Origin of the sequence: Arthrobacter silvisoli (assembly GCF_003369445.1) — a bacterium.
In the GTDB taxonomy this organism is placed as follows: Bacteria; Actinomycetota; Actinomycetes; order Actinomycetales; family Micrococcaceae; genus Arthrobacter; species Arthrobacter silvisoli.
The window spans coordinates 1-56,113 of sequence record NZ_QRCU01000031.1; the positions used below are offsets into that span (position 1 = coordinate 1).

General features: G+C 66.0%; 51 protein-coding genes (1 of these 51 cut by a window edge). 23 read left to right on the top strand and 28 right to left on the bottom strand.

Translation table 11 applies throughout. From position 1 onward, the window contains the following. Nucleotides 1-156: 156 nt before the first annotated feature. From DWV11_RS07285 to DWV11_RS07315, 7 genes are all read right to left on the bottom strand, one after another. Nucleotides 157-1,155, bottom strand: a complete 999-nt coding sequence (locus tag DWV11_RS07285) for a heme-dependent oxidative N-demethylase family protein (protein ID WP_115788224.1) — start codon at nt 1,153-1,155, stop codon at nt 157-159. Further along, a complete protein-coding gene (locus DWV11_RS07290; protein WP_115788225.1) occupies nt 1,152-2,132 on the bottom strand; it encodes a PDR/VanB family oxidoreductase in 981 nt (326 codons plus the stop codon). Before DWV11_RS07290 ends, DWV11_RS07285 begins: the two co-directional genes overlap by 4 nt. After that, entirely contained in the window at nt 2,129-2,614 is a 486-nt protein-coding gene (locus DWV11_RS07295; RefSeq protein WP_115788226.1) for a dimethylamine monooxygenase subunit DmmA family protein, read from the bottom strand. The genes DWV11_RS07290 and DWV11_RS07295 overlap by 4 nt, the downstream gene beginning before the upstream one ends. 9 nt (nt 2,615-2,623) lie before the next feature. Further along, nucleotides 2,624-3,001 carry a cupin domain-containing protein gene (locus DWV11_RS07300; RefSeq protein ID WP_115788227.1) on the bottom strand — a complete coding sequence of 126 codons (378 nt, stop codon included), beginning with the start codon at nt 2,999-3,001 and terminating at the stop codon, nt 2,624-2,626. A 412-nt stretch (nt 3,002-3,413) separates the two neighbouring features. Further along, nucleotides 3,414-4,937, bottom strand: coding sequence for an APC family permease (locus DWV11_RS07305; protein WP_115788228.1), 1,524 nt, complete (start codon nt 4,935-4,937; stop codon nt 3,414-3,416). 424 nt (nt 4,938-5,361) lie between these two features. Continuing rightward, nucleotides 5,362-6,069 (bottom strand): cache domain-containing protein, encoded by a 708-nt coding sequence (locus DWV11_RS07310; RefSeq protein WP_115788229.1) that lies wholly within the window; start codon nt 6,067-6,069, stop codon nt 5,362-5,364. Continuing rightward, nucleotides 6,066-6,827 (bottom strand): FadR/GntR family transcriptional regulator, encoded by a 762-nt coding sequence (locus tag DWV11_RS07315; RefSeq protein WP_115788230.1) that lies wholly within the window; start codon nt 6,825-6,827, stop codon nt 6,066-6,068. Before DWV11_RS07315 ends, DWV11_RS07310 begins: the two co-directional genes overlap by 4 nt. Before the next feature lie 299 nt (nt 6,828-7,126). Here DWV11_RS07315 and DWV11_RS07320 point away from each other — a divergent pair, with 299 nt between their 5' ends. Then, a complete protein-coding gene (locus DWV11_RS07320; protein WP_115788231.1) occupies nt 7,127-7,492 on the top strand; it encodes a cupin domain-containing protein in 366 nt (121 codons plus the stop codon). Nucleotides 7,493-7,598: 106 nt separating this feature from the next. Here the strand turns inward: DWV11_RS07320 and DWV11_RS07325 are convergent, their stop codons facing one another. Beyond that, nucleotides 7,599-8,219 (bottom strand): response regulator, encoded by a 621-nt coding sequence (locus tag DWV11_RS07325; RefSeq protein ID WP_210725682.1) that lies wholly within the window; start codon nt 8,217-8,219, stop codon nt 7,599-7,601. After that, a complete protein-coding gene (locus DWV11_RS07330; protein ID WP_115788233.1) occupies nt 8,216-9,391 on the bottom strand; it encodes a sensor histidine kinase in 1,176 nt (391 codons plus the stop codon). Before DWV11_RS07330 ends, DWV11_RS07325 begins: the two co-directional genes overlap by 4 nt. Nucleotides 9,392-9,592: 201 nt before the next feature. On the opposite strand from DWV11_RS07330, the gene DWV11_RS07335 reads away from it, so the two are divergent. The 3 genes from DWV11_RS07335 to DWV11_RS07340 all read left to right on the top strand — a co-directional run bounded on the left by DWV11_RS07335 (nt 9,593) and on the right by DWV11_RS07340 (nt 10,923). Continuing rightward, entirely contained in the window at nt 9,593-10,186 is a 594-nt protein-coding gene (locus tag DWV11_RS07335) for a GlcG/HbpS family heme-binding protein (protein WP_115788234.1), read from the top strand. A 67-nt stretch (nt 10,187-10,253) separates the two neighbouring features. Next, complete coding sequence (locus DWV11_RS20475) at nt 10,254-10,385, top strand: hypothetical protein (RefSeq protein WP_281269601.1); 132 nt, start codon at nt 10,254-10,256, stop codon at nt 10,383-10,385. After that, nucleotides 10,345-10,923 (top strand): ankyrin repeat domain-containing protein, encoded by a 579-nt coding sequence (locus tag DWV11_RS07340; RefSeq protein ID WP_245953493.1) that lies wholly within the window; start codon nt 10,345-10,347, stop codon nt 10,921-10,923. Before DWV11_RS20475 ends, DWV11_RS07340 begins: the two co-directional genes overlap by 41 nt. A 21-nt stretch (nt 10,924-10,944) precedes the next feature. Here the strand turns inward: DWV11_RS07340 and DWV11_RS07345 are convergent, their stop codons facing one another. After that, nucleotides 10,945-12,651, bottom strand: a complete 1,707-nt coding sequence (locus DWV11_RS07345) for a cytochrome c biogenesis protein DipZ (protein ID WP_115788236.1) — start codon at nt 12,649-12,651, stop codon at nt 10,945-10,947. A gap of 303 nt (nt 12,652-12,954) precedes the next feature. On the opposite strand from DWV11_RS07345, the gene DWV11_RS07350 reads away from it, so the two are divergent. Beyond that, nucleotides 12,955-13,620 (top strand): fasciclin domain-containing protein, encoded by a 666-nt coding sequence (locus DWV11_RS07350; RefSeq protein ID WP_115788237.1) that lies wholly within the window; start codon nt 12,955-12,957, stop codon nt 13,618-13,620. Nucleotides 13,621-13,705: 85 nt separating this feature from the next. After that, on the top strand, nt 13,706-15,076 hold the full coding sequence (locus DWV11_RS07355; RefSeq protein WP_115788238.1) for a cryptochrome/photolyase family protein: 1,371 nt from the start codon (nt 13,706-13,708) through the stop codon (nt 15,074-15,076). A gap of 108 nt (nt 15,077-15,184) precedes the next feature. On the opposite strand, the gene DWV11_RS07360 is transcribed toward DWV11_RS07355, so the two are convergent. The 3 genes from DWV11_RS07360 to DWV11_RS07370 all read right to left on the bottom strand — a co-directional run bounded on the left by DWV11_RS07360 (nt 15,185) and on the right by DWV11_RS07370 (nt 20,295). Beyond that, a complete protein-coding gene (locus DWV11_RS07360; RefSeq protein ID WP_115788239.1) occupies nt 15,185-16,351 on the bottom strand; it encodes an MFS transporter in 1,167 nt (388 codons plus the stop codon). 124 nt (nt 16,352-16,475) lie between these two features. Beyond that, a complete protein-coding gene (locus DWV11_RS07365) occupies nt 16,476-18,128 on the bottom strand; it encodes an amidohydrolase (RefSeq protein ID WP_115788240.1) in 1,653 nt (550 codons plus the stop codon). Nucleotides 18,129-18,252: 124 nt separating this feature from the next. Further along, nucleotides 18,253-20,295: a KAP family P-loop NTPase fold protein gene (locus DWV11_RS07370; protein WP_168404597.1), complete on the bottom strand. Its 2,043-nt coding sequence runs from the start codon at nt 20,293-20,295 to the stop codon at nt 18,253-18,255. A 338-nt stretch (nt 20,296-20,633) separates the two neighbouring features. On the opposite strand from DWV11_RS07370, the gene DWV11_RS07375 reads away from it, so the two are divergent. Genes DWV11_RS07375 through DWV11_RS07390 form a run of 4 tightly spaced genes read left to right on the top strand, consistent with a single transcriptional unit; the run spans nt 20,634 to nt 24,956 of the window. After that, nucleotides 20,634-22,133 (top strand): CoA-acylating methylmalonate-semialdehyde dehydrogenase, encoded by a 1,500-nt coding sequence (locus DWV11_RS07375; RefSeq protein ID WP_115788241.1) that lies wholly within the window; start codon nt 20,634-20,636, stop codon nt 22,131-22,133. After that, complete coding sequence (locus tag DWV11_RS07380) at nt 22,133-23,218, top strand: enoyl-CoA hydratase/isomerase family protein (RefSeq protein WP_115788242.1); 1,086 nt, start codon at nt 22,133-22,135, stop codon at nt 23,216-23,218. Before DWV11_RS07375 ends, DWV11_RS07380 begins: the two co-directional genes overlap by 1 nt. Beyond that, nucleotides 23,211-24,134 carry a 3-hydroxyisobutyrate dehydrogenase gene (gene mmsB / locus DWV11_RS07385; protein ID WP_115788243.1) on the top strand — a complete coding sequence of 308 codons (924 nt, stop codon included), beginning with the start codon at nt 23,211-23,213 and terminating at the stop codon, nt 24,132-24,134. Before DWV11_RS07380 ends, mmsB begins: the two co-directional genes overlap by 8 nt. A 42-nt stretch (nt 24,135-24,176) precedes the next feature. Continuing rightward, nucleotides 24,177-24,956, top strand: a complete 780-nt coding sequence (locus DWV11_RS07390) for an enoyl-CoA hydratase (protein WP_115788244.1) — start codon at nt 24,177-24,179, stop codon at nt 24,954-24,956. 15 nt (nt 24,957-24,971) lie between these two features. Here the strand turns inward: DWV11_RS07390 and DWV11_RS07395 are convergent, their stop codons facing one another. From DWV11_RS07395 to DWV11_RS07415, 5 genes are all read right to left on the bottom strand, one after another. Next, complete coding sequence (locus tag DWV11_RS07395) at nt 24,972-26,441, bottom strand: insulinase family protein (protein WP_168404599.1); 1,470 nt, start codon at nt 26,439-26,441, stop codon at nt 24,972-24,974. A gap of 280 nt (nt 26,442-26,721) precedes the next feature. Then, complete coding sequence (locus DWV11_RS07400; protein WP_115788246.1) at nt 26,722-27,645, bottom strand: hypothetical protein; 924 nt, start codon at nt 27,643-27,645, stop codon at nt 26,722-26,724. Nucleotides 27,646-27,654: 9 nt separating this feature from the next. Continuing rightward, entirely contained in the window at nt 27,655-29,022 is a 1,368-nt protein-coding gene (locus DWV11_RS07405) for a hypothetical protein (RefSeq protein WP_115788247.1), read from the bottom strand. A 495-nt stretch (nt 29,023-29,517) separates the two neighbouring features. Beyond that, nucleotides 29,518-30,381, bottom strand: coding sequence for an AfsA-related hotdog domain-containing protein (locus DWV11_RS07410; protein WP_115788248.1), 864 nt, complete (start codon nt 30,379-30,381; stop codon nt 29,518-29,520). A 12-nt stretch (nt 30,382-30,393) separates the two neighbouring features. Then, nucleotides 30,394-30,987, bottom strand: coding sequence for a TetR/AcrR family transcriptional regulator (locus tag DWV11_RS07415; protein WP_115788249.1), 594 nt, complete (start codon nt 30,985-30,987; stop codon nt 30,394-30,396). 86 nt (nt 30,988-31,073) lie between these two features. Here DWV11_RS07415 and DWV11_RS07420 point away from each other — a divergent pair, with 86 nt between their 5' ends. Then, entirely contained in the window at nt 31,074-32,114 is a 1,041-nt protein-coding gene (locus tag DWV11_RS07420; RefSeq protein ID WP_245953494.1) for a saccharopine dehydrogenase NADP-binding domain-containing protein, read from the top strand. Between the two features lie 28 nt (nt 32,115-32,142). Here DWV11_RS07420 and DWV11_RS07425 read toward each other — a convergent pair whose 3' ends face one another. After that, nucleotides 32,143-32,943, bottom strand: a complete 801-nt coding sequence (locus DWV11_RS07425; protein WP_115788251.1) for an IclR family transcriptional regulator — start codon at nt 32,941-32,943, stop codon at nt 32,143-32,145. A gap of 123 nt (nt 32,944-33,066) precedes the next feature. Here DWV11_RS07425 and DWV11_RS07430 point away from each other — a divergent pair, with 123 nt between their 5' ends. The 9 genes from DWV11_RS07430 (at nt 33,067) to DWV11_RS07470 (ending at nt 41,407) form a co-directional block, all read left to right on the top strand. Continuing rightward, the gene (locus DWV11_RS07430; protein ID WP_115788252.1) at nt 33,067-33,570 is read left to right on the top strand and encodes a tripartite tricarboxylate transporter TctB family protein; all 504 of its coding nucleotides are present in this window, start codon (nt 33,067-33,069) and stop codon (nt 33,568-33,570) included. Nucleotides 33,571-33,572: 2 nt separating this feature from the next. Next, on the top strand, nt 33,573-35,075 hold the full coding sequence (locus DWV11_RS07435; RefSeq protein WP_115788253.1) for a tripartite tricarboxylate transporter permease: 1,503 nt from the start codon (nt 33,573-33,575) through the stop codon (nt 35,073-35,075). A gap of 55 nt (nt 35,076-35,130) precedes the next feature. After that, nucleotides 35,131-36,135, top strand: coding sequence for a tripartite tricarboxylate transporter substrate binding protein (locus DWV11_RS07440; protein ID WP_115788254.1), 1,005 nt, complete (start codon nt 35,131-35,133; stop codon nt 36,133-36,135). A 55-nt stretch (nt 36,136-36,190) separates the two neighbouring features. Then, nucleotides 36,191-36,823 carry an RraA family protein gene (locus DWV11_RS07445; RefSeq protein WP_115788255.1) on the top strand — a complete coding sequence of 211 codons (633 nt, stop codon included), beginning with the start codon at nt 36,191-36,193 and terminating at the stop codon, nt 36,821-36,823. Nucleotides 36,824-36,866: 43 nt separating this feature from the next. Then, a complete protein-coding gene (locus DWV11_RS07450) occupies nt 36,867-37,643 on the top strand; it encodes an NAD(P)-dependent oxidoreductase (RefSeq protein ID WP_115788294.1) in 777 nt (258 codons plus the stop codon). 90 nt (nt 37,644-37,733) lie between these two features. Beyond that, the gene (locus DWV11_RS07455) at nt 37,734-39,071 is read left to right on the top strand and encodes a TRAP transporter large permease subunit (RefSeq protein ID WP_115788256.1); all 1,338 of its coding nucleotides are present in this window, start codon (nt 37,734-37,736) and stop codon (nt 39,069-39,071) included. Nucleotides 39,072-39,082: 11 nt separating this feature from the next. Beyond that, nucleotides 39,083-39,337: a hypothetical protein gene (locus DWV11_RS07460; RefSeq protein WP_115788257.1), complete on the top strand. Its 255-nt coding sequence runs from the start codon at nt 39,083-39,085 to the stop codon at nt 39,335-39,337. After that, nucleotides 39,334-40,323 (top strand): cyclase family protein, encoded by a 990-nt coding sequence (locus DWV11_RS07465; protein WP_115788258.1) that lies wholly within the window; start codon nt 39,334-39,336, stop codon nt 40,321-40,323. The genes DWV11_RS07460 and DWV11_RS07465 overlap by 4 nt, the downstream gene beginning before the upstream one ends. 46 nt (nt 40,324-40,369) lie before the next feature. Further along, nucleotides 40,370-41,407, top strand: a complete 1,038-nt coding sequence (locus tag DWV11_RS07470; RefSeq protein ID WP_115788259.1) for a zinc-dependent alcohol dehydrogenase family protein — start codon at nt 40,370-40,372, stop codon at nt 41,405-41,407. Between the two features lie 32 nt (nt 41,408-41,439). Here DWV11_RS07470 and DWV11_RS07475 read toward each other — a convergent pair whose 3' ends face one another. From DWV11_RS07475 to eat, 9 genes are all read right to left on the bottom strand, one after another. Next, entirely contained in the window at nt 41,440-41,946 is a 507-nt protein-coding gene (locus tag DWV11_RS07475; RefSeq protein ID WP_115788260.1) for a MarR family winged helix-turn-helix transcriptional regulator, read from the bottom strand. 7 nt (nt 41,947-41,953) lie between these two features. Further along, a complete protein-coding gene (locus tag DWV11_RS07480; protein ID WP_115788261.1) occupies nt 41,954-43,687 on the bottom strand; it encodes an AMP-binding protein in 1,734 nt (577 codons plus the stop codon). Between the two features lie 76 nt (nt 43,688-43,763). Next, on the bottom strand, nt 43,764-44,804 hold the full coding sequence (locus DWV11_RS07485) for a glycosyltransferase family 4 protein (protein WP_115788262.1): 1,041 nt from the start codon (nt 44,802-44,804) through the stop codon (nt 43,764-43,766). 15 nt (nt 44,805-44,819) lie between these two features. Next, complete coding sequence (locus tag DWV11_RS07490; protein WP_115788263.1) at nt 44,820-47,003, bottom strand: amylo-alpha-1,6-glucosidase; 2,184 nt, start codon at nt 47,001-47,003, stop codon at nt 44,820-44,822. Between the two features lie 172 nt (nt 47,004-47,175). Continuing rightward, the gene (locus tag DWV11_RS07495; protein ID WP_115788264.1) at nt 47,176-47,958 is read right to left on the bottom strand and encodes a 3-oxoacyl-ACP reductase; all 783 of its coding nucleotides are present in this window, start codon (nt 47,956-47,958) and stop codon (nt 47,176-47,178) included. A 43-nt stretch (nt 47,959-48,001) separates the two neighbouring features. After that, on the bottom strand, nt 48,002-49,372 hold the full coding sequence (locus tag DWV11_RS07500) for an aldehyde dehydrogenase family protein (protein ID WP_115788265.1): 1,371 nt from the start codon (nt 49,370-49,372) through the stop codon (nt 48,002-48,004). After that, the gene (locus tag DWV11_RS07505) at nt 49,369-50,139 is read right to left on the bottom strand and encodes a gamma-glutamyl-gamma-aminobutyrate hydrolase family protein (protein WP_245953488.1); all 771 of its coding nucleotides are present in this window, start codon (nt 50,137-50,139) and stop codon (nt 49,369-49,371) included. Before DWV11_RS07505 ends, DWV11_RS07500 begins: the two co-directional genes overlap by 4 nt. After that, nucleotides 50,120-51,490, bottom strand: a complete 1,371-nt coding sequence (locus DWV11_RS20235; protein ID WP_210725684.1) for a glutamine synthetase family protein — start codon at nt 51,488-51,490, stop codon at nt 50,120-50,122. Before DWV11_RS20235 ends, DWV11_RS07505 begins: the two co-directional genes overlap by 20 nt. A gap of 47 nt (nt 51,491-51,537) precedes the next feature. Then, the gene (gene eat / locus DWV11_RS07510; RefSeq protein ID WP_115788267.1) at nt 51,538-52,968 is read right to left on the bottom strand and encodes an ethanolamine permease; all 1,431 of its coding nucleotides are present in this window, start codon (nt 52,966-52,968) and stop codon (nt 51,538-51,540) included. Nucleotides 52,969-53,229: 261 nt separating this feature from the next. On the opposite strand from eat, the gene DWV11_RS07515 reads away from it, so the two are divergent. From DWV11_RS07515 to DWV11_RS07525, 3 genes are all read left to right on the top strand, one after another. Next, on the top strand, nt 53,230-53,946 hold the full coding sequence (locus tag DWV11_RS07515; protein WP_115788268.1) for a FadR/GntR family transcriptional regulator: 717 nt from the start codon (nt 53,230-53,232) through the stop codon (nt 53,944-53,946). Nucleotides 53,947-54,064: 118 nt separating this feature from the next. Next, nucleotides 54,065-55,606, top strand: coding sequence for a purine-cytosine permease family protein (locus DWV11_RS07520; protein ID WP_210725685.1), 1,542 nt, complete (start codon nt 54,065-54,067; stop codon nt 55,604-55,606). Beyond that, a protein-coding gene (locus DWV11_RS07525; protein WP_115788270.1) for a TetR/AcrR family transcriptional regulator crosses the window boundary here: on the top strand, nt 55,599-56,113 show its 5' portion. The gene runs 70 nt beyond the window's last position; only the first 515 of its 585 coding nucleotides appear in the window; the start codon lies at nt 55,599-55,601; its stop codon lies off the right edge, out of view. The genes DWV11_RS07520 and DWV11_RS07525 overlap by 8 nt, the downstream gene beginning before the upstream one ends.

A 56,113-nucleotide genomic window follows, 5' to 3' on the forward strand; every position in this document is an offset into this window, starting at 1 on the left:
ACCCCCACGAAGAACCGCCACCGCCCGCGCAATCTCCTCACCCGACAACGGATCCAACGGATGCGAAACCCCAACAACGGCCTCAGTTTCAGCATGCAAAGTCACAATGAACTCCTTTGATTTGATGTGTTTGATATGTCAGTAGCTAGATGGTGATTAGCCGGCCAGCAGCCAGTCGGAGGCTGCCTTGCGGTACCGGATGATGCCCTTGTACTCGGCCATGTCTTCCGGAAGCTCAGCCAGGACGTTGCCGAACTTCTCGCGCCAGGTGGGAACCCGGGCGATGTCCCGCAGCGGCAAGAGGTAGCTGCGGATCAGGAACAGCAGGGTGCCGGTATGGGGGAGGCGGACCAGGTGCTGGACCTCGACGCGCAGGTGCAGCTTGTCCGGCATGTCCGGGTCGGTGGCGATGGTGCCGCGGTCCGGGCCCCACTCCTGGTAGGTCTCCGTGGACGTGTCCAGGCGGCGGCCGACGGTCATGGTCCAGTTGGTGCGGCGGAACTGCTCGCCCGGCTGGAGCCGCATGAGGAACTGTTCGGCACGCTGGATGATGTTTTCTTCCTTGAGGCGTGGCACCGGGTGGTGGATCTCGAGGAAGCTCATTCCGACGTCGAAACCGAAGGACCAGTCAGCTGCGAAGCTGACCAGACCGGCATCCAGCCACATGGTGTTGTCCCGGATGTCGAGGAGGACAATGTCGTCCTGGATCTGCGTGCCGAGGAAGCGCAGCGGACCCATGGGCAGCGAGTCGTCGTCGCCAATAGTGAATTCGATGTCCAGGTTCTGCAGTCTGTTGTGCCAACGGCAGTGGTTTCCTTCGCGTTGGAAGGACATGATTTCCGGGTTTTCCTCGGCCATGGAGGGAAGCAGGGTTGCGATCGTGTCCCAGACGGCCGGCTTCATGTGGGGGAGGACCTGGGAACGTGACGGGTCGCGGGTCAGGATCCGTTCTCGGTCGGCGAGCTCTTCGAGGTAGAACTCGTCGATGTCGATGAGCCCTTTGCCCCACGCGCCGGCGTCCGTGGAGACGTTCTTGTTGGCCGGTTCCACGTTGGCGCTGTAGCGGTAGATGTCCTCCCGGAAAGGAAACGGGAAGCGCCGGATGCGGTCGGGGAGGGACGCGGTGTCAGTTGCTTTGTCGACGGTGATGCTCAAAGGTCCAACTCCATTTCTGGGTCTTCGCTGCGTGAGACGCAGCACATCATGGTGGTGTTCCCGGCCTTTTCCTGCTCGGTGAGGTAGAGGTCCCGGTGCTGGGGCGTTCCTCTGAGGACAGGCAGGACACACTCGCCGCAGATACCCTTGCGACACATGTTGGGAATGGTTTTTCCGGCTTTTTCGAGGGTCTCCAGCAGCGATACGCCGGCTGGAACGTCAAGCGTGAGGCCGCTGCGGACCAGGTTCACCGTGAAGGGCTCGCCCTCGTCCAGTTCGGCGGCGCCGAAGGCTTCCGAGTGGAGCCTTGCTTCGGCCCAACCCGCTGCACGTGCCTGGTCCAGGACCGAGTCCATGAACGCGTTCGGGCCGCAGACGTAAAGGTGGGTTCCCACGCCCTGCTTGGTGAGCTGTTCGGTGAGGACTTCCTGGAAACTGTCGCGGTTGCTGCATTCGGTCAGCGCAGAGCCGAGCAGTTCCCTGGCTTCGTCCACGTGGGCTCCGGATCCGGGGCGGTAAACGTAAATCAGGGACGATGTGGTGCCGCGCTCAGCCGCGGCCCGGGCGTGCGAGAGGACGGGGGTGATTCCGATTCCCGCCGCCACAAGGAGATGGTGGGTGGCAGTGGATGCCGGGGCGAAGGCGCTACGGGGCCGCGAAACGTAGACGCGGTCTCCGACCGCGAGCCGGTGCATGGCCCTGGAACCGCCGGCGCCGTCCTCCACCCGCAGTACCGAGATGGCGTACTCGGAAGGAGCGTTGCCGGAACCGGTCAGGGAGTATGCGTTGACGCCTTCCTCGCCGTACTGGACCACCAGGTGGCTGCCGGGAACGTAGGACGGCAGTTTCCGGAACGAGGGGTCGGCGAGCGTGATGCTCACAATCGAGTCGGTCTGCGGACTGACATTCGTCACTTCCAGCTGGAGACCTCCATCAACCGCCGGATGAGGGCTGATGGGGAGTGCCGCGACAGTCATGATGCCTCCTCGACACGGGCGGCATACCCCAGGTACGCACCCATTCGGCGGGAAAAGTGGTCAGTGGTTACCAATGCGGTGCCGCAGCCCTGGCAGGGAACCTCCGAACCGGCGGGTTGGAAGGTGGGAGTAGTGGAGTGGCAGTGGGGGCAGTAGATCGCCCGAGGTGCGGCTTCTTCACTCAGGAGGGTCATTTCCTCCTGGTGAAGTCCGCACTCTGCGGCGACGGCCGCGGCGGCGCGGATGTCCGCCGTCGGGCCTGAAAGGAAGAGACGGACGCCCACGCTGGAGCTTCCCAGGACGGACCGCAGTTCGGAGAGGGTTTGCGGTGTAGCGGCTTCGAAGTGGAGGTCTAGCTTGGGCTGGCTGTCGCTTTGCTGCTCCGCGGTGTCACCTGCTGCGCCGAACGACGCGCAGATGACACCGCGAAAACCAGGTTCCAAGCCGTTGCCCGCTACCTGTGGCATGGACACGGAACTCATGGTTGGTCCTTACGGCGCGAAGGAACGGTCGCCGGCGAAGAAGCCGAGGCCGTACTCCGGGGTCTCGAACTTGACGGTGGTTCCCTTGGGGAAGAACAGGACGTCGCGTTCCTTGGCGTGGGTGACGTCGCCGGTGGACTCGTCGGTGAGGATGAACTCGCCCTTGATGACCACCTTCATTTCGTCGTAGGTGTAGGTGTAGACGACCGGCTCGGACTTCTTGAGTTCAAAGAAGCCGGCGCTCATGACCGTGCCTTCGGGGTTGTGGAGGGCGTCGCCGATGAAGGCTTCGCTTCCCGGAAGGTCCATGGACGGAATTTCGAGGTATGCCTTCTCGACTTTGTGGATTGCTCCGGCCTTGCTGAGTGTTCCTAGCAGCGTTTCCATGGGTCTCTCCTTATGAGGGAATGGGTGAGGAGGGGGCATAAATCATGTACATAAGATGGATTGATTCTTGGGTGAAGGTGGACCGGCGGCCCTGAGGGATTCGAAGAATTGACCCTGCATTTGCCGCGTTGGGCGGTCTAACAGCCTTGTGATGCGGGTCACTCGTTCGGCCTCACAAGCAAAACTACGCGAGTTAATACTTCTAGTCCAGACTTTTTTATAAAATTTCATGACGACTTTGATGATTCGTTCCGAAGGGTCCTGTTGACTGGTGTCCTGTGGCCGCGCGGCACCCGCGTGCTGGCGCCGGGCTGCCTGCCGCAGGGTGGACGAAGCGGAGGGCAGGGCCGTTCGTTGAACGGCCCTGCCCTCCGTTTGGCCGTGGTTCAGGGTCTTGTGGTGGAACTCTTGCCTAGGGGCGCGTGGCGGTCTCCAAATCCGTGGTGCCTTCCGACGCCGACGCCGGGGCTGCCGCCGCCGTCATCGCCGACGCCGGGGCTGCCGCCGGGGTTGCTTCGCCCTTGCCGGCGCGTGCGGATTCGCGCTGGGAATAGAACCAGATGGGGACGTAGAGTCCCAGGACGATGAAGCCGACCCACGTCGGAGTCCAGCCGATCTCCAGGCTGTTCAGGTAAACCACTCCGACCAGGCAGAGGGGCAGATTGAACAGGCCGAAGAGCAATGCCACGTTCTTCCAGCCCCTGGGTGCCTTGAACGGCCGATCCAGGCTGGCGAAGGCCGGGTGCTTCTTGGCCCTGACGTAGGCGAACAAGCTGATGCCGTTGGCGCACGTGTAGCCGATCGCCGATGCGGCAACGATCGCGGCGGGATTGCCCATGAAAATCAGTACGAGGTTGAAGGCTCCAATGACCAGCATGGCGACAAAGGGAGTGCCATTGCGGTTCGTCTTGCCGAGGGACCGGGGAAGGTTCCCTTCCACAGCCATGGAGTGCATGGCGCGGGATGAACCGAGATAGGCCGTTTGGATGATCAGGACCATCGCCGCGATCAGCATGATGATGGTGATCATGGAGCCGGCTTCCCCGAAGACGGCGTGGGCGACCGGGATGAGTGGCGAGACAGGCTCCGCGAGGACTCCGTCAACGCCGAGCACGCCGATCACGGCCGACTGCACCAGTACGAACGAGAAGAAGCAGATGATGCCGCAGGCAAACAGCGCTTTGGAAACGTCCTTGGCGGGGTTTCGGTATTCCGGGCCGTAGATGGCCGCCGTCTCCCAGGCGCAGGCGCTCCATTGCGCGATCGCGAAGATGCCCAAAAGGATCAGGACGTGGTGCATGTCCCAGGACCAGTCGGCGGGCAGCCAGCTGCCGCTGATGTTGTGCAGGTCAACGTGCCCCGTGGCAAAGGGCGCCACGGTCAGCACCACCAGCGGGATCAGTGAGAACGCTGCCAGGATGTACCCCAGGGTGGCACCGTCCTTGAGGCCGAACCAGTTGACCGCGAAGAGCCCGCCGAAAATCACCAGGCCCGTCATCAGGGCAAGCTGATTCTCCGTGAACATCTCGCCGAGCACGGGAAAGAGCCCGTGCAGGTAGCTGCCGACGAGGATGGAAAAAATCGCGAGCACCGGTGTCCAGGCGAACCAGTAGCTCCACGCGCTGAAGCCGCCGATCAGCTTGCTCTTGTCGTACTTGCCGCGGTAGTTCTCCGTACGGAAAACGTGCTGCGCAAACCCCGGGAGGCCTGACGCCTTGGGGAAGGTCGTAGCCATTTCGGCGTAGGCAGCGTTCTGGAAGAAGCCCTGGACTACGGACAATCCCCAGATGAGCACGGCCGCCGCCGACAAATACATCGGCAGGTAGCCAAGGGAAGGCAGGATCAGCAGGGGGACGCCCAGCGCGATGGCCAGGCCCTGCTTCCAGTTGATGGACCTCTCCAGGCCATCGCCTCCCTCTAAATGTTTGTCACTCATAACAATCTCCCTTGACTGAACTAAGTCGTTGAATCATTGATTGGCTGACTCGCCTTTCCCATCTCCCGTGGAGGCAAAAGACACCGCAAAAGTCATCCGGCAAGCCATCGTGAAACGTCAGAAGCGCATGGAGCGGCCTGCGCTAGGGCGTGGGAAGCCAGCTTGTGGCAGGCGGGTGTGGGGCATCCCGCCTGCGGCTAAGCGAGGGCCCGATCTGCCGGCCCGAGGTTTCCAGTGAAATAGATCACTTCAGAGGTTACAGCGTTAAAACCTCAGTTCAACAGCTTTTATTTTGACGAATTCTGTGCATCGCCCGGGTGGAGTGCTGCACGAGCCGGCCCGGGCGGCAGGCTGCTCCAACGGAACAGCCCCGCATCTCCAGCGGAGATGCGGGGCCGAGGGCCGGGCTGGTGTCCTGGGCGGCTCAGGCGCTGTAGATCAGGGAGAGGCCAAGGTGCGGGACGTCCAGCTCCATACGCTGCTGTTCGGACGAGCCGGCTTTGATCCGTTCGCCCACCAGGTAGGTTCCGGAATTGCCGAGGATGACGCGGTTGCTGGCGTTGATGAGGGCAGCATCGCCAGGGATGCCGCGAAGGTCCGGCATGATGAGCGGTTCCAGGTCCCGGAGCAGGATGTCGCAGCCTGCTACGCCCGCAAACGTTCCGTGGACGGAAAACGGCGCCGTGAACGTCAGGACGTATTCACCGGAGCCGAGATAGTCCAGATAAGGGCCCCAGAGGGTCTGTTCGCCCGTTGACGCGGCGTTGGAGAAGAAGGGGAGCTTCTCATAGTCGTAGTATCGGTTGCTGCCTGGAGTCAGGTCGCAGTCGAGCTTGTCCAAGGCTCCGGAGTCGCCACGGGACCACCACTCCAGGGCGTGGCCGTCTTCCTCGACCGACTGCGTGGCGAAGAAGGTTCCGGCGCCCACCGCGAAGGCGTTCTTCGCCAGGAAATCCCGCGAGAGCTGCTCCAATCCGGCCAACGCCGAGCTGTCCACCTTGGGTTTGCCTGCGAGGTTCCGCTCCATCAGTGCGGCTACGTTCCTGGCGAGTTCAGTGATCTCAGCGGAGACGCCGCTGGTCCAGGACGTGAGGGCGTTGGCGGCGTGGACGACTTCGTGGTCTGGCTTCATTGGGCATCCTGATTTGATTGGGCATAACCGAGGGTGAGCTTCGTATCAATCAAGTGAAAAATGTTCCGCCTGATGTGTTCGAGGACCAGGGTCTGGGCCTTCTCACGTTGGTCTTCGGCAACTGCGCGGACCAATTCCAAGTGTTCAGCGGTTGCCTTTTCGGGGTCAAATGCTACGGCGAGGGGAGTCCAGAGCTGTTGGACCGTTTCTTGCTGGAGCCGGATCTCGGCGTTGGCAAGCCGTGGCGATTGGGCGGCGACTGCCAGCTCGACGTGGAAGCGGCTGTCGGCTGAGGCCCGGACCTCCGGCGTGTCGGCCAGGACCAGGGCCCGGGCCAGTTCCTGGAGGCGTTCGAAATCATGCGCTTCCGCGCGTTCACAGGCCAGCCGGACCGTAGTGGCAGCGATGGCGGAATGCTCGTCCCCGATGTCACGGATCTCGGAAACCGACGTCGAGAGGAACCATTCCCGCATGGCATCGGTCTGGGTCTTCGGTTGCTTCACTACGAAGGAACCGCCGCTCCGGCCCCGGCGGGTCTCCACGACCCCCCGCTCGCGGAGCTCGTTCAACGCTTCGCGAAGCGTAGCGCCGCCCACGCCGAACATGTCCGAGAGGGCTGCCTCCGGGGGGAGGCGTTCACCCACTTTGAGCAGACCGAGGGCGATGGCCGTGGAGATTCTGTCGACAATCGCATCTGCCCGCTCAATTTCCGGCAGGGACCGGTAGATCTGCGACTGGAATGAAGTTGGCGAGGCCAAGTGTCTGCGCTCCGAAGATGGGCTACGGGATGCGTCCAATACTACAGTCCGGGGTTGCATAGCAGTTTTCGCCTTTCGAACGGGATTCTAAGCCGCTTCCGCCTTCCCCGGAGGCGGGAGGCGGGCAGGCCCCAAGCGGTCTGGCCAAGGAGAGGCCAACCACCCAAAGGGGCGGTTTAAAACAGTCCGGATTGAGGGTTTTAGTGCAGGGTGAATGGCAGGACGATGGATTCACGCAGCGGACTTCATCACCATCCCGCCGGAGAATCTCCCGGTGGACAGCAGAAAGGCAGATCCACATGAGCTTGACCTTCCAACCCAAGGAGCTCTTCGAAACCGACCTGGACAAGTCCCTCCTGGGCCAGCCCTACGCGGACGTGCTCGGCGACGAGATCCGGGTGCGCATGGCCGTTCCGTTCACCAGCGCCGATTCCCGCATCGTTTCCGGTGTGTGGGAAGCCGAGCCCGGCCTCTCCCGGTGGGAATTCCTGGAACGGGGTGAAGTAATCCATGTCCTCGAGGGACGCATGGTGGTCACCGAGGACGGCGGCCAGCCCGTCACCGTCGAAGCCGGGAACGCCGCCGTCTTCCCCATCGGCTGGCAAGGCACGTGGGAAATCCAGGAACGCATCCGCAAGTTCTTCGTGATTTTCGCCGCGGCCTGATTGAGACGCCGGCCCGGCTCCGGTATCTGACGCCGGAGCTAAGCGGACGACGGCGGCAAGCTCCCGCCGTCGTCGTCCGCTTGCTTGGCCGGCCGGCCGGGTACCCTTACCGCGTCCCTTCGCGCCGCAGGGCCTTGGCGATGGCCGCCGCCCGGGAGTCCACGCCAAGCTTGGCGTAGATGTGGGCAAGGTGCGACTTCACCGTGGCCTCGGAAATGAACAGCTTCCGGCCGAGTTCCTTGTTGGAGAGCCCTTCGGTGAGCAGGGTCAGCAGTTCGGCCTCGCGCGGGGTGAGGGCTTCGTCCGGGTTGCGCATCTGCTGGAACAGCCGGCTGGCAACGGGCGCGCTCATGTGGCTTTGCCCGCGTGAAGCCCCGCGCACGGCGGCGAAGATCTCGTCCGGGGCGGCGTCCTTGAGCAGGTAGCCCATGGCCCCGGCGTCGACGGCGCGCACGATGTCGGCGTCCGAGTCATAGGTGGTGAACACGAGCACGGCCTGGGTGGGCCGGGCCGCGCGGATCTGCCGGATCGCCTCGATGCCGTCGATTCCGGGCCCCATCGAGAGGTCCATGAGCACCACGTCGGGCCCGTGGTCGAGGACAGCGGCCACCCCGTCCTCGCCGCTGGACGCCTCGGCCACCACGTCGACGTCGGGCTGCGTGCTGAGCAGGGCCCGCAGGCCGCTGCGCACCACCAGGTGGTCGTCTACCAGGAGCACGGTGATCAACGCTGGCCTCCTTTGGCCTCTGATTCCCCGGAACCGGAGCGGTAGAGCGGGATCTCCACCCCGATCACCGTACCCTCACCGGGCGCCGACTCCACCGCGAAGGTCCCGCCCAGCTGTTCCACGCGCTGGCGCATCGCGCGCAGGCCGTACCCGCCTTCCCGGGTGTGCCCGGCGGTAGCATCGGGCACAAAGCCGAGGCCGTCGTCGTAGATGTCCAGCGTGACGGAGCCCGGCAGGAATCCCAGCGTGACGCTCGCCGTCTGCGCCTGCGCGTGCTGTTCGACGTTCGCCGCCGCGCTCTGCGCGATCCGCAGCAGGGCGTGCCGCACCTCCGCGGGCAAGTCCCGGGGCTGCCCGACGACGGCGACCCGCATGTGCGCCACATGCTTGCGCACCGCGGTGGCCAGGGCTGTTTCGAGCGGCTCTTCGGGGGCGTCTGCGGTGGCGAGCTCGTGGACGAGGCCACGGGTTTCGGCGAGGTTGAGGCGCAGCTGTTCGGTGGCCTGCCGGACCTCGGCGCTCAGGCCGTCCCTGCGGTCCGCGGCCTCGAGCAGCAGCACGGTGCTGGCCAGGCCCTGTGTGACGGTGTCGTGGATTTCGCGGGCCACGCGCTCGCGCTCAGCCATGGTTCCGGCGGCCCGTTCGGCGGCCACGGCCTGGGCCTGGGCTGCGCGGAGTTCGTCGTTCAGGGCCGCCTGCCGGGCGAGGGCCCCTTCCAGGCGTTCATAGACCAAGGTGAGCACCAGGCCCGCGGCGAGCGGACCGAGGAGTGCCGCGACATCCGTGAAATCGCTGAGCTTGAACAGGCCGGCAGCCGTACTGAGGGCCGTGACCGCCGTCGCGGCTGCCGCCTGGCGGGCCGGAACCCCGGAACGGCACACGAAGAACACCGCGAAGGCGCACCAGGCGAAGCTCGGCGCAAGGACCACCAGCATCGTCCACACCCCAACCAGGACCCAGGTAGCCACCGTGCGGGCCGGCCCCGGTGAACGCACCGCCGTCACGTACACGCCGCACAGCAGGCCGGCGAGAACCAGCACCAAGGTGTTCTCGTCGGGGCCGTGCCGGAACACGAAGCGGACAAGAGAGGCGGTGATCAGCACGGCGAAGCCGCAGTGCACGGCGAAATTCAGTTGCTGCTCCCGTTCCGGCCGTGCTTCTGCTGTGGTCATGCGGCCAGTATTCCACCGTCCACGGCGCCGGACTGGCCGTTTTCCGCGCGGATCGGGGGCTCTCATACTTTTGGCTGAGATGCCTGGCCGAAAGCATGAGGCAGCACGCGCTGAAGTGCCGATGTGCCGCGGTTTCCGCCCCGGCAGGATGGAGACCAAGAGCCCGGCAGGTACGCCGGCAAGCATCCAGAAAGGCAGATCATGGGACTGAGCAAGACCAACATCAAGACCCTCTCCGCAGCAGCCGCGGCCCTCATCCTCACCGGCGGCATCACTGTCGCCGCCAACGCCGGCCAGACCACCCCGGCCGCAGCCCCGGCCGCACGCCAGGCGCCCGCCGCTGTTCCCGCCGTCGACGTCCCCGCCGGCGAAAGCACCACCGTGGCCCAGAACCGCATCTCCGCCACCGCCTCCGCCAAGGCCGTCCAGGCCGCCCTCGCCACATGCGCGGCCGACAAACTGCCCTTCGTGACCGTCTCCGTGGTTGACCGCTTCGGTACCGTCCAGGCCGTGCTGCGGGGCGACAACGCCGCCGCGCACACCATCGAAGCCTCCAAGCAGAAGGCCTACACCGCCGCAGCCTTCGGTGCTCCGACCAGCGAACTCAACGGCCGGATCTCCGGCAACGGCAAGCCTTCCATCGCCGATCTGCCCGGCACCCTCTTCCTCGCCGGCGGTGTCCCGCTGAAGGTCAACGGCGTGTCCGTGGCCGGCATCGGCGTCGGCGGCGCACCGGACGGCGCACTCGACGAGGCCTGCGCCACCGCCGGTGCAGAAGCCATCCTCGCCCAGTAGTCACTGCCCAGTAGCCCATGGCTGTTTCGAAGCGCGGCCGGAGTTTCCTGCGGGTAGCTCCGGCCGCGTGCCTGATCCTCTTCCTGGCCGCCTGCTCCGGCGGGCAGCCGCCCGCCCCGGAAAGTACGGCGAGCCCGACGGCGGCAAGCGCCCCGGCGGTGCCGCGCGCATCCGGGGCCGCACCGCCGTCGTCGGCTGATTCCGCGGCCGCCCCCAGCACGCGTCCGACCCTCAGTAAGGAGGCCCGGATGGAAACGAACCGGCAGCTCATCCGTGCAGCCAAGGCGAACGACTCCGCCCGGGTGAAGCAGCTCATTGCAGCCGGCGGGGACGTCAACGCCAAGGACGATATCCAGGACTCGGCATTCCTGTACGCCGGAGCGGAAGGATTCAATGAGGTCCTCAAACTGACCATCGAGGCAGGTGCTGACGTTAGGTCCACCAACCGCTACGGCGGGACGGCGCTGATTCCCGCCAGCGAGCACGGCCGCGTGGAGACGATCAGGATCCTCATCGCCGCCGGAGTGCCCGTGGACCACGTCAACAAGCTTGGCTGGACCGCGATGCAGGAGGCCATCCTGCTGAACAACGGCGGCCCGCGCCAGCAGGAAGCGGTCAGGCTGCTGCTCGACGCCGGCGCGAACCCGGACATCCGCGACCCCCAGGGCCGCACGGCACTGCAGAACGCGGAACGGCTGGGCTTCACGGAAATCGCGGAGCTGATCCGGGGGCGCTGAAGGGCTACGGCAGCTAAGGTCCTATCCGAACGTGAACGAGTATGCCTGGATGCCTTTCGGGACCCGGACCTCGAGCCTGCCCTCACGGATCCGCGGATCATCGACGATCCGGTAGAGGGTGGGCGTTCCGGTGACCGTCACCGAAGTGGCGGTGCCGTCGCGGACGACGTTTATGGTCCCCTCACCGCTGACCACGATGTACACCTGCCTGGCGTGGTAGTTCAGGGTGATCGAGGAGCCGGTGCCGGTCGGCGTGATCGACTGGGTCCCCAGGTCCCACCCGCCGGCGAGTGCAAAGCTGTCGGCGGGCTGGCTTGGCGGGACTGCGTAGCTTCCGGCCCCGGCCTTGTACGGTTCCGTGCCCGCGTAGTTGACCTTTTTCGTGACGCCCAGATACGACTCGCGGGTGGTGGCACCCGCCACCGGGCCGTCGTCGGATCCTTCCACAGGGGCGGGCAGCGCCACGGAAGGCTTGGCCTGCTTCAGGAGTTCGCGGATCAGTTTCTCGGTGGTCTGGTAGCCGCCCTCGCCGAACTTGATGTGCCGGACGGTGCCCTCGGCGTCGATCAGATAGTGGGCCGGCCAGTAGCGGTTGCGGTAGTTGGTCCACGTGGAGAGCGTGTTGTCGATGGCCACGGGATACGTGATCCCCAGGTTCCGCGCGCCGGACATGACGTTCCGGACTTCTTTCTCGAACGCGTACTCGGGGGAGTGGACGCCGATGATTTCCAGCCCGGCGTCCTTGTACTTGCCGTACCACCCGGTCAGATGCGGCACCGAGCGCTGGCAGTTGATGCAGGAGTAGGCCCAGAAATCCACCAGCACCACTTTCCCCTTGAGTTCCTTCAGGTTCACCGGCCGGTCGCCGGGGGTGTTGAACCATTCCTGGATGCCTTTGATGTCCGGGGCAATGCCGCATGACTCCAGTCCGGTGCCGCCATTGCTGCACTTGCCCAGATCCTTGTTCTGCTCGTTCACCAGGCCGCCCAGGTCCAATGCTTTCTTCACGGCGTCGTTGTCCTGGACCTGTTCTTGGAGCGTGGAGGTGTAGTCGGGGACAAGCTTCTGGAGCAGCTGCGGGAGGTTGAACACGAGCCCGACGGCCAGCGCGATCATCATGAGGCCGCCAGCGATGCGGATCTTGCGCTGGTTCTTCCGGAACGCCTTGACGCGCTCCGCTACGTGCCGTCCGGCCAGCGCGAACACCAGCAACGGGATGGCCGCACCCGCGGCAAACGTCAGCGTGAGGACAATGGTTTCCGAGCCCACCCGGCCGGTGGCGCCCGCGACCGCGATTGCCGCCAGCACCGGTCCTGCACAGGGGACATAGACGACTCCGAGCGCCAGTCCCAGCACCAGCCCGCCGTTCTCCGTTCCCACCCTGCGTTGCGGGATCCAGGAGAAGGGCTTTTCGAGGATGTGCTGGAAGCTGTCGAAAATCAGGCCGAGCCCGATCAGCACCAACACCACCAGCCCGACCCAGCGCAGCAGGTCCTGCGGCAGGTTCACCAGCGTCAGCAGGAACGAACCCACCAGCGTGAAGGTGCTGAAGCTGATCACCAGGCCCAGGATCACCAAGTAGGGGCGCCAGCCGGCCGCGGGGCGGGTGCCGTGGCGCGCGCCCTGCACGCCGCCCGAGAGGAAGATGACGGGCAATACGGGCAGGATGCACGGCGAAATGCCGGTGATCAGCCCTCCCAACAGGCCGATGAGTGCCAACTGCAGCATGATGTCTCCCAAGGTTGCGGTGCCGGGCGCCAACAGTTCGAGTCCCGGATGTCTGCAGGGAGTTCGGAGCCGGAGCCCTGCCGGCTTGGTGCGGGCGTTCCGGGCGGTGGCCCCTACCGAGAGCCGTCAGGTGGGCGGCTGCCGAGCCCGGAGAATCTTCTGCAATCCGCACCCATCCGCGACGCCGCACCCACCGAATAGCTCGTGAGGCACAAACCGCCGGTGTGGCAGAAGCAACGCCGGGCGACCCGTGCCGAACCTCATAGGACCCGGCGCCCCGGGTCCACGAACAAGGAGAATGACATGTTGTCCACCAAGCGCCCCGCTCTCGCCTTCGTAGGCCTCACCGCAGCTGCCCTTCTCGGACTCACCGCCTGTGGCGGCTCCAGTTCCTCCGGCACGTCTTCGTCTGCCGCTCCGCAGTCCTCCTCCGCGGCGCCGTCGCCGTCGGAAACGGCCAGCTCCGCCATGGACCCCGCCCGCGACCTCGTCGGCCCCGGCTGCTCCGCCTACGCGGCCCAGGTTCCGGACGGCGCCGGCTCGGTCCTTGGCATGGCGCAGGACCCGGTCGCGGTGGCCGCGTCCAACAACCCGCTGTTGAAAACCCTGACCGCAGCCGTCTCGGGAAAGCTCAACCCCAAGGTGGACCTGGTTTCCACCCTGAACGGCAGCGAATTCACCGTCTTCGCGCCGGTGGATGATGCCTTCGCCAAGGTGGACGCAGCCACCATCGCCAAGCTCAAGACGGATGCCCAGTTGCTGAACAAGATCCTCACCTACCACGTGGTGCCCGGCCAGCTGACCCCGGACCAAGTGATTGGTAAGCACAAGACGGTCCAGGGTGGCGAAGTCACCGTAGCCGGCACGAAGGATGCCCTCACGGTGGATGGTGCCAAGGTGATCTGCGGCGGCGTCCACACGGCAAACGCCACGGTGTACCTGGTGGACTCCGTGCTGATGCCGAAGTAAGTCCGCCATCACAGTGCGTTTGGCAGCTGCCCCTAGGATGCCTTCTTGGGGGCACTTGCCATGCCCACCCGTAGAAAGGTGCCACGTGAAACCGTCCATCGCCTGGTTCCGCGACGACCTGCGCGTCAAGGACCACCCTGCCCTGCGGGCTGCCGTGGATGACGGCGCCGCGGTGGCGCTCTACGTCCTCGACGAGGAATCGCCCGGCATCCGGCCGCACGGCGGTGCGGCGAGGTGGTGGCTGCACCATTCCCTGGCCACGCTGCGTGAAGAACTCGACGCGCTCGGCGTTCCGCTGCTTCTCCGCCGCGGCCCCGCCGCGGAGGTCGTCAGGAAGACCGCGACGGCGATCGGCGCCGGCGCGCTGTTCTGGAACCGGCGGTACGGGGAGGCCGAGCGCACGGTCGACGCCGGGATCAAGGCCTGGGCGTGCGACGCCGGACTCCACGTGGAGAGTTTCCAGGCGTCCCTGCTGCACGAGCCCTGGGAAGTCACCACTAAGACGGGCGGACAGTACAAGGTCTTCACCCCGTTCTGGCGCGCCGTGTCGGCCCAGGACTTCCGCGAGCCACTGGCCGCGCCCGCCAAGGGCCACGGGTACACCGGGAAACTTCCCGCCCATGACGAGCTGGACTCCTGGCAGCTGCTGCCCACGAAACCCGATTGGTCCGGGGGCCTGGCCGAGGCCTGGACGCCAGGGCCGCGGGCCGCGCACCGGCGGCTGGCGGAGTTCGTGCACGGTGGGCTTCCGGAGTACAAGGACGGCCGCGACCGGCCGGACCGCGACGGAAGCAGTGGGCTTTCGCCGCACCTGCGCTGGGGGGAGCTCAGCCCGTTCGAGGTGTGGCACGCCCTGGGGTCCCGGCGCTCGGAAAGCGCGGCGGTGTTTGCCTCGGAACTGGGCTGGCGCGAGTTCTGCTGGCACCAGTACTTCCACAAACCGCAGCTCGCCACCGCCAACCTGCGCACCGAGTTCGACCGCTTCCCGTGGGCGTGGCCGGAGGTTACGGGGCACGCGGCTGCTGCCGCGGAACTCCGCGCCTGGCAGCAGGGGCGCACCGGCTTCCCGCTGGTGGACGCCGGGCAGCGGCAGCTGTGGCACACGGGCTGGATGCACAACCGGGTCCGCATGGTCGCAGCGAGTTTCCTGGTCAAGAACCTCGGTATTCATTGGCAGTTGGGCGAACAGTGGTTCTGGGACACGCTGGTGGACGCGGACCCTGCCTCCAATCCCGCCAACTGGCAATGGGTGGCAGGCTCCGGGGCGGACGCTTCCCCGTTCTTCCGGATCTTCAACCCGGAGGCGCAGCGCACCAAATTCGACCCGCAGGGAAAGTACATCGCCCGCTGGATTCCCGAGTTCGGCACGCCCGACTACCCGGAGGAAATCGTGGACCTCAAGACCACCCGGCAGGACGCGCTGGAAGCCTACAAGGGGCTCAAGGAGCAGTTGTAGTCCGGCGCTCCTGACCTTTTTTGCGCAAGAAGCAGGGGCGGCACACCTTCAAATAGGCGTGCCGCCCCTGTTTTGCCCCTCAAAGAGGGTCAGGAAGGGTGCGGAAACTCAGGCCCCGCGCTTCTGAACCAGCAGCACGCAGGCGAACGACGCGAGCACTCCGGCCAGGGACAGGACCAGCATTCCGGTAAACGATCCGCCGCCGGACTGGATGAGGGCGCCGCTGAGCACCGGGCCCACCGCGAAGCCGCCGCCGATCATCAGGTTCGTGGTGTTCATGACGTGGCCGCCCCCGGAGAGCTCGGACAGGGTGGACAGCAGATAGGGCAGGATGAACGTCCACGCAAACTTGAAGATCACCGCCGCAACCGCGAACTGGATGAGCCCCGGGGTCCCGAACAGCAATGCCACGCTCGCAGCCATGCCGAGGTACCCGGCGATGAGGTAGAGGCGGCGGCGCGGGGTGTCGCCCAGGACCGTGGCCACGAGCGCGGAGGCAATACCCGCCACGGTGGCGACGGACAGCACCAGGCTCGTCGCGGAGAGTTCGGTCCCGGCCGCCGCGGAGATCTGGGCCATGAAGGACCACACTCCGCTGAGCGCCACGTAGAAAAGGAAGACGGCGGCGAGTCCGGCCACGAACTTCCCCAACGGCACCTTGGTGCGCACGGCCGAGGCCGCGGGAACCTCACGGCGCAACACCTCGCCGTCGATCCGGTTCAACACCGCCAGGCACGCGACGCCGAGACCGGCCAGCGTCCAGTAGATCGCCGACACCCCGGCCCCCGCGAACAGTGCGGGGAAGACGGCCAGGATCAGGGCACCCATGGCCAGCTGGAACACCACGAAGATCCCGAAGGCGCGGCTTGGATTGGAGGTCTTGCCGCTGAGGGTCAGCAGGATCACCGTGATCGAACCGGCGGCCAGGGACGTGACGAAGCGGACCGCCACCAGCAGCGGGAAGCTGTCCACGAAGCCGGAGAGCACGTTGCCGGCGACCACGACGGCGGTGAACAGGTAGGAGGCGGTGCGCAGGTTGATGCGCCGCAGCCAGAGGTACGCCGGGACAGTGGCCAGGCTGAAGGCGCCCAGTTCGAGCGAGAACAAGCCGCCCAGCTGGACCGGGGTGAGTCCGAACTGCTGGATCAGCTTGCCGGCCACCACGGGGGCGATCAGTAGCGCGGTGTACAGGACGGCACTATAGACGGCCACATAGGTGTAGGTGCCGCGGTCCGATGCCCTCGTGGGCATGGGGGTATTGAGGAGGCGGGTCATGGCTGCCCTTCCGTTGGGGAATGAGGTGGGAATGAGGTGGGGGAAATGAAGTTGGGGAATCAGGTGTGGGAAATGAGGTTGGGGAATCAGGTGCGGGAATGAATCAGGTGGTGGATAGCGGGGCTCAGGACTCGGCGTCGTAGACCTTCCGGCCGGCGAACCAGGTCTGCCGGGCGTGGATGGACGGGATCTTCTCGATGTCCACGTCGTAGGGGTTGTCGCTGAGGACGATGAAGTCCGCGGATTTGCCGGGGACCAGGGAACCGGTGACGTCGTCGACCCCCATCGCCTCGGCGCACGCCGTGGTGTAGACGGCAATTGCTTCGGGAAGCGTGATGGCCTGCTCCGGCCACAGGGTTCCTGGGAAGGTGCCGCTCGGATCCTTCCGGGTGACGAGGCCGTAGATACCTTCCCAGGCGTTGGGCGAGACACTGACCGGCCAATCGGACCCGCCGGCCAGGCGGGCACCGGCGTCCAGCAGGATCCGGTTGGGCTGCATTTTCGAGGCGCGCTCGGGCGGCAGGACGGTGGCGATGGCTTCGGAGATGACCCCCGGGAACCAGAGTGAGGGCGAGATGTCCGCGGTGACGTCCAGTTCGGCGAAGCGGCCGTAGTCGTCCGGGTGCACGAACTGGCCATGGGCGATGTGGTACCTGGTGTGGGCATACCCGGCGGCCCGGACCTTGGCGATGGTGTCCAGGGCCAGGCGCACGGACGCATCGCCGGTGCAGTGGATTTTGGCCGAGATGCCCCGCTCGGCCGTGCGCATCAGCCAGCCTTCCAGTTCCTCGGGGGCCATGGTGGCGTTGCCGCAGTGGCATTCCGGGAAGCCCTCCACCGGGAGGTACGGTTCCAGGAAGGCCCCGGTGCCTGCCGGCGGCACGCCGTCCAGGAAGATCTTGATGAAGTCCGGCCGATGGTGTTCGCTGCGCAGCCCTTCGCGTTCGGAAATAATCCCTTCGCCCAGGGGAGTGGTGCCGAAAATGAAGTCGTTCGCCTGCATGGAGGTGACCACCCAGGCGTGGAGGCGGCCGCCGTCGTCGAGCTGCTTGAGGGCCTGCAGCAGCTGCAGCGATGCCGCGGCGTCCTGGAAGCCGGTGACCCCGTAGGAATGCAGGAGTTCGATGCCGCGCTCCGCGGCCCGGGCCAGTTGCTCCGGGGCCATCGGCTGCAGCCGCGCGAGGGTCTGTTCGAGCAGCACCCCGCCAGCTTCGATCAGCACCCCGGTGGCGCGGCCGGCGGCGTCGCGGAGGATCTGGCCGCCGTCGGGATCTGCGGTGGTGTCCGTGATCCCGGCCAGCTCCAGCGCGCGGGAATTGGCCCAGCGGTTGTGCTTGCTGTCGTCCTTGAGGAGGGCGGGCCGCCCGCCCGTGGCTTCGTCCAGGCGCCGCAGTGCCTCGCGGGTGTTGAGTTCGCCCAGCAGGCCCGAACCCCAGCTGCCGCCGGTGATCCATTCCCCGAGGCCGAGGCCGGCGGCGTAGTCGCTGATGGAGGCGAGGAACTGCTCCAGCGTCAGCGACGGCGGTGCGTCCAGTTCGAACAGGTCCATCTGCCCGGCGAGCATGTGGTGGTTGTGGACGTCCAGCAGCCCGGGCATCACATAGGCGCCCTGGAGGTCGACGACGGCGGTGCCCGGTCCGCCGCTCAGCTCGGCTTCCGTGCCGCTCGCCAGGATCCTGCCCGCCTTGACGGCCAGGGCCGAGGTCCGCGTTCCTGCGGGGTCAAGGGTGTCGATGACGCCATTGATAAGGAGGAGATCGGCGTGGTGTTCGGACACGGCCAGTCCTTTCGCTTGGGATGCGATTCAGACTAAATGCGCCGCCTTCGGCCTGCTTTGTCCAGCAGCGCAGGGGACTTGTCCGGCAGAGATCGTCAGTGAGCTGCGCCACTCTGGGGCGTTTCTATCCAAGTAGCGCATGTAACTGGCGGATGGCGAAGTCACGACGTTGAGCCTCAGTCAGGTCGCGATTTGATCTGTCCGACACCTGGTAGTCGGGTTCGTCAGGGGCATGAGGCAAGCCGGCCGACAGGCCCTTGATGTCGGTTCCTGCAACGGCGAATCTGAATTCTTCTTCCCGAAAGACAACTTCATATTCGACACCCGTTCCAACCCATTCATTGAAAGACACATATCTGGCAGCGACATCGATGAGTCTCTCGGCGTCGAAGATGTCTCTCGACAAGAACCCCTTATGATCCTCGAGTTCGACGATCCAAACGCAGAAGGATGTCATGGGCAGTAGTTCAGGCCTGCATAACGTGGACGCTAGTGGCTCGTTGCATACCTCGGATATCCACCGCCGGGCAACCCCGGCGTACAGTCTCTTGACCTGGTCGCGGTCTTGGCCGACGGTTCTCATCATCGAATATGCGCTGGCGGTCAGAAACTCATATCCGAAACGGGCTATTAGTGCTTGTTCCGGCACAAGGTTCGTCTCGAGCGAGAGGAAGATCTCTCTGGAAAGCCAGCGCTCAGCCGCTGATAGGCGGAATGGGTGCGACTTCCCAATCGATCGAATTTCCGAACGGATGTCCTCCACGCACCCCAGGATTTCAAGTGACGTTGTTGGAGACAAACGTCTCTGGCTGCTTGCGATGTCCAGGGCGAGAGCTGACCGCTCCGGGTCGTCGCCAAGGATGATTGCCTTCAAATACGCAATGTCCGGGCTCTCGGCCATTCCCTTGGCAAGCTCTGCCAGCGCAACCTGAGTCTTCCGCTCGCTAACGTCGTCGTCAGCAAGCCCGACTTGGAAATAGCGATCGAAGTATCGAGCTTTCTGCATCCGTCCTTGCCGTCCAGCGAGAACGTCCATAACGCTCATCGGCCTGAATAAGTATTGGACAGCATCACGAGCTGGCTGAGCATGCCCCCGAGATACGAGAGAGTCAACGCGCTCGATCCTCCTTTGCTGTCCGTCTTCGGAATCGTTTTCGTTCCACGAAAGATAAGTTTCCGGGTTCAGGCGGATGTCATCCCACAATCTGTGATGTGTAATCCTGAGCCAGGTCAGTGCCGTGAAATCGAACGCGTCTACTTCGGCGGCCGAGATTAACTCAGAAAGGCTATGCATCTGTTCGCGTAAGCGGTTGGCGGCTCGTGGAGTTTCCAGGCCGGATGCAAGGATTTTGATGAGCTCCTCGCGGTGCTCTTGGTGCAATCCATCAGCGGGCTCACCGCTTGGGCTTATCGAATCTAGGATGGCTCTGCTCCAGCGACGACGAACCACCATGGGTACTGGTGGAACCTCGAACGGGTATTGAACGATCTTTTCCATGAACTCAGAGCTCTCGCCGTCGGCGCCTGTTGAACGCAGGGCCGACTCGATCGTCGCTTGGTCGTATGCCAGAAGGTAGTGCACGTTTGTAAAGCGTCCGAGCAGCCGGACTACTCGAAGTAACGCGCGCAGTTCCTCACCGTCCAGCCGATCCACGTCGTCTACAATCACAAGGACGCGAACGCCCTGCTCGGCGATCTCGCCACTGAGTTCGCCAAATTCCGAGTGCCAGGACGGTCGCTTCGCCAGATCGGAGATCGCCTCTTTGGCCACGGAAGAAGCAGCGTCCCCGATCACGGGGATCAGTTTCAGGAGCGGGGTTCCGAAGCGTGAGTACTGTGAAAGCTTGTCCTTTACAGATTTTGACTTGGGGAAAGCCTCTGAGAGGGCGGATACAAACTCTGCTGTTATCGACTCGGCATCTGAAACGGACCAAGGGCTGAACCAGACGCTCTTCCAGTTGCTTAGCCTCGAAATTACTTCCTTGAGAAGGGTGGTCTTGCCGCCTCCCCATGGTCCAACGAGCCCGAAGACAGTCGAGCTTTGTCCATTGACACAGGAATCAATCCGTGATGCGACAACGCGGGCAAAATCCCCGCGTCCGGCTATGTCGGTCTGCTGTAGCGATTCGTCGCTCCACGACGGCCGAGCTGTCGAGTTGTCGATCATGAGAGTAGTCAACCATTCGACAAGCCGTCTCGCCGCTATGTCCCGCGAACCTCGCCGCGCTTCATCTGTGACGACGCGGAGTTGCCCAGGATTCACATGCCGCGTTCCTTCGTCCCATCTTGGTGTTGCGAATTTGCCGAGGCGGGCACCGAGCGGAAGTAGTTGAAACCAGAGATCGTCAGTGAACTGCGCCACTCTGGAAAATAGTAGGAAGTCCGAGTATATTCGGGACCAGATGGCCCAGTCCGCGCCGAAATCCGTAGCCCGCACGCCACGCGGCGCGGCCGCAGCACGGTCTTTCCGGCAGTCTTTTTCCGGCAATGCGAAGGAGCATTCTGATGGTCCGCGAACTCTCCCATTACATCGACGGCCAGAGGGTGGACGGCACATCCGGCCGCTTCGGCGACGTCTACGATCCCTGCACCGGCGAGGTCCAGGCCAAACTTCCGCTCGCCAGCAAGGCCGAAGTGCAGGAGGCGGTGGCCAACGCAGAGAAGGCCCAGCTCGAATGGGCCACCATGAATCCGCAGCGCCGCGGCAGGATCCTGCTGAAGTTCGTGGACCTGGTCAACGAACACATGGATGAGCTGGCAACCCTGCTCTCATCCGAGCACGGCAAGACCTTCCTCGACGCCAAGGGCGACATCCAGCGCGGCATCGAGGTGGTGGAGTTCGCCGCCGGCGCACCGCACCTGCTCAAGGGCGAGTTCTCGGACAGCGCCGGCCAGGGCATCGACGTCCATTCGATGCGCCAGCCGCTCGGCGTCGTCGCGGGCATTACCCCGTTCAACTTCCCGGCCATGATCCCGCTGTGGAAGTCCGGCCCGGCGCTCGCCGCCGGCAACGCCTTCATCCTCAAGCCCTCCGAGCGCGACCCCTCGGTGCCGTTGCGCCTGGCCGAGCTCTACAACGAGGCCGGCGTGCCCAACGGCGTCTTCAACGTCATCAACGGGGACAAGGAAGCCGTGGACGCGCTCCTCGAAGATCCGCGCGTCAAGGCCATCGGCTTCGTCGGCTCCACCCCGATCGCCCAGTACATCTACGCCACCGCCGCGGCCCACGGAAAGCGCGCCCAGTGCTTCGGCGGCGCCAAGAACCACATGGTCATCATGCCCGACGCGGACCTGGACATGGCTGCGGACGCACTGATCGGCTCGGGCTACGGTTCCGCGGGCGAACGGTGCATGGCCATTTCCGTTGCCGTGCCGGTGGGCGAAGAGACCGCAAACATCCTGGTGGGCAAACTGCAGGAACGCATCAAGGACCTGAAGGTCGGCCCCAGCCTCAAGGACGGCGTGGACTTCGGGCCGGTCGTTGCGGCCGCGGCGAAGGAACGGATCGAAGGCTACATCCAGGCGGGCGTCGACGCCGGCGCCACCCTCCTCGCAGACGGGCGCGGCCTCACCGTGGACGGCTACCCCGGCGGCTTCTGGCTGGGCCCGACGCTGTTCGACAACGTCACCAAGGACATGTCCATCTACAAGGAGGAGATCTTCGGCCCGGTGCTGAGTGTGCTGCGCGCCGCGGACTACGACGAAGCGCTCCGGCTCTGCTCCGAGCACCAGTACGGCAACGGCGTGGCGATCTTCACCCGCGACGGCGACGCCGCCCGCGACTTCGCCAGCCGGGTGGAAGTGGGCATGGTGGGAGTCAACGTCCCCATCCCCGTGCCGATCGCGTACTACACCTTCGGCGGCTGGAAGGCCTCCGGCTTCGGCGACCTCAACCAGCACGGCCCGGATGCCTTCCGCTTCTACACCAAGACCAAGACGGTCACCACGCGCTGGCCCTCCGGAGTCCGGCAGGGCGCCAGCTTCGTGATGCCGGCGGGCAGCTGATGGGGGACGAAGCGGAAGTCCTTTTCGACGAGGTCCTGTTTGAACGGCGCGGCCGGCTCGGCGTCGCCACCCTCAACCGACCCAAGGCGGTCAACGCACTGAACCACGGCATGGTGCTGGCCCTGCTGGAGCAGCTCACTGCCTGGGCCGCGGACGAGTCAGTGGCCGCCGTCCTGGTGCGCGGGGCGGGGGAGCGGGGGCTGTGCGCGGGCGGCGACATCGTGGCGATCTACCAGGACATGCTCGACGGCGGCCACGCCACCGCCGACTTCTGGCGGGATGAATACCGTCTCAACGACCTCATTGCGAACTATCCGAAGCCCTACGTGGCCTTCATGGACGGCTTGGTGCTGGGCGGCGGCGTGGGGGTGTCGGCCCACGGATCGCACCGCATCGTCACGGAGCGGACCCGCACCGGGATGCCGGAAACCACCATCGGTTTTGTGCCCGACGTCGGCGGGACGCTCCTGCTCTCCCGCTCGCCGGGTGAGACGGGCACCCACGCCGCGCTCACCGGAGCCCACCTCACCGGGGCGGACGCCCTGTACCTCGGGCTGGCCGACCACTTCGTTCCATCCGCTGAGCTGGCCGCCCTCGCGGCGGCGCTGGAAAAGGCAGCGCTGGAAGGCTCGACGCCGGATGACGCCGTCGCCCGGTTCGCCTCCGCTGCCCCGGAATCGGTGCTGGCCGGGCAACGGGAGTGGATCGACGCTGCCTATTCTTCCAACGATGCGGAGGAGATCGTGGCCCGGCTGCGGGCCGCCGGCGGGGACGCCGCCGCGGCAGCGGACACCATCGAAGGGAAGTCGCCGACGTCCGTGAAGGTGACGCTGGAGTCGCTGCGCCGCGTGCGCGGGCGCTCCCTGGAGGAAGCCCTCGCCCAGGAATTCCGGGTGGGCGTGCATTGCCTGGCCGGGCCCGACTTCCGTGAAGGCATCCGCGCCCAGGTGGTGGACAAGGACCGGAACCCGCGGTGGAATCCGGCCACCCTTGCCGGGGTGGACCGGGCCGCCGTCGAACGCTTTTTCGCACCAATCAACGGGCAGGAACTCACACTCGAATCAAAGGAGTCCGACCATGTCTGAGAGCGCAAGCACCGGAACCATCGCCTTCCTGGGCCTGGGCCACATGGGCGGGCCGATGGCAGTGAACCTCATCAAGGCCGGCCATACGGTGGTGGGCTTCGACCCCGTGCCCGCCGCGGTGGAGGCGGCGAAGGCGCACGGCGTGCCGATGGTGGACTCCGCTGCTGAAGCAGCCGCGGGTGCAGCCGTGATCCTGACGATGCTTCCCAGCGGCAAGCACGTGCTGGACGCGTACCGCGGGGTGGGCGGCGAGCCGGGGCTGCTGTCCGTCGCGGCCCCGGACACCTTGTTCCTGGACTGCTCCACCATCAACGTGGACGAAGCCAGGGAAGCCGCGGCCATCGCAGTGGAGGCCGGGCACCGCTCCGTGGACGCCCCGGTGTCCGGCGGGGTGGTGGGCGCCGAGGCCGGGACCCTGACCTTCATGGTCGGGGCGCTGCCCGAGGATTTCGAGACGGTGAAGGGGATCCTGGAGCACATGGGCAAGAGGATCGTGCACTGCGGCGACCACGGGGCAGGGCAGGCTGCCAAGGTGTGCAACAACATGATCCTGGGCGTTTCGATGATCGCCGTGTGCGAGGCCTTCGTGCTCGGTGAGAAGCTCGGGCTGACACACCAGGCTCTGTTCGACGTCGCCTCCAATGCCTCCGGGCAATGCTGGGCCCTGACCACCAACTGCCCGGTCCCTGGGCCCGTGCCCACCAGCCCGGCCAACCGTGACTACCAGCCCGGCTTCGCGGGGGCGCTCATGGCCAAGGACCTCAGGCTTGCGGTGAACGCCCTGGAGAGCACCGGCGTCGACGGCCAGATGGGGCACCTTGCCTCGAAGATCTACGACGCCTTCGCCGCGGAAGGCGGCGCGGCACGGGACTTTTCAGGGATCATCACGGACATCAGGGACAAGTCCGGCAAGTAGCCTTGGGCTTTATTGGCGGAATTTCGATCAAAGGGGAACGGCTTGGCGCAGCAATACGGGAACATCCTGGTGGAAACCCGCGGAAGGGTGGGGCTGGTGACCCTGAACCGGCCGCAGGCGTTGAACGCACTGAACAAGGCCACCATGGAGGAACTCGTCGCCGCGGTGACGGCCATGGACTCGGACCCGGGCGTAGGCGCCGTGGTGGTCACCGGCTCCGAGAAGGCCTTCGCCGCCGGCGCCGACATCAAGGAAATGGCCGCCAAGGGCTACCTGGAGATGTACGCCGAGGACTGGTTCCGCGGCTGGGAAAACCTCACCCGTCTGAGGATTCCGATCATCGCAGCGGTGTCCGGCTTCGCCCTGGGCGGCGGCTGCGAGCTCGCGATGATGTGCGACTTCATCATCGCCGGAGACAACGCCAAGTTCGGCCAGCCCGAGATCAACCTCGGGGTCATCCCTGGCATGGGAGGCTCGCAGCGGCTCACCCGCGCCGTGGGCAAGGCCAAAGCCATGGACATGGTGCTGACCGGGCGGTTCATCGACGCCGAAGAAGCCGAGCGCTCCGGACTCGTGGCACGCGTGGTGCCGGCCGCCGTCGTGGTCGACGAAGCACTGAAGGCCGCCGAACTGATCGCCTCCAAATCCAAGCCGGCCGCCATGCTCGCCAAAGAGGCCGTGAACGCGGCCTTCGAGATGGGACTGGCGCAGGGAGTGGTGTTCGAACGCCGCCTGTTCCATTCCCTGTTCGCCAGCGAGGACCAGAAGGAAGGCATGGCCGCGTTCACGGAGAAGCGGCCGGCCGAGTTCAAGGGGCGGTAGGGTCCGAGGTCCTTCTCAGTTCGCCACCGGAACTGCTTCGTCCTCGAAGATCATGTGCTCACCGAGTTTCGCGCTGATGAACTGGACGGCTTCCTTGCCTTTTGCGTACCACGCCGGGCGGATCGGCAACTGGTAGCCTTTGTCCGCGATGACGAGCAGTGTCCCGTCCCCGAACCGCTGTGCCCCGACGACGTCCTCCCACCGGACCGTGCACGTGTTTCCTTCAGTCAGGCTGATCCCTTCGTCCCCGATGACCAATTGCGCGCTGCCGGGGAGCCCGGCGATCGTGCCGCGGATACTCCGCCGGTACACCTGCCCCTTGATGGGCGCGTGTTGTGGGTCCTGTTCAGTGTTCAGGCCATTCTCCTGGAGCCAGACGCCCTCAGGAACACCGATCAACAATGACTGATCAAGCCTGCCCAGGGATTCCTGGCACTGCGACGGCCCCAGGCTTCTGAGCAGGGCGAGCGTTCCAGCCGGGTCGAGGGAAGGCACATCGAGCAAGTGGTAGCGGGCTGCGCCGGTCAAAGCGTCGAACCTGCCAGCGGGGTCCGCGTCGTAGCCCTCCCAACTTTCAACGACGGTGTCCAGTTCGGACCTCGTAGGCCCGTTGTCCCGCAACTCCCGGAGGATCCTGAGGAGGCCCAGCCGGGTTTCCTCAAAGTGCTCCGGCGGCGGGTCCGCTTCGAAACACATAATGCCGGTGCCGTCCTGTTGGAAAACCGGAGTGAAATCGATGTCGTAGATCCACCCGTTCTTCTGGCGCAGCTCGGCATGCGCGCGCTCGCAGGCAATCTGGGCCATCGCGCAGGCCGCTTCCCGTTCTTCATTCGTTGTGGCAGGAACTTCGAATGACAGCCCGAGCAAAGGAGCGGGCTGCTCGAACCACATGGGCAACGGCAGGGCCACGCGCTCCTGCGGTGCAGGTGCGCGACGCGGACCCTGTGGAAGCGGGATGCGGAGTCCTTCCGGCGGTGGGCCGCTCAGAACGAGCGCCGCGTTTCCGGCCGTGAAGTAGTTCCGGATATGTGCCAGCACCTGCTCTTCGGTGATGGAGTTGAGGGCCGGCGGAACCACGCCGACGAGTCCGACGGATTTGAGCCCGTAGCGGTACCTGATGTGCCCGGCGACAACCGGCCCTGCAGCCATGCCGCCTTCGGCACTCAGGATCTTCTTTTCCACCGGCAGGCGGTCCAGTTCCGGTGCGGCCAGCTTGGCGCACACATCGGCGATGAACGTCGCCACGGCGTCGGCCTTTCCGGTGGTCATGAAGGAGGTGAAGCTCGGTTCAACGGTGGCATTCCTGCCGTGCCGGGGCCCTTGGACCGCTGACATGGTCAAGTGCTCCACAAGGTGGGTGATGCCTGTGGTCATGAACGTTTCGTCCCGCACTCCGACGCGGAAAACAAGGTGGGCGGTCAGGGGTTCGGAGCCCGCGACCCAGAAGACGGGGACGCCGTCGATCTCCGTGCGCTCAAATGTCATGCGAGCGATTCTATGGTTCCGTCGCGTGCAGCCCGCGAAGGTCCGCGCATGTGACTTGTCCGGACGACACCCCTCCAGGAGCCATTGCGCCGCAACCCTTGCGCCACCGCGGTCCAAGTTCGGGGCACTGCGTAACCGCTTGCAAACCATCGGCAACAACGGGCAGCGCCTTTGACCCGCCGGAAAGCCCCCACAACGGTACAAAGCGCGGTACCTTGAGGAGGGTCCTGTCCTGTCGTGCTGGGCGGCAGGGCAGGACCCCCCCTTTTGGATGACGGCGTCAGGGGATCTGTACCGCGAAGCCGGCATTATGGCTGTCGTTGGCGAAGATCAGCCCCACCACCTTCGAGTCCGCCGTGGCAACGACAGCGGAACCCGAATCGCCCTGGCGGACCGTTCCCTGGTTGAACGTGATGACGTCCCTGAACCAGGCCCAACGGCCGTCCATGAACTCCATGGCGAACCGTCCGGTCACGCTGGTGATGGTGGCGTTCTGCACCACGCCGGTGGTCTTTCCGATCCACTGCACCGTGTCGTTCACCGCCGGGCCGCGGAGCCCCACGGGAACGCCGATGCCGTGGATGTTCGGATCACCGTCCGTGGCTGTCATATCGCACCATGCCAGATCGGTCCTGTTGAAGACCGGGCTGGGCTGGTTCCGGTTCGCATAAGTCACCACCGGTTCGTAGCCGGAGACCGTGGTGAGGGTGTTGCCCCACAACGCCCAATCCGGCTGATACACGGTGGGACCCCGCGTCCCGTTCATGGAGATCACATGGTTGTTCGTCAGCAGGCGGAACCGGCCTCCCCAGGTGATGTTCACCCCCAGGGTCCCGGTGGCGTCCGTGAAGAAGCCATCCGACACGGCGATCTTGTACCCGCCAGGTGCCGGCCGGACCCTGTCATCCAGCTGACAAAGCCGGATCACCCCCGACTCGACCACATCGGTGGGGACCTGCTCCACGCGGGGCGTACCGCCGTCGTCCTGGACATGGACTTCCACCAGAGGCGGTACCGGAAGGTCGTCAATTCCCAGCTCTGACGACGGCTTCTTTTCCACGACGTGGACGATGACGGCCAGTTCCCCGGTCTGCCGGCCGCTGACGGCCTTCGGCCCCACCGTGAGACCGGTGATGTTCGCGTTCGAAAGCCACGGACTGACGCTTTGCAGCACCGGTTCGATCTGTTCCCGGCTGAGTGCCACGGCGGCGTCCTATTCCGGGTTCACCAGCGCGATGGTGGTACCGAGGACCAAGGCCGTTTCAGCCGTCGACGTCCCCGAGAAGGTGCTCGTCGCGGAGTCCGCGGTCCAGCCGGAGGAGGAACTGCCGCCGCCGCCCGTGAACTCGAATGGTCCGATCCGCACGCCGGCGGAGACTTCCCACTTCCGTGAGAAGGACGTGAAGGCCGAGCTGCTGACCTTGATGTTGAAGGAGGGCTTGTAGCCGACCACCATGCCCACCTTCTGCACGTTCATGATGCCCTTCGGTCCCCACACCGCCTTCTCGCCGCCGCCACCGTAGGCCGAGTAGCCGCGGATGAAGGGGCCCTCCGAGACACTCTTGACGAAGGCCCCGTTGTACCAGAGGCCCGCTCCGATGGAGATGGTGTCCCAGGCCTCGAATTTCACTGTCACTTCGAGCGAATTGTCTGTGGCAAACTCGTCGATCCTCTCCCACGAACCGCCGACATTGACGCTCCAGAAGAAGTTGCCCACGGAGGCGCTGCCCTTGGCCCAGGTCTTGCTGTAGTCGTACTGTGCCTGGCTGTTGCTGAAGCCGATCTCCCCGCTGCTTCCCCCGGTTCCCGCCTGGACTTTCTGCAGCCAGGTGGTTGCGTCCATCCCGATCGAATAGGCCGGCACCGGGGGGAACGTGCTGAGCGAAGGATCCTGCAACAGCGTGTAGTAGTCCTTGGTGCCGTACCGTGCAATCGCGTCGTTCAGGCCGGGCGTGGTGGTTTCGGACAACAGCTGGTTCAGGACCCGCTGCTTCGCCTGGACCGTCTTGTCCGCGGCATCGAGCTGGACAGCCCACGACTTTCCGCTGAAGCTGCCCAGCCACTTCAGGAACGGCGGGTCGTTGGTGCCGCCGGTTTCCTGTACATAGGCCCGGCTCGCCTGGTCGTAGGTGATCTTGTAATCGTTGGTGGCGATATTCAGCACGTTCCGCGCCTGGCTGATCTTCTGTTCGAGGACAGGATCGCTGGTGTCAGCGGCGACGACATTGAGCATCTGGCCGTAGGCGTCGTTGAACTTCACGCCCGAGGACACATAGGCTCCGGTCGCGCTGAATTGCGGGGCGGTGGCGCAGAAATCGTACTGCGCGGCCGAGGTGTAGCCGACGTTGGTGATCGGCCAGTCCCAGGTGAGGAAGGGGTAATTCAGCTGGAAGGAATCGGGCTTGAGGCCGAGCCCTGCGATCATGGCGCCGTACAGGTGGTTCCACGCCTTGTCGTTTTCTTCGGCGTTTTGGGGTGTCGGGACCGCGTACCGGCGGGTTGTCGCCAGGGGATGGTCGGTGTTGGGGATGTCGAGTGCGTCCCATTCCAGGTGGAGGATCGAATCAATTGCATTGCTCATGTCATTTCACTCCTTGACTGGTGCTTCACGTTCGGCCGCCAATGGATGGCAGGCCGTTCGGATCGCTTTCACAGGCTGCGGCGCCGGAAGTGACGTCGGCGCAGGGCAGCATGATTTACCCCCCATCTGGATTGTGGCGGCGGTAGTCGCGTCTCAGCGCACCGCACAGAGGCATGGATCGATGACTTACTGCGCAAGGCTGCACAGTTTGCCGGGAATTGCCGGGAACTGCCGGGTAATTGCCGGAGGCCGGCCATGAAAACGATGAAGGCCGGAAAATCACGAGACGCTGAAGGGGCGCCTCGAAGGCGCAGGTCAGCCGGGGAATTTATCCGCTACAGGCTGCCGAGGCAAAGGGCGTGAAGGCCGTTGGGGCTTTTTTCAAGCTTTTTTCAAGGATACGGTTCGACTGTCGGTTGAATAGCGGATCCCCCATCCTCTAATTGCAGGAAGATCCTGCCCCGTTTTAATTACGACTTGCTCCGTAACGGAATCTTAGGCGCCCGGAGAGTCCAGGGTCAATAGTGGCTGGACCGGGTAAATGGACCGCGATCCCCGGCATGCGCCGGTGGCAAGTGTCCGCCCAAGCTGGCTGATCAAAATGCGCGTTTCATCGGCCGTTGAACGGAAGGCCAGGACCTCTGCCGGGGCATTGAACTCGCCGAAGTTTTCGCAGGTGATGTCCATCTGCCCGGCGTCGAACCCGGTGAGCATGCGGTGCGCATCCAGCATGCCGTGGGCCAGCAGAATGCCCGGCAAGTGATCCGAAAAGTGGTCGAAGACCAGCGGATCATCCCAGCTCCAGGCCAATGCCGCATGGAGTTCGTCGCCCTGCCGGCGGACCTCCGACAGCCCGGAATGGGGCGAGGCCTCCGAGGTCCGGTCCACGGCGGGGGCGTTCCTCCTGATCGCGCGATACGCGGTGCGCGAGAGGCAACTCAGCCTGCCGCGGCCCGCGCCCAAGAGCGCGTTTCCGGACAGGAAGCAGGCTTCCAGTTCGAGTCCGCTGACCAGCCCGTTTCGCTGCTGGACGGCCAGGGTGCTGACGGCGATGCGGCCGGCAAGGGGGCTGCCCGGATTCCCCGGAACTTCCCGCAGCCACCCGAAGCTGAGTTCGTTCATCAGCAGGGCCCAGTCCAAAGGCACGCCACCCTGCAGGTGGGCGTAGGCGATGGCCGCCTGGCGCATGAGTTCGACCCCGAGGAGGGTGGGAATCCCGCCGGAATCCTGCGCGGAGGCATTGCGGGGGAGTTCGGCGTCGAATTCCCAGCGGTGCCCCTGCAGGCGGCGGGGACGGCCGATCAATACGGCGTCTTCGGATGTCTTATGGACAAGCGTCCGCGCTATCCGGCCATCCATGCAGCATCTCCCCTAAGATGAGCGATAGCCCAGCGCGCCAAGGGCGCTGGCGACTGTATTCGAAATTATTCTTTCGTCCAATGGCAGCAGGCCGGGCAACAGGATACGCATTATGAGCGGGCCGGTGATCAGGTCGCAAATCCATTCAACATCGGGGCATTCCGGGATTTCTCCGCGGTTTTCCGCCCTACGGATGATTGTAGCCACACCAGCCCGCCGTGGGGCAAAGAATTTTTCCAGGAACGCCCATCTCAATTGCTCGTTATCATGCAGGGAATTCAGGAATCCGGCGAAACTGGATTTGACCAGGGGATCCTCGAAAAGGGCTACCTGGTCCCGCTGGATTGCTGTAAGGTCATCGGGCAGGTTTCCGGTATCGAATTCGACGTCCAGATCGATGCGGAAACGCTCGAGCATCAGGGCGAGCACAAGATCGGGGATTCCGGCGAAGCGCCGATAGAAAGCCGGGCGGGTAGTTCCGGCCTTTGCCGTGATGGCCTCGACGGACAAGGCGCCGAAACCTTTGTCGAGGATCAGTTCCTCCGTTGCCCGGATCAGGGCGACATCCAGGTCTGCGTTCCGTGGCCGTCCCGCTTTTTGCACCATAATGAGGCACAAGTGTAGCCAATGGGGGTGAGGTAGCCGCGCATTGCGCTGCGGCGCCGACGCGTTACGGGGGTGGCTCGATGCTGATGGTGTATGGCTGCGGCTCTGCCGGCCTGCGGATTGCACGGGCTGCCAAGGGGGCTGGCGCTGAAACCCTCGTGGCTGGCCGTGACCCCGGAAGAACGGCCGCCGCTGCCGTAGCCCTGGACGTTCCGTGGCGGAGCTCCCCCGTTGACGACCCCGCCCGCCTCGCGCACCTCCTGCGGGGAGTCCGGGTGCTCGTCAACACCGCCGGTCCGATGGCCCTGACGGCGCCTGCCCTGATGGCTGCGTGTCTTCGCAGCGGCTGCCATTACGTCGACGTGTCGAACGAACTCGCAGTGTTCCTCGAAGCATGGCCCCGGGACAGGGCCGCCCGGCACGCGGGAGTCGCCGTCGTTCCCGGTGCAGGTTTCGCCACTGCCGTCGTCGAGGCCCTCGCGCACCGGGTGCTCGGCAAGGTCCCCGACGCGGACACAGTGACAATAGTGAGGTCCGCGCCGGGCGGAACCCGCAGCGACGGCGTCCGCGGGACTTCATCCGCACTCCTGGCAGCCGGCGGCTGGAGCTACGAGGCGGGGCAACTGCTACGCGCACCGGACACGATCCTGAGCTTCGACCTGCCCGAGGGCAGCCGCGCGGCTGTCCCGATCGGCAGCGGTGAGGTCTTCGCCGTGGCCCACTCGAGCGGCGTGCCGAATGTTTCCGCCTACTACACCAGCCGCCTGGGCCCCGTGCTTTCCCGGCTCGCCGTTCCGCTGGCGCGGCAGTGGGCGCGGGCGGGCCTCCGGCTTCCGTCCCGATCCCGCCAGGAACCCACGGCCGGATCGTCCGGGTCGCCGTCGCGGATCTGGCTGCGCGCAAGCAATCGCGGCGGTGCCGCTGCCGTGGGGTGGGTGGAGGCTTCCGGGGCGGAGGCGACGGCGGCGATCGCCGCCGAAGCCGCGCGGCGGCTGGAATCGGGAGGCACGGTGGGGGTCCTGACCGCCGGCGAACTGCTCGGCCCCGGTTTCCCGTTGGGAATTCCGGGAACCCGGCTCGGCGGCGTGGCCGCAGTGCCCGGACGAGCCAACGAGCCGGACGCCTAGCACCCGGACGAGCTAGGTAGCCGGACTCCTAGTAGACGGAGCCTTCGAGCAGTTCCGATAGGCGTCCAGCGGCCCGACGGAGTTCCGGTATCCCCGCCTTCATGCCGGCTTCCGTGGCGGATTCCACGGGGCTCGTCAGCGAGATCGACTCGCTGGGACGGCCGCTCCTGTGCGGAACGGCGACGGCGACCGACAACACCCCCGTGGCCCGCTCGTCTTCCGAGTACGCATAGTCGGTTCCGGCCTCCGGGAGCCGTCCGCGGAGCTCGACGGCGGTGAGGCTGTCCTTTTCGTGGCCCGCCGCGATGGCTGCCGTCGCTACCTGGCCCAGTTCCTCGTCCGACGCCGAGGCCAGCAGGATCTTGCCGGCCGCGCCCACCGTGAGGGGGAGGCGCTTGCCGAGCGGCAGGTCGTAGCGGAGGGGCGATTCACCGTCGACGCGGGCGACGAGGATCCGTTCGAAGCCGAGGCGTGTGTACAGGGACGCCGTGAGGCCGGTCTGCGATGCCACCTGCTGGAGGACCGGGCGGGCGGCGACGACGAGCGGATCGTTTTCCAGATAGCTCCGGGCTGCAGGGAGGACGGCCGGGCCGATGCGGTAGGACTTGTCCGTTTGGCTCACCATGCCGAAATCCTGGAGGACCCGCAGGATCCGGAGCGTGGTGGGCAGGCTCATGCCGCAGGTCCTGGCGAGGTCGCTCAGCCGCTGCGGCCGCTCGGCGCGTTGGAGTTCGGCGAAGACTTCCAGCGCCCTGGACAGGGAGCGCATGTTGGCGGCCTTGGGGCCGTCTTCGGCGGAGCTGGCTGAGTGGGTGGAACTCACGGTCATCCTTTCATTCTATGTAAGTTCCTTGCGCTTGACAGGGTGGTGTGGCTCCTGTCACTATTTCTCCATACGCAATGTTCTTTCATTCTATGAAATGAACTACCGCAGAACGTAAGTAAGGAAACCATGACAACGGAGTCACTCACCACCGAGCCCGCGCTCAAAGGGCGGGTTGCCCGGTCCGTGCTGGCGGGGATCGGTGCTTTCGTCGCCGTCGGCGTCTACGTGCTGGTCAGCTCCATCGGGCTCGGCCTCTGGACGACCCTCGGACCCGGACCCGGGCTGTTCCCGTTCGCCATGGGTGTCCTGCTGGTCGCGATGTCGGCCGTGTGGCTCGTCCAAGAGCTGAGGAACCCGAGCGAAACGACGGAGGGCGTCGACCGCGGACTGGTGCTCGCCGTCGTCGTGAGCCTTGCGGTCCTGGCCGGGGTGCTGGACCTGATCGGCTTCCAGCTGAGCATGTTCCTCTTCCTGATGTACCACCTGAAGGTGCGCGGACGCAGGGGCTGGCCCTCTTCGCTGATCATCGCGCTCGCCGGCAGCGTGGGGGCGTTCTACGCCTTCAACTACGGGCTCAACGTCACCCTGCCCACCGCGGGCATCCCCCTGCTGAACTCGATCGGACTCTAGAAGTGGACACCCTTAACGAACTGATCGGCGGCTTCGCCGCCGCCATGACGTGGCAGAACCTGGTCTTCGCCTTCCTTGGCTGCCTGCTGGGCACCATCATCGGCGTGCTGCCAGGCATCGGCCCCGTTGCCGGCGTCGCCCTGCTGATTCCGCTCACCATGAACCTGGACGCCACCGGCGCGATCATCATGCTCTGTGCCATCTTCTATGGCACGGCCTACGGCGGAACCATCACGAGCGTCCTGCTGAACACGCCGGGCGAGGCGGCCTCCGCGATCACCACGATCGACGGCTACGCCATGACCAAGATCGGCAAGGCCGGTGCCGCGCTGACGATTGCCGCCGTCGGATCCTTTGTGGGCGGAACCATCGCGACGTTGGGCCTGGTCGCGGCTGCCAAGCCCCTGGGCGAGATGGGCCTGATGGTCGGCCCGCCGGAGTTCTTCGCGCTGATGGTGGTGGGCATCTCCCTGCTCGTGGCCCTGGCCGGCAAGTCTATGGTCAAGGCACTCATCTCCGGCGCCCTGGGCCTGCTCATCTCCATGGTGGGCATCGATCCCGTGGCCGGCGCACCCCGCTTCACTTTCGGTTCGGACAACCTCCTGGACGGCGTGAGCTTCGTGGCCGTGATCGTGGGCGTCTTCGGGCTCTCCGAAATCCTGTCCTACCGCAAGGACTCGGCTGCCTCGATCGTCCACGCCCCCGGCCTGCGGTCCCTGCTCCCGAACCGGACCGAATGGCGCCGCAGTGCGCCGTCGATGGCCCGCGGGACCGGCATCGGCTTCGGCCTTGGCCTGATCCCGGGAATGACCGGCTCGGTGTCCTCACTCTTGGCCTACGTTGCCGAGAAGAAGTTCTCCAAGCACCGCAACGAGCTGGGCCACGGTGCCATCGAGGGCGTGGCAGGGCCGGAGACGGCCAACAATGCCCACGCCAACGCCGCCCTGATTCCGCTGTTCACTCTCGGCATCCCCGCCTCGCCCACCATCGCCGTGTTGATGGGCGCGTTCCTTCAGCAGGGCCTCACCCCGGGGCCCACGCTGTTCACCGAACACTCGGAAATGGCCTGGGCCATCATCGCGAGCCTCTTCATCGGCAACCTGCTGCTGCTCCTGCTCAACGTTCCGCTGGTAGGCCTGTGGACCTCGATCCTCCGGGTGCCGGCCTCCATCCTCACCGCCATGATCCTGCTCTTCATGGTGATCGGCGCCTACACCATCAACTTCAACGTCTTCGACGTATTCGTCATGATTGCCTTCGGCCTCCTGGGCCTGGCACTGAGGCACCTGGACATCCCGCTGGCACCGATGGTCCTGACCCTGGTGCTCGGACCCCTCATGGAACGCTCGCTGCGCGAGTCACTCGAGATTTCGCAGGGCGACTTCGGCATCTTCCTCAACCGCCCCATCTCGATGGTGCTGATCGGCGTCGGCGTCCTGATCGTCCTCAGCCCGCTCCTGAAGCTGCGCAAACCCAAAGCCCTCAACGAAGACCCCGAAACCTGATCCGCCAAACCTCACCGCACAACCCCCAGCACCACCCCTTCAAAGGAGAAGAACCATGCCCCGTATCCGCATCGCCGCGGCAGCCGTTGCCGCCGCAGCACTCTTCGCACTCACCGCTTGCGGCAGCAATGCCGGTGCCGCCAACTCGGCGGGAGACGCCTTCCCGAAGAAGGGAAAGTCGATCGAACTGATCGTTTCCTTCTCCTCCGGCGGCGCCGTGGACACCGCAGCCCGGCTCGTCCAGCCGATCCTTGAAAAGGAACTCGGAACCAACGTCGAGGTGGTCAACAAGCCCGGGGCCGGCGGACAGATCGGCTACACCCAACTGACCAGCGCCAAGCCGGACGGCTACACCATCGGCGCCACCGGTTCCCCGTCCGTCGTCGTCTCGCCGTTGGACCCGGCCCGCGGTGCCAAGTACACCCGCACCAGCTTCCAGCCCCTCGGCCGCCAGGTCATCGACCCGGCGGTGATCGCCGTCCAGCCCGACAGCCCGTACAAGACGCTCAAGGAACTGCTTGACGCGGCCAAGGCCAAGCCGAAGTCGATGACGGCCAGCACCACGGGGCTGCAGACCGGGGAGCACTTCGCCCTGGCCCAGATCCAGGAAAAGACCGGCGCCGAATTCGCGCCCGTGCACTTCTCCGAAGGCGCCTCCCAGGCCACTACCGCCTTCCTCGGCAAGCACGTGGACATCCTGGTGGCAAACGTCAGCGACGTGACCGAGCTGTCGAAGCAGGGCAAGGCCCGCGTGCTGGGTGTCATGACCACTGAGCGTGCCCCGTCGCTGCCGGACGTCCCGACGTTCAAGGAATCCGGCTACGACGTCGAAGCCGGCACCGTGCGCGGCTACTCCGCACCGGCGGGCCTGCCGGACGCCGTCGCCAAGAAGCTCGAAGCAGCCCTGAAGAAGGCCATTGAGGACCCCACCGTGGTCAAGAAGATGGAGGACCTCGGGCTCCAGACCAGCTACCTTTCCGGCGCGGATTACGCACAGTTCTGGGCAGGCCAGGAGGAGGACTTCAAGAAGGTGCTTCCGCTGGTCCAGAAGAAGGATTGAGTCCAGAAGAAGGATTGAGTTTCCCACCCACCGCGCCACACGGAAGGCAAACACCATGACTACCCCTGTCCTTGAGGACCTCGACGCCGGCTTCACCCGTCCCGGCAAGGAGGTGATCGAGCGGCTCGCCAAGCTCCCGGCCGCCAACATCGGCGATGCCATGGACCGCCTCGGCATCGCGGACTCCGCGATCCAGGCCATCTGGCCCGGCGCCCGCCTCGCCGGCCCCGCCTTCACGGTGTGGACCCGTCCCGGCGACAACCAAGGAATCCACCGCGCATTGCAGGCGGCACAGCCCGGTGACGTGATCGTCGTCGCCGGCGGCGGGGACGAATCCCGCGCACTGCTCGGCGAACTGATCGGCGAACGCGCCATCAACCTCGGCCTGGCAGGCTTCGCCCTCGACGGCGCCGCCCGCGACGCCGAGGCCCTCCAGGGCATCGGGATGCCGGTCTTCGCCCGCGCCACCACCCCGGCCGGGCCCTACAAGAACGGCCCGTCCCGGCTCGGCACCCCGGTTTCCTTCGGCGGCGTCCCCGTGATGCCGGGCGACGTGATCATCGGCGACTCCGACGGCGTCGTGGTCATTCCGCGGGAACAGGCCGAAGCGGTCGCCGAGGCCGCCGAAGCCGTCTTTGCGGACGAAACCAGCCGCCGGGCCGCGATCATCGCGGACCGCGCCAAGTAAGCGCCAAACAGCGCCTCAGCGCCACACAAGAAAGACAATGAACATGACAGCGTGTACCGTCATCGGCCTCGGCGAAGCCGGCGCCACCTACGCGGCCGCCCTGGTCGCCGCAGGCCACCGGGTGACAGGGTTCGACCCCGTCGCTCCCACCACCCCGGCGGGCGTGACCCGGGCCGCCACCGCGGCGGAGGCCTGCAAAGGCGCGGACATCGTCCTCGTCCTCACGGGCGCCGCCGCCGCCCGCAGCGTGGCCCGCGAATGCCTTCCGGTCCTCGCGGCCGGCAGCTGCTATGCGGACTTCACCTCCTCCTCGCCGCATGTCATGCAGGAACTCGGGCAACTGCCCGCGGAGGCGCTGTTTGCCGACGTCGCCATCCTCGGTCCTGTGCCCACCCAGGGCGCGAAGACCCCCCTGATGACGAGTGGTCCGGGGGCACAGGCGGTAGCCGAACTCCTCACGCCGCTGGGTGCCGCCGTCGAAATTGCCGACGGCGAACCCGGCGCCGCCATGGCCCACAAGCTGCTGCGCAGCGTCCTCATGAAGGGCCTGGCGTCGGTGGTGGTCGAAGCGGTCAACGCCGGCCGTGCGGCGGGCCTTGAGGAGTGGATCCGGGAACAGATCGCCCGGCAACTGGCCGGCGACGGGCAGGCCGTCATCGACAGGTTCCTCACCGGGACGGCGAAGCACGCGCATCGGCGCTCGAAGGAAATGCAGGACACCGCCGACTACCTCTCGGCCGATCTGCAGGTGCCCGCCGAAATGACGTTCGCCTCGGCAACGGCGCTTGCCCGCATGGCCGCCGAGCCCGCCTTGAGCTGAACCGGCCTTGCGTTCAACCATGCATCCGGAAGAATCAGAACCCAAGGTGAACCCAACACCACCCCTGCAATCCCCGTCAGGAGTCCCGACATGATCGGCATCTGGGCACTCGGAGCCTACCTGGCCGTCATCCTGCTCTGGACCACCCTTGCCAAACGGAGCGTCGGCGAGGCCATGATCATCGGCTTCCTCGTGGTGCTTCCCTTCACTGGTGCCGCCGCCGTGCAGGTCGGCTGGACGGCCCTTTACTCCGCGGCGACCGACGAGATCGTCTACGCCACCATGGCGTTCGTGTTCATGGGCTATCTCCTGGACAAGGCCGGCGTGCTGGACAGGCTCATCGATCTGTTGAACTCGCTGATCGGTGGAGTGAAAGGCGGGCCGGCCTGGGTGTCGACCGTGGCCTCGGCGGGGCTGGGCGGCGTGGTCCACAACCAGGCAGCCATTGCCGCGACGGTGGGCTCGGTGACCATCCCCTGGATGGAGAAGTCCAAGCTGGACAAGCCGTCGGCCGCCACCTTGGTGGCCGGAAACGCGGGCATGGGCATCACGTTCCCGTTCAGCGCCTCGATGTTCGTCCTGGTCGGATCCGCGACTGTGGGACCGCTGCTCAACATCAACGAGCTCGTCCTGCCCCTGCTGATCGGTGGCCTGTGGTGCTTCCTGCACCGGCTGATCGTCACCTGGCTGCTGGTCCGCAGGAGCGGGATGGCGCCGCTGGACGCCGCGCACCGGCTCACCGTCCGCTCCGCGTTCGGCCGGGGCTGGGCAACGCTGCTCCTGTTCGTTGTGGTGGCCGTCCCCTTGGTCCTCACCTCGGGTGCCGTCGCCGCGGCCCTGTCCGACTGGGCGGGCGGGGACATCACCAAATCCGTCAGCGTCATTGTCTGGATCCCGGTGGTGCTCATCATCACCGGCGTCCTGCTCGGCCGGAAGCGCCTCCCGCGCGGAGGCCGGGCCTGGTGGACCATGTTGCGCGACTCCGCCCCGCGGTTCGGCGTGGTGGGCATCACCGTGGTGTTCGCCTTCGCCGGCGCCAACGCCCTTGCAGCGACCGGACTGCCGAAGCAGATGACCGCCTTGCTCAACCAGCTCAACCTGCCCCTCTGGCTGCTGGCCATCCTGATCGGCCTGATCGTCATCGCTGTGGCAGCTCCGCTGTCCGCGACGGCAACCATGGCCGCCGTCGGGACCGTCGGCGTCGCCACGCTCGTGGCGGCAGGAGTTCCGGCGACGACGGCGGCCGTTGCGGTTTTGGTGTTTTCCTCCTGTGAGGCGGCGGTCCCGCCAGGGGGAGCCCCATTGTATGTCGCCTGCGGCATCGCCGACGTCAACCCGATCAAGACCTTCGCCAGGCTGATCACGCACTATGCCCTGCCGCTTCTGGGCATCGGCGTGCTGGTCATCCTCGGCGCCCTTCCCGTATGAGGTACTCCACCATGCACCGGATCCGACAAGCCATCCAGGCCATCTTCGTCCTGACCCTCGCGGCGCTGCTCGCGGGAGGAGTGCTCTTCGTGGTGGGCCAGGCCGTGGCGCTGGCCGCGGGCCAGGGCGGGTGGCTCGACTTCTTCGACGACGCCGTCAAGCCGCCCCTGTGCATCGCCGCCTCCGTCTGCGCCATCGCGGGGTTCCTGCTCAGCTACAAAAGCCGGCAGGAGCAGGACGTGAAGGAAGAGGCGAACACACGATGACCGGAGCTGCAGGAACCGGGCATTACCCGGACTTCGCCGAGCTCCTCCGGCGCGAAGGCCGTCTTGCCGGAACGTCGTGGGGCCTGTTCCCGGACCCGGACCGGGGAACGCCGTCGTTCATCACCCCCGGGGCGGTTCTCGAGGCGCGGAACTGCATCCGGAGTGGAGCCGTGTTCGGCCTGGACTATCCGGCCGATGCCTTCGACCCCGGCATGTCGCTCAAGCGAGGGGCACCTCGGCACGTCATCTACTCCTCGCATCCGGCCCACCGGGACGACTATCTGGACGGGTATTACCTCCAGGGCTCTACCCAGATCGACGGCCTCCGGCACCGCCGCGCGGACGACGTCGGCTTCTACGACGGCACGCCCGACGAACAGGTCCGTGAAGGCACCCCGGACCTTGGCATCCAGGAATGGGCGGACCGGCCTATCGCCGGCAGGGGAGTGCTGCTGGACCTCGAGCGGTACCGGCGCGCCCAGGGTTCACCCATCGACCACGCGTCCGGCGAGCCGTTGGACCTTGAGCTGATCCAGGCGGCGGCCAGCGCGCAATCCGTGGCGTTCAAGCCGGGCGACATCCTCATGCTCCACACCGGCTGGTGCGAATGGTTCCTCGGCCTGGGCCTCGACGCCAGGCAGCAGCTCCGCGACAGCCACCGGGCCACGGGCGTGGCGCAGTCGGAGGAATTCGTCGCCTGGGCTTGGGACCGGCAGTTCGCCGTCCTGGCCGCCGACACGTTCGCGTTCGAATGCCTTCCGGTGGTGCCAAGCAGCCCCTATAAGGAATCGGCACCGAACGACCACGGGATGATGCACCAGCAACTCCTCGCCAAACTCGGCATGCCGCTCGGCGAACTCTGGCGGCTGGGACCCCTGGCCCGGCACATGGCAGCCGTCGGCAGCTGGGACGCCTTCGTCAGCATCAAGCCGCTCAACATCACCGGCGCCACCGGCTCGCCGGCCAACGCAGTCGCACTGACCTGAGCGGTCGCGCCAACTAGCCGGACGCCGGCTTTGCTAGGGTCGGAAGGTGCGCGCAGTAATCTTTGATACCGTCCGGGCCCAGCCCGAAGTGCGGGACGTAACCAGGCCCGAAGCGCCGGCCGGTGGTGTGGTGGTCAAAGTCATGGCGACCGGCATGTGCCGCAGCGACTGGCACGCGTGGGCAGGCCACGATGACATCGTCCTGCCCCATGTTCCGGGCCATGAACTGGCCGGCGTCATTGTCGAGACCGGTTCCGGCGTCACCCGGTGGAAGAACGGTGACCGGGTCACGGTGCCGTTCGTCTGCGGCTGCGGGCACTGTGAGTGGTGCCTGACGGGGAACGCCCAGGTCTGCCCGGAGCAACAGCAGCCGGGCTTTACGCACTGGGGATCGTTCGCCGAGTACGTGATGCTGCACGCCGCGGACACCAATCTGGTGGCCGTACCGGAGCAGATCGATTTCGCCACCGCCGCCAGCCTGGGCTGCCGCTTCGCCACGGCCTACCGTGCCCTCGCCGCGCGGGCACAGGTCAAGGACGGCGAATGGGTGACAGTCGTGGGTGCCGGCGGCGTCGGGCTCAGCGCGGTGATGATCGCCAAGGCGATGGGCGCCAGGGTGGTCGCGGTGGACCGGAACCCCGGGGCGCTGGACGTTGCCTCCCGGCTGGGCGCCGAACATGTCCTGCTCGCGGACGGCACCGACATTCCCGCGGCGGTCAGCGCCATCACGGACGGCGGCAGCCACGTGGCGGTCGACGCCGTCGGCAGCGAACAGACCTGCTCGGATGCGATTCTCAGCCTCCGCCGGCGTGGACGCCACGTCCAGATCGGGCTGCTCCCGGCGGTCGACGGCAACCCGCAGGTGCCCATGGCCAGGGTCATTGCGTGGGAACTTGACCTGCTCGGCAGCCACGGCATGGCCACCGTCGACTACCCCGGAATGATGGCGCTCATCGACCAGGGATCGTTGCAGCCGCAGCGGCTGATCGAGCGCACCATCGGCCTCGAAGAGGCCGCCGCCATGCTGCCTGGCTTCGACAAGGCATCGCCCGCCGGCATGACCATGGTCGATCCCTCCCTCTGAGGCGGACCGCCCGGGCAGCCGGCGGAAGCGGCTCAGTCCTCGAAGTCGCCCGCCGCCTTGCGGAAACGGCCCAGCACCTGGATCAGCTGCTCCACGTCACCGTCTTCGAAGCCCGACTGGGCGAACACCTCCGCGTTGAGGGCCGTCGTCGCGCGCTTGGCCAGGGTGCGGCCCTCCGAGGTGAGCTCGATCAGGGTGGTGCGCCCGTCGGTCGGGTGCGGTGAGCGGACCACCAGTCCCGCCTTTTCCAGGCGGTCGACGGCGTTCGTCACCGAGGTGGGATGGACCTGGAGCAGGGCGCTCGCCTTGTTCATGGGCAGCGCGCCGCTGCGGGCGAAGCCGAGCAAGGCCAGCAGTTCGTAGCGCGCGAAGGTCAGGCCGAGAGGCTTGAGGACCGACTCAATGCGGGCCGTGAGGATCTGTTGCGTGCGCATGATCGCCGTGATCGCGGCCATCGGCGCCGCGACCTCGCCCCAGCCGTGGCGCTCCCAGTTGCGGCGGGCGTCGGCAATCGGGTCGCGTGGCAGCGGGGTTCCCATGGTGGCCTCAGTCCCTCAAGCCCGGGAACTCGGACTCGGAGTACTCGACGCCGAGACCGGCCGGCAGCGGGCCCGCGCCCGGCCGGCCGTCTTCGCCGTGCCGCTTCACTTCGCTGTGGCGCAGCTCCACGCGGCGGATCTTGCCGGAGATCGTCTTGGGCAGCTCGGCGAACTCGAGGCGGCGGATCCGCTTGAACGGGGCCAGGTGTGCGCGGCAGTAGCGCAGGATGTCCTCGGCGATCTGTGGCCCCGGCTTGTAGCCCGGGGCCAGGACCACGAAGGCCTTCGGTACCGAGAGCTTCACCGGATCAGGGGACGGGACGACGGCGGCCTCCGCCACGGCGGGATGCTCGATCAGGACGCTCTCCAGCTCGAAGGGGGAGAGCCGGTAGTCGGAGGACTTGAAGACGTCGTCGCCGCGGCCCACGTAGGTGATGACGCCGTTTTCGTCCCGGCTGGCCATGTCGCCCGTGTGGTAATAGCCGCCGCGGAACGCCTCGGCGGTCTTGTCCGGATCGCCGTAGTAGGCGGTCATGAGGCCCACCGGCCGGGGGTCCAGGCGCAGGCAGAGCTCGCCGTCGTCGGACTCTTCGCCGGTGGCGGGATCCACCAGCACCACGTCGTATCCCGGCAGCGGCCGCCCCATCGAGCCGGTCTTGACCGGCTGGCCCGGGGTGTTGGCCACCTGCACCGTGGATTCTGTCTGGCCGAAACCGTCCCGGATGGTCTGGCCCCAGGCCCGTTCCACCTGCCCGATCACTTCGGCGTTGAGCGGCTCGCCGGCGGACACCACCTTGGTGGGCGGGGTCTTCAACTGCGTCAGGTCAGCCTGGATGAGCATGCGCCACACCGTGGGCGGGGCGCAGAAGCTGGTGACTCCCTCCCGGTCCATCTGCTCCATGAGGGCCTTGGCGTCGAAGCGCTCGTAGTTGTAGACGAACACGCACGCTTCGGCGATCCACGGTGTGAACACGTTGGACCAGGCATGCTTCGCCCAGCCGGGGGACGCCACGTTCAGGTGGACATCCCCGGGTTCGATGCCGATCCAGTACATCGTGGACAGGTGGCCTACCGGGTAGGAAGTGTGGCTGTGCTCCACGAGTTTGGCGCGCGAGGTGGTGCCCGAGGTGAAATACAGCAGCATGGTCTCGTCGGCGCGGGTGGGGCCGTCCGGGGTGAACTCCGCCGCTTCCGAAACGTGATCGGAGTAGCGCAGCGCGCCCTCCGTGTGGCCGATGCCCACCTCGATCAGCGTGTAGTCGCCGGGAACCTCGGCGAACTTGGCGATGTTGGCACTCCCGACGGCGGCCCAGCGGGCGCCGCCGCGTTCCACCCGGTCCGCAATGTCCCGCGGGCCCATCAGGGTGGTGGTGGGGATCATGACCAGGCCCAGTTTGATGCCGGCCAGCATCAGTTCCCAGAGTTCCACCTGGTTGCCGAGCATGACGATCATCCGGTCCCCGCGCCGCACGCCCTGCCCGCGCAGCCAGTTGGCCAGGCGGGAAGAGGACTCCGAGAGCTCCGCGAAGCTGCGGCGCGTGGCGCTGCCGTCCTGCTCCACGATCACCAGCGCCGGGTTGCCGCCCTTGTCCGGGTCCGCGGCGATGGCGTCGAACCAGTCGAGCGCGAAGTTGAAGTGCTCGAAGCGCGGCCATTGGAATTCAGCGTGGGCCTGGGCATAGTCCGTGCGCAGCTCCAGGAGCCGGTCGCGGGCCGCACGGAAGTCTTCAGTGACAGTCATGGCGTGCCTTTCGCTTCGCGGGCCGTCCGTAGCCGGGGCCCGCATCACTTGCAAAATATACTAGGACATCCAAGCGTTAGGAAGGCCGGACCGGCCTGAGCTCGCCGGTCAGCAGCTCCGCATAGAGCGTGGCGTGGCGTCGTGCCATCAGCTCGGCGCTGAAGCGGCGTTCGACGGCGGCCCGGCAGTCCCGCCGGTCCAGCCCCGCCGCCGCGCGCAAAGCCAGCCCCAGTTCCACGGCGCCGTTCCTCAGGAAGCCGGTGACGCCGTCGTCGACGATCTCCGGGGCGGCGCCCCGCGGCTCGGCCACCACGGGCGTCCCGGCGGCGAGCGATTCGATCATGACCATCCCGAACGGCTCGTCCCATTGCACCGGGTTGATCAGGGCCCGAGCCCCGCCCAACAGTTCCAGCTTGCCCGCGGCATCCGGTTCGCCGAGGAACTCCTCGCTGCCGCCGAGCAGCGGCTCCACCACCTCCCGGAAGTAGTCCACTTCCGCCCGGGCGCTTATCTTGGCCGCGATCTTCAGCGGGATTTCCGCCGCCCGGGCCGCCATGACCGCCTCCACCACCCCCTTCGTCGGGTCCATGCGGCCCAGGAACAAGGCATAACCGCCGCGGCCGTCACCGAACGGGATGGCGGCGGGATCGACGCCGTGGTGGATCACCCTGGCGACGGGCACATCCGGGGCGGCCGCGGCCTGGCTGCTGGAAATCGCCACGAGGGCGGTATCGCGGGCCATCGTCCGGTACACGCTGCGCAGCTCCGGGGTCATGACTGTGTGCATGGTGCACACGACCGGAATCCCCGGCGGGCGGTGCCGGTACAGGGGGCCGGTCAGGGTGTGGTCGTGGATGAGGTCGACGCCGGCCAAGGCCTCGTACGCCCGGATCACATGGGGCAGCTCGGACATGCTCTGCCCCATTGCCGAGCGCATGGCGGGGGCGAAGCCGCCGGGACGCTCCACCGGGGAACTGCTGTCCGAGGACGCTGCGAGCACCACGCTGTGCCCCGCGGCCGTGAGGCCCATGGCCAGGGCGTGGACCACGGCCTCGGTACCGCCGTAGGCGGTCGGTGGGACCGGGACCCACGGCGGCGCGATCAGGCCTATCCGCATGGGGGGCTCCTGTGGTTACTGGGCGGGACTGAGCTTCTCCGCGAGTTCCACCAGTTCCGCCAGCACGGGCCTGGATCCGTGATGCAAGGTAATGCCCGGCGGGAGACCGTCCACCGTTGCCACATTGTCTTTCACGGTGATCGTCAACCGGCTGTCGCCGAGGGGGCAGTTGCTGATCCGGACGTCACCCATCTCGGCCGGCAGGACGGGATCCAGCCACAGCCCGTTCTGCGCCACGTGCGGATCATGCCTCAGCAGGACGCGCAGCAGTTGCACCGGGGCGGCAGCGGCCCAGGCCTGCGGCGAACACGACGTCGGATACGGTACCGGCTCCGGGTACTCGGCCCGGTCGAAACCGCAGAACAGCTCCGGCAGGCGGTGGCCTGTGTATTCCGCGGCCTCGAACATGGCCATCGCTACCCGCTGCGCCTCGGCCACGAAGCCGTAGCGCATCAGGCCCGTGGCGATCAGGGCATTGTCGTGCGGCCATACCGAACCGTTGTGGTAGCTGGCCGGATTGTAGGCGCCCATGTCCGAGGCCAGGGTGCGGATGCCCCAACCGCTGAACATCTCCGGCGCCATCAGCTTCTTGACCATCAGCGGCGCCTTGTCCTCGTCGATGATGCTGCTGATCAGGCACTGGCCCATGTTTGAGGCGCAGGAATCCACGGGCCGCTTGTCCCGGTCCAAGGCGATGGCGTAGTAGCCGTGGTCCGGCAGCCAGAACTGCTCGTTGAACTTCCGTTTCAGTTCGGCGGCGCGCTCGCGGTATTCGCGCGCCAGGGCGAGGTCGCCGCTTTCATAGGCGAGCCAGGCCCGGGCGGTGTAGGCGCTGTACACATGGCCCTGGACTTCGCACAGGGCGATGGGCGGCTCGGCCAAGCGGCCGTCCGCGAAGTTGATGCCGTCCCAGGAGTCCTTCCAGCCCTGGTTCACCAGGCCTTGGTCGTTGAGCCGCTGGTACTCCACGAAACCGTCGCCGTCCCGGTCCCCGTAATCCCTGATCCAGTCCAAGGCGCGGTCCGCATAGGGCAGCAGTGCGGTCATTTGCTCCCGGTCCAGGCCCCAGCGGCTCGCTTCTCCCAGGAGGCCAACGAACAGGGGGGTGGCATCGATGGACCCGTAGTAGGCGGACTTCCCGCCCAGCGCGAGGGTGGTCCCGATGCCCGGCCGCACCTCGTGCAGGATCCGACCGGGTTGCTCCTCGGTGAGCGGGTCCACCTTGGTGCCCTGCCGTTCGGCCAGGTTCCACATGGTGTCAAGGACCAGGGTGGGATCCAAGGTCAGTGACATGAACGAGGACAGCAGGGCGTCCCGGCCGAAGAGGGCCATGAACCACGGGGCGCCTGCCGCCATCACCGTGCGGTCCGGCCGTTCCGGGTCTTCGATCTGCAGCGCACCGATGTCCTCCTGGCTGCGCTGCAGGGTCCTGGCGAAGGACGGGTTTCCGATTTCCGGGGCCGGGATTTTCCGGATCCACTCCTGTCGCCGCAGTTCCGCCGGGGACTCCGCCGAACTCAGGTGACGGAACGGAAGTTTGCGGAGAGTCCCTGGCTGCCCGCCGCCGTCGGGCGCCGCGGCACCGTCCAGCGGGGAAACGGTGACGGTCACACTCCAACTGTCGTGGGCCGGGACCACCAGCGTGTATCCAAGGCCTTCGTGGCGGACGGTGGCGTCCGGGGCGTGGATGGCCACGCCTTTGCGGGCGCCGTGCCATGAGCCTTCGATGAAGAGGGAGTCGCCTTCCACCCGCCGCTGCTGCTCCCAGAAACGGGTGATCCGGGCGTCCTTCACCTCGAAGAGGTCGGCGAAGTCCGCGTCCACGGTGAGTTCCAGCTTGCACACTGCGGGTTCGCGGGCGTGGTTGCGGACTGTGATCTGCTCTTCCATCCCGACGCCGGTCTCCCGCCGGCGTTCGACGATCAGCGGGCTGTCCGCCCGCCCCGCGATGCGTCCGGGACGGCCGATGAACACGCCGCGGTGTGGTTCAAGGTTCCGGGCAGCCAGCGGCTCGAGGGTGACGTCGTTGACGGTCAGGCGCCACCGGGAAATGATCCGGGTGTCGGCGTGGAAGACGCCATGCGGCCGGTCCGAATACATGTCCCCGGCCAGGCCGGAGATGCAGAAGTTCGCGCCGTCCACGAGCGTCACAGAGGCGCCCAGGGGACCAGCAGCGGTGTCGGCGTTCCATCCGGCCATGGCGGCTCCTTGACGGCGGGTTCGCCGGTTGCTCCGCCGGCGGTTACGGTTTGTCAGCCAAGCATGACCCTACGCCTGCCACGGGGGGCGGCGCCAGAAGGGGCGGCGCCGGAAGCCGGCCGGCCGCTGTTTCCACCGGGATGGAAACAGCGGCCGGAAACGGGCGGCACGATCAGGACAGCGGAGTCACATACGCCGCCGAGATGCCGCCGTCCACCAGGAAGGTGGACGCCGTGATGAAGGAGGAATCATCGCTGGCCAGGAACGCGACGGCCGCGGCCAGTTCCTCAGGCTCGGCGAAGCGGCCCATCGGCACGTGCACCAGGCGGCGTGCGGCCTTCTCCGGATCCTTGGCGAAGAGTTCCTTCAGGAGCGGGGTGTTGGCCGGACCGGGGCAGAGGGCGTTGACCCGGATGCCCTGCCGGGCGAATTCGACGCCGAGTTCGCGGCTCATGGACAGCACGCCGCCCTTGGAGGCGCTGTAGGAGATCTGCGAGGTGGCGGCGCCCATGACGGCCACGAAGGAGGCCGTGTTGATGATGGAACCCTTGCCCTGCTCCTGCATGTACGGGATGGCGTACTTGCAGCAGTAGTACACCGAGGTGAGGTTGACGTCCTGGACCCGGCGCCACGCGTCGATGCCGGTGTCCAGGATCGAGGCGTCGCTTGCCGGGGAGATGCCGGCGTTGTTGAAGGCGATGTCCACGCTGCCGTAGGTTTCCTTGACCGTGGCGAAGAGGTTGCGGACGTCTTCTTCGCTGGTGACATCGACCTTGACGAACAGGCCGCCGACTTCCGCGGCCGCGGCCTCGCCGGTGGTGGGGTCGATGTCCGCGATGACCACGTGGGCGCCTTCGGAGGCCAGGCGGCGTGCTGTGGCAAGTCCTATGCCGCTGGCGCCGCCGGTGATGACTGCGCTGCGGCCTTCGAGGCGGTTGGAGATGACTGCGTTCATGGTGGGCTCCTTTGTTCTTGTGTGTTTGCTCGGGGTGTCCGGCTCAGGCCGGGGTGGTGGAGATGAAGACGTTCTTGGTTTCGGTGAAGGCGGCCAGCGCATCCGGTCCGAGTTCGCGCCCCAGGCCTGACTGCTTGAAGCCGCCGAACGGCGTGGAGTACCGGACCGAGGAATGCGAATTGACGGAGAGGTTCCCCGATTCGACGCCGCGGGCAACCCGCAGGGCCCGGTCCACCCTGGAAGTCCAGATGGAGCCCGACAGCCCGTACTCGGTGTTGTTGGCGATCCGGATGGCCTCGGCCTCGTCGTCGAAAGGAACGACGGCGAGCACCGGTCCGAAGATCTCCTCGCGGAAGGCGGGGGAGTCCAGGCCCGGCGTCAGGACGGTGGGCGGGAACCAGAACCCCGCCCCCTCCGGGGCCTTCCCTCGGAAGGCGACCGGGGCGCCGTCGGGCACAAACGAGGACACGGCCTCGAGCTGCTGGGCCGAAATCAGCGGACCCATGGCGGTGGCCTCATCCGCGGGATCGCCCACCGCCATGGCGAGCACCGCGGGTTCGAGCAGCTCCATGAAGCGCTCGTACACGCTGCGCTGCACCAGCACGCGGGAACGGGAGCAGCAGTCCTGGCCGGCGTTGTCGAAGGCGCCGCCGGGAGTGGCCGCCGCGGCCAGTTCCAGGTCCGCGTCCTCGAAGATGATGTTCGAGCTCTTGCCGCCGAGTTCCAGGGTCACCCGCTTCACCTGCTCGGAGCAGCCGGCCATGATCTGCTTCCCCACTCCCGTGGAGCCGGTGAAGACGACCTTCCGTACCGCCGGGTGGGTGACGAAGCGCTGGCCCACCACGGACCCCTTGCCCGGGATCACTTGGAAGACGCCTTCGGGAATGCCGGCCTCCAAGGCCAGTTCAGCGAGCCGGATGGCCGTCAGGGGCGTCACTTCTGCGGGTTTGAGAACCACCGTGTTCCCGGCAGCAAGCGCGGGGGCGAACCCCCAGCCGGCGATCGGCATGGGGAAGTTCCACGGCACAATCACACCCACCACGCCCAGCGGCTCCTGGAAGGTGATGTCCACGCCGCCGGCCACCGGAATCTGCTTGCCGAAGTTCCGTTCCGGGGCTGCCGAGTAGTACTGCAGCACGTCCCGGACGTTGCCTGCTTCCCAGCGGGCGTTGCCGATGGTGTGCCCGGCATTGCGGACTTCGAGCCGCGCCAGGTTTTCCAGGTCGGCGTCCACCGCGGCGGCGAAGCGGCGCAGCAGGAGGGCGCGGTCGGCCGGTGCAACGTTCCGCCAGCTTTCATAGGCTGCGGCGGCCCGGGCAATGGCGGCGTCCACTTCCGGCAGGCCGGCGAGCTGCACCGACTCAATGACCTGCTCGGTAGCCGGGTTGATGACGTCAAAAACAGTGGCGGTCATGGCGTGGACATCGCTTTCGTGGTGTCGGTGACGGTCAGGGGATGTTCGCGGCGGTAGGCGGTGGCGGCCGCCACGAAGCCGTGGAAGAGCCGAAGGTCTGCCGGGTTCTGCTCCGGATGGAACTGCACGCCCAGCACCCAGCACCCGTCCTTGCTTTCGAGCGCTTGGATGGTTCCGTCGGCGGAACGGGCCGTGACCCGGAGTTCCGCGGGAACGGCATCCACCGCCTGGTGGTGGTAGCAGGGAGCCGTGCCGGAAGAGCCCAGCAGTCCATCGATCAGGCTGCCCGGTTCGGTGCTGAACGCCGCTTCGCCGAACACCCCGGGCGCCGGCTGGTAGTTGGCGCCGGGGTTGATGTCCGGGATGTGCTGCACCAGCGAGCCGCCCAGGGCGACGCTGAGCAGCTGGGCTCCGCGGCAGATCGAGAACAGCGGCAGGCCGCGTTCCAGGGCCGCCCGGGTGAGTGCCGCATCGTGCGCATCCCGCAGCGGCTGTGGTGCGGTCAGCGGATGCGGCGCCGCCCCGTAAAGGGACGGGTCGACGTCGGGACCGCCCACCACGATCAGGCCGTCCACGAGGTCCAGCACCGATTCGTCGGTGCCCAGCGGCGGCAGGAGCAGCGGGGTGCCGCCCGCCGCGACCACCGCTTCCACGTACGTGCCGGGAAGGATGGCGGCCGGCGCGTTCCAGACTCCCCAGGATGCTTCCTGGTAGTAGCTGGTCAGGGCGATCTTCGGACGGTAGGCGTTAGAGACGTTCGAAGCCACGGACACGTTCCCAGTCAGTAATGGCGCTGTCAAAAGCGGCGAGTTCCACGCCGGCGGCGTGGACGTAGTGATCAACCACCTCGTCGCCGAAGGCCTTGCGGGCGATGCTGCTTTCCGCCAGCAGGGCGCGGGCGTCGCGGAGGGTCGTGGGCAGCCGGTCCGCGTCGGAATCGTAGGCGTTGCCCTTGGTGATGGCCGGCATTGGCACATCGTTTTCCAAACCATGGATGACGGCCGCCACGAGCGCTGCCGCGGCCAGGTAGGGATTCACGTCGCCTCCGCCTACGCGGTTTTCGGTGCGCAGGCCGGGGCCGTGCCCCACCACCCGCAACGCACAGCTTCGGTTGTCCAGGCCCCAGGCGATGGCCGTGGGCGCGAAGCTGCCCTCGACGTATCTCTTGTAGGAGTTGATGTTGGGGGCGAGGAAATAGCTGAGTTCGCGGAGCGCGGCGAGCTGGCCTCCGATGAAGCGCTCCATGACCGGGCTGAACCCATGCTCGCTGTCGCCGGGCAGGACCGGCTTGCCGTCCAGGTCCGTGAGGCTGATGTGGATGTGGCAGGAATTGCCTTCGCGCTCGTTGAACTTGGACATGAAGGTGATGCTCTTGCCATGCTGGTCGGCGATTTCCTTGGCGCCGTTCTTGTAGAAGCTGTGCTTGTCGCACGCCGCCAGAGCTTCGTCATAGCGGAAGGTGATTTCCTGCTGGCCCAGGTTGCATTCGCCCTTGGAGGATTCGACCACCAATCCGGCGGCCTCCATGTTGTTGCGGATGGAACGGATCACCGGTTCCAGGCGGGACGTGGCCAGCAGGGAGTAGTCGACGTTGTATTGCGTGGCCGGAGTGAGGCCGGTGTAGCCCTTGTCCCAGGCCTGCGAGTAGGAGTCGTCGAACATGATGAACTCCAGCTCGGTGCCGATGTGGGCGCGGTATCCAAGCTTTTCGAGGCGCTCGAGCTGGGCCTTCAGGACCTGCCGCGGGGATGCCACCACCGGGGAACCGTCGGTCCAGAGCACATCGCATTGCACCATCGCAGTACCTTCGAGCCAAGGAACGCGGCGAAGGGTGGCAAGGTCCGGCTTCATCACCATGTCTCCGTAGCCGGTCTCCCAGGAGGACATCGCATAGCCGTCAACGGTGTTCATTTCGACGTCGACCGCCAGCAGGTAGTTGCAGCCCTCCGCGCCGTGGTCCAGGACGTCTTCAAGGAAGGAACGTGCGCCGCAGCGTTTGCCTTGGAGCCGGCCCAGGGCGTCGGTCATCGCAACGACGACGGTATCGATTTCGCCGGTGTCGATGAGTTCCTTGAGCGTCTCCAGCGTCAGGTGCCGGCTCTTCTCTTGAGCATTCATGATGCCTCCGCAATGTGATTTCGGATGGTTTGTAAATTTGGGTGCCGTCAGGCCTTGAGCTCTGCTTCGGCGCGGGCCAGCCGGGCGAATTCTTCCTCGGGTGCGCCGGCGACGATGCGGTGCCGGCTGTAGAACCAGTAGTAGAGGAGCGCTGCGGCGAAGATGCCGGCGGTGATGGAGGCAGCGAAGACGTCGACGACGAATGTCGCCACGACTGCTACGGCTGACAGCACCAGGGCAATCGAGGTGGTGACGGTTCCGCCGGGGGTCCGGTAGCCACGCTCGAGGAGGGGCTCCTTCTTTCGCAGCACGATGTGCGAGAGGTTGAGCAGCACATAGGAGACGGTCGCGCCGAATACGGCGATGTTGATCAGCAGGGCGCCGTCCTGCGTGGTCGCTGCAAGGAGGAAGCCGACGGTTCCCGGCACGATAAGGGCCCAGTAGGGCGTGCGGCGCTTTCCGGTGAGGGACATCCAGCGGGGCAAATAGCCGGCGCGGGAGAGCGCGAACAGCTGGCGCGAATAGGCGAAGATGATGGAAAAGAAGCTCGCCACCAGTCCGGCGAGTCCCGCGTAATTGATGAAGTCGGCCAGCGGCGTATTGCCGCCGTAGGCGATGCGCAGGGCTTCGGGAAGCGGGTTGTCCGAGGTGCTCATGGCCTGGGACCCTGCGGCGCCGGGAACCAGGATCAGCATCAGCGCGCCGAAGATCACCAGGATGATCACGGACACGATGATTCCGCGGGGCATGTCTTTCTTGGGGTTGGCGGTTTCTTCGGCGGCGAGGGGGACGCCTTCCACGGCAAGGAAGAACCAGATGCCGTAGACAAGCGCCGCAAGGATGCCACTGACTCCCATCGGAAGGAACGCGCTGGCTCCGGCGGAACCGTCGGGAACAATGTCGAACAGCTTGGCCGGATCGAACTTGGGAAGCAGTCCGGCGACTGCCGCTGCCAGTGCAATCGTTGCCACCGCGGTGATGGCAAACATGATCTTCAAGGCTTCGCCCACGCCGCGGATGTGTATGCCGATGAAGATGACGTAGGTGACCAGGTAGACGGGCCAGGAGTTGGTGAGGCCGAAAAGTCCCAGCGCTTCAACGTAGCCGCCGATGAACGTTGCAATGGCGGCGGGCGCCACCGCGTACTCAATCAGCACGGCCATGCCGGTGGCGAATCCTCCGAGGGGGCCCAGGGCCCTGCGGGCGAAAGCATAGCCCGCTCCCGCCGTCGGGAGGGTGGAGGAAAGTTCAGCGAGGCCAAAAACCATGCACGTGTACATGACGCCCATCAGGATGAAGGCGATCAACAGCCCGCCCCAGCCCCCCTGGGCGAGGCCGAGGTTCCAGCCGGCGAAGTCGCCGGAAATAACGTAGGCAACGCCCAGCCCGGCAAGGAGCACCCAACCGGCGGCGCCCCGGTTCAGCCTGCGGTGCTGCAAATACGCATCGTCGTTGCGTGCTGTGTCTGTTGTTTCCATGTGTCTTCCTAAGAGGGGAGGAATGCAGTGGGAAATTCTGAAGTGTGCGGGTGTTCTAAAGGACTGTTTTTAGTCCAAGAGCTGCATCACAGTCTGAGGGTGATCTGCACCACGGTCAAGCGTTTTGACGAAAAATATGCTGTTTTCGGAAGATTTGCACGGAGCAATGGTCCTCTGCGTGACCATTGAGGGCGGGTGCGGGTAGTATGGGTCCAACATCGACGGTCCCGGTTCCGGCCCTAGTGAAGGGGAGGCTCCGCCATGCAGGATTCTCCGTTCGGCCCTTCGTACTCCGTGCTGCGCCCGGTGCGTGGCGGAAACGCCTTTGAAGAGACGATCGAGCACCTCCTGCAGACCATCAAGCTTGGGATATTCGCGCCGTCGGAGAAGCTTCCGCCGGAGCGTGAACTGGCGGAAAGGCTTGGGGTTTCCCGGGCAACACTGCGGGACGCCCTGGGCGAACTGCAAAACGCCGGTTACTTGGAGGTTCAGCGGGGGCGCTATGGCGGCACCTACGTCTCAAGCTCGGCCGTTCATCGCCCCTCGGAGAATCGTCCGCTGGAACGTGCGGAGGTCGAGGATGTGCTGTTGTTCCGTGGAATCATTGAGCCGGCCGCCGCGGTGCTGTCGGCAAAGGCCGCGCTGACTGCCGCGGCGCGGCAACATCTGCAGCAGTGTCTCTCGGAACTGATGAGTGCGACGCCGGAAACCTACCGTCCGCGGGACGCCCGGTTCCACATCGCCATCGCCGAGCTGTCCGGATCACCCAGCCTGGTGGGCGCGGTGGCGGAGACGCGTGCGCGGCTCAACGACCTGTTGGACCGCATCCCGCGCCTGGGCACAAATCTTGAGCACGCCAACGAACAGCACGCTGAAATCGCAGAGGCCATCCTCAAAGGCGACGCCGTCACGGCAGAGCGGATCACCGTGGAACACCTTGAGGGCACCGCGTCCCTCTTGCGCGGCTTCCTCGCCTGAGGGCCCGGAGGTTGGCCTATTTCCACCGGCTGCCGCGCTCTCTTGACTGAAAATTCAGTCAAAGCTTATCGTTGACGCGTTGCATCATGGTGATGCAGTTCACGAAAGGCTTGAGATGATGAGCACGCGCATCCGCAAAGACGCGGATCCCGCCGGTGCCGTGTCCCAACACAAGGACCGCTTCGGCAGCATTGAGACAGTTGGCATTGAGTTCATTCCGGACGAAGAACGTACCTCCCGGCCCCGGAACCTCTTCACGGTGTTTTTCGGGGGTAACTTCGCCTTCTCGGTCATCGTTTTCGGATGGCTCCCCATCACTTTCGGACTGGACTTCGCCGGCGCGGTGACGGCCAGCCTCACCGGCCTCATCCTTGGGACGCTCCTGATCGCGCCGATGGCCTTGCTGGGGCCGCGGACGGGCACGAACAATACCGTCTCCAGTGCTGCGCATTTTGGCACCCGCGGCCGGCTGATCGGATCCGGCCTCACACTGCTGTTCGCTCTGGCCTACGCCGCCATCGCGGTCTGGACTTCGGGCGACGCGCTGGTGGCGGCCGCCGAACGGCTGTTCGGAACGCCGGTTGACGGCGCCACCCTGGCCATCGGTTACGCCGTCATTTCCGTGGAAATCGTGCTGGTAGCACTGTTCGGCCACGGGACGGTGGTGGCGATGCAGAAGTTTGTCGCCCCGGTGGTCGGCGTCCTTCTGGTCATCGGGGTGGTTGCGTTCGCCCCCACCTTCAGCCCCACCTCCGTGCATGCGGACTACCTTCTGGGTGACTTCTGGCCCACCTGGATCCTGTCCGCAGTCATCTCCATAGGCGGTCCGCTGTCCTATGCGCCGACGCTGGGTGACTACAGCCGGCGCATCTCGCGGAAGCTCCACCCCGACCGTTCCGTGGTCGCGGCCACCTGCCTTGGAGTGTTCCTCGGCCTCTTTGTCACGGCACTCTTCGGCGCCTTCACGGCGGCGGCCATCCCGGAACTGGGCGGCTCCTACGTGGCGGACCTGGTCCGTTCCGCGCCGGCCTGGTACCTGCTTCCGATCCTCGTCATCGCCCTCGCCGGCGGGCTCGGACAGGGTGTGCTCAACCTGTACGCCAGCGGACTTGACCTGGAAGCACTCTTTCCGCGGCTTCGTCGTGTCCACACGACGCTCATCACCTCGGCGGCCGCCGTCGGGCTCCTGTACCTCGGGGTCTTCGTCTTCAACGCCGTCGATTCCATCACCGCCATGACGCTGGTGCTCAACGGATTCGCGGGCCCTTGGGTGGCAATCAATGTCCTCGGGTTCCTGGTGGTGCGGCGCGGCAAGTACAGTCCGGGCGATCTCCAGCTTTTCCGCGCCAACGCCTCGTCCGGATGCTACTGGAACACCGGTGGCTGGAACCTCCGCGCCGTGATTCCCTGGGCCGCCGGATCAGCCTTCGGCGTGCTGGCGACAGACACATCCCTTTACGCCGGCCCGCTCTCGCAACTCGCCGGCGGCATCGACCTCAGTTTCCTCGGTTCCACGGCCATCGGAGCCATCGGCTACCTGGCGGCCCTCCGTTTCTGGCCTGAGGCCGCGGGACAGCCGGGTTCCACGGTGAACTCCGCCGCGAACTCCACGGCAACCTCCGCGGCGACGGAGCAGGTATTACTGTCGAACCATGACTGACAAACTGGGCAAGATCCTCACTGCCGCCACCACCTGCATCGCCAGGAACGGAGTGCGGGGACTGCGGGTCAACGACGTAGCGAAGGAAGCCGGTGTCTCCTCCGGCTTGCTTTACTACCACTTCACCGATCGCGCCGGATTGCTGGCCGCGACGCTGGATCACATCAACAAGCAGGTCGGCAAGGACGACTCTCCCGCCTCACCCGAAACCGGAGACGGCGACAAGCACCTGCGCCACCTCCTGCTCGACGAGATCAAAGACGACCCGGAAGTCCGGCAGAACTCGGTGGCGTGGAACGAACTGCGGGCTTGCTCAGTCTTCGAACAGGACCTGAGCGAACCGCTTTCGCGGACCACTGCGGAATGGAACCGTGAGATCGCCCGTGCCCTCGTCGCCGCGGGACATGCTGCCAACGAAGAGGAGGCGGCAACCACCGCGGAGATGCTGACCTGCCTGGTGGAAGGGATCTCCGGCCGGTGGCTCAGCGGGTTCGTCTCCACGGACCA

Excerpts from the sequence above, each read along its gene's own strand:
- DWV11_RS07415 (WP_115788249.1), bottom strand. The coding sequence starts at position 30,987 with ATGGTGCAAAAAGCGGGACGGCCACGGAACGCAGACCTGGATGTCGCC.
- mmsB (WP_115788243.1), top strand. The coding sequence starts at position 23,211 with ATGTCTGAGAGCGCAAGCACCGGAACCATCGCCTTCCTGGGCCTGGGC.
- DWV11_RS07425 (WP_115788251.1), bottom strand. The coding sequence starts at position 32,943 with ATGACCGTGAGTTCCACCCACTCAGCCAGCTCCGCCGAAGACGGCCCC.
- DWV11_RS07460 (WP_115788257.1), top strand. The coding sequence starts at position 39,083 with ATGCACCGGATCCGACAAGCCATCCAGGCCATCTTCGTCCTGACCCTC.
- DWV11_RS20235 (WP_210725684.1), bottom strand. The coding sequence starts at position 51,490 with ATGAATGCTCAAGAGAAGAGCCGGCACCTGACGCTGGAGACGCTCAAG.
- DWV11_RS07475 (WP_115788260.1), bottom strand. The coding sequence starts at position 41,946 with ATGGGAACCCCGCTGCCACGCGACCCGATTGCCGACGCCCGCCGCAAC.
- DWV11_RS07440 (WP_115788254.1), top strand. The coding sequence starts at position 35,131 with ATGCCCCGTATCCGCATCGCCGCGGCAGCCGTTGCCGCCGCAGCACTC.
- DWV11_RS07520 (WP_210725685.1), top strand. The coding sequence starts at position 54,065 with ATGAGCACGCGCATCCGCAAAGACGCGGATCCCGCCGGTGCCGTGTCC.
- DWV11_RS07420 (WP_245953494.1), top strand. The coding sequence starts at position 31,074 with ATGGTGTATGGCTGCGGCTCTGCCGGCCTGCGGATTGCACGGGCTGCC.
- DWV11_RS07375 (WP_115788241.1), top strand. The coding sequence starts at position 20,634 with ATGGTCCGCGAACTCTCCCATTACATCGACGGCCAGAGGGTGGACGGC.
- DWV11_RS07370 (WP_168404597.1), bottom strand. The coding sequence starts at position 20,295 with ATGATCGACAACTCGACAGCTCGGCCGTCGTGGAGCGACGAATCGCTA.
- DWV11_RS07515 (WP_115788268.1), top strand. The coding sequence starts at position 53,230 with ATGCAGGATTCTCCGTTCGGCCCTTCGTACTCCGTGCTGCGCCCGGTG.
- DWV11_RS07335 (WP_115788234.1), top strand. The coding sequence starts at position 9,593 with ATGGGACTGAGCAAGACCAACATCAAGACCCTCTCCGCAGCAGCCGCG.
- DWV11_RS07450 (WP_115788294.1), top strand. The coding sequence starts at position 36,867 with ATGACAGCGTGTACCGTCATCGGCCTCGGCGAAGCCGGCGCCACCTAC.
- DWV11_RS07410 (WP_115788248.1), bottom strand. The coding sequence starts at position 30,381 with ATGGATGGCCGGATAGCGCGGACGCTTGTCCATAAGACATCCGAAGAC.
- DWV11_RS07345 (WP_115788236.1), bottom strand. The coding sequence starts at position 12,651 with ATGCTGCAGTTGGCACTCATCGGCCTGTTGGGAGGGCTGATCACCGGC.
- DWV11_RS07330 (WP_115788233.1), bottom strand. The coding sequence starts at position 9,391 with ATGACCACAGCAGAAGCACGGCCGGAACGGGAGCAGCAACTGAATTTC.
- DWV11_RS07300 (WP_115788227.1), bottom strand. The coding sequence starts at position 3,001 with ATGGAAACGCTGCTAGGAACACTCAGCAAGGCCGGAGCAATCCACAAA.
- DWV11_RS07465 (WP_115788258.1), top strand. The coding sequence starts at position 39,334 with ATGACCGGAGCTGCAGGAACCGGGCATTACCCGGACTTCGCCGAGCTC.
- DWV11_RS07430 (WP_115788252.1), top strand. The coding sequence starts at position 33,067 with ATGACAACGGAGTCACTCACCACCGAGCCCGCGCTCAAAGGGCGGGTT.
- DWV11_RS07290 (WP_115788225.1), bottom strand. The coding sequence starts at position 2,132 with ATGACTGTCGCGGCACTCCCCATCAGCCCTCATCCGGCGGTTGATGGA.
- DWV11_RS07490 (WP_115788263.1), bottom strand. The coding sequence starts at position 47,003 with ATGGCCGGATGGAACGCCGACACCGCTGCTGGTCCCCTGGGCGCCTCT.
- DWV11_RS07350 (WP_115788237.1), top strand. The coding sequence starts at position 12,955 with ATGTTGTCCACCAAGCGCCCCGCTCTCGCCTTCGTAGGCCTCACCGCA.
- DWV11_RS07445 (WP_115788255.1), top strand. The coding sequence starts at position 36,191 with ATGACTACCCCTGTCCTTGAGGACCTCGACGCCGGCTTCACCCGTCCC.
- DWV11_RS07295 (WP_115788226.1), bottom strand. The coding sequence starts at position 2,614 with ATGAGTTCCGTGTCCATGCCACAGGTAGCGGGCAACGGCTTGGAACCT.
- DWV11_RS07500 (WP_115788265.1), bottom strand. The coding sequence starts at position 49,372 with ATGACCGCCACTGTTTTTGACGTCATCAACCCGGCTACCGAGCAGGTC.
- DWV11_RS07320 (WP_115788231.1), top strand. The coding sequence starts at position 7,127 with ATGAGCTTGACCTTCCAACCCAAGGAGCTCTTCGAAACCGACCTGGAC.
- DWV11_RS07380 (WP_115788242.1), top strand. The coding sequence starts at position 22,133 with ATGGGGGACGAAGCGGAAGTCCTTTTCGACGAGGTCCTGTTTGAACGG.
- DWV11_RS07480 (WP_115788261.1), bottom strand. The coding sequence starts at position 43,687 with ATGACTGTCACTGAAGACTTCCGTGCGGCCCGCGACCGGCTCCTGGAG.
- DWV11_RS07455 (WP_115788256.1), top strand. The coding sequence starts at position 37,734 with ATGATCGGCATCTGGGCACTCGGAGCCTACCTGGCCGTCATCCTGCTC.
- DWV11_RS07305 (WP_115788228.1), bottom strand. The coding sequence starts at position 4,937 with ATGAGTGACAAACATTTAGAGGGAGGCGATGGCCTGGAGAGGTCCATC.
- eat (WP_115788267.1), bottom strand. The coding sequence starts at position 52,968 with ATGGAAACAACAGACACAGCACGCAACGACGATGCGTATTTGCAGCAC.
- DWV11_RS07405 (WP_115788247.1), bottom strand. The coding sequence starts at position 29,022 with ATGAGCAATGCAATTGATTCGATCCTCCACCTGGAATGGGACGCACTC.
- DWV11_RS07360 (WP_115788239.1), bottom strand. The coding sequence starts at position 16,351 with ATGACCCGCCTCCTCAATACCCCCATGCCCACGAGGGCATCGGACCGC.
- DWV11_RS07495 (WP_115788264.1), bottom strand. The coding sequence starts at position 47,958 with ATGAACGCAGTCATCTCCAACCGCCTCGAAGGCCGCAGCGCAGTCATC.
- DWV11_RS07310 (WP_115788229.1), bottom strand. The coding sequence starts at position 6,069 with ATGAAGCCAGACCACGAAGTCGTCCACGCCGCCAACGCCCTCACGTCC.
- DWV11_RS07395 (WP_168404599.1), bottom strand. The coding sequence starts at position 26,441 with ATGACATTTGAGCGCACGGAGATCGACGGCGTCCCCGTCTTCTGGGTC.
- DWV11_RS07485 (WP_115788262.1), bottom strand. The coding sequence starts at position 44,804 with ATGCGGATAGGCCTGATCGCGCCGCCGTGGGTCCCGGTCCCACCGACC.